42 protein-coding genes and 1 pseudogene are annotated in these 48,235 nt (G+C 37.6%); 10 read left to right on the top strand and 33 right to left on the bottom strand.

All coding sequences use genetic code 11. The features are described 5' to 3' along the window. Together AC1VS3_RS05820 and AC1VS3_RS05815 are read right to left on the bottom strand one after the other, a co-directional pair. A partial coding sequence (locus AC1VS3_RS05820; protein ID WP_481275546.1) for a type I glyceraldehyde-3-phosphate dehydrogenase occupies window positions 1-731 on the bottom strand: 731 nt, incomplete at its 3' end. Between the two features lie 257 nt (window positions 732-988). After that, a complete protein-coding gene (locus tag AC1VS3_RS05815; protein ID WP_117547979.1) occupies window positions 989-2,602 on the bottom strand; it encodes a WG repeat-containing protein in 1,614 nt (537 codons plus the stop codon). Between the two features lie 144 nt (window positions 2,603-2,746). Between AC1VS3_RS05815 and AC1VS3_RS05810 the strand changes: the two genes are divergently transcribed. Continuing rightward, window positions 2,747-3,331: an ATP-dependent Clp protease proteolytic subunit gene (locus AC1VS3_RS05810; protein WP_008690609.1), complete on the top strand. Its 585-nt coding sequence runs from the start codon at window positions 2,747-2,749 to the stop codon at window positions 3,329-3,331. A 39-nt stretch (window positions 3,332-3,370) separates the two neighbouring features. On the opposite strand, the gene AC1VS3_RS05805 is transcribed toward AC1VS3_RS05810, so the two are convergent. Continuing rightward, complete coding sequence (locus AC1VS3_RS05805; RefSeq protein WP_008690608.1) at window positions 3,371-4,441, bottom strand: tyrosine-type recombinase/integrase; 1,071 nt, start codon at window positions 4,439-4,441, stop codon at window positions 3,371-3,373. A 218-nt stretch (window positions 4,442-4,659) separates the two neighbouring features. Between AC1VS3_RS05805 and AC1VS3_RS05800 the strand changes: the two genes are divergently transcribed. The 3 genes from AC1VS3_RS05800 (at window position 4,660) to AC1VS3_RS05790 (ending at window position 7,465) form a co-directional block, all read left to right on the top strand. Further along, window positions 4,660-5,508, top strand: coding sequence for a PTS sugar transporter subunit IIC (locus AC1VS3_RS05800; protein WP_412596083.1), 849 nt, complete (start codon window positions 4,660-4,662; stop codon window positions 5,506-5,508). Beyond that, on the top strand, window positions 5,498-6,367 hold the full coding sequence (locus tag AC1VS3_RS05795; RefSeq protein WP_008690600.1) for a PTS system mannose/fructose/sorbose family transporter subunit IID: 870 nt from the start codon (window positions 5,498-5,500) through the stop codon (window positions 6,365-6,367). Before AC1VS3_RS05800 ends, AC1VS3_RS05795 begins: the two co-directional genes overlap by 11 nt. Before the next feature lie 348 nt (window positions 6,368-6,715). Then, on the top strand, window positions 6,716-7,465 hold the full coding sequence (locus AC1VS3_RS05790; RefSeq protein WP_008690603.1) for a hypothetical protein: 750 nt from the start codon (window positions 6,716-6,718) through the stop codon (window positions 7,463-7,465). Window positions 7,466-7,690: 225 nt separating this feature from the next. Here AC1VS3_RS05790 and AC1VS3_RS05785 read toward each other — a convergent pair whose 3' ends face one another. From AC1VS3_RS05785 to agaB, 3 genes are all read right to left on the bottom strand, one after another. Continuing rightward, the gene (locus AC1VS3_RS05785; RefSeq protein WP_008690606.1) at window positions 7,691-8,599 is read right to left on the bottom strand and encodes a PTS system mannose/fructose/sorbose family transporter subunit IID; all 909 of its coding nucleotides are present in this window, start codon (window positions 8,597-8,599) and stop codon (window positions 7,691-7,693) included. Further along, window positions 8,589-9,395, bottom strand: coding sequence for a PTS sugar transporter subunit IIC (locus tag AC1VS3_RS05780; RefSeq protein ID WP_008690607.1), 807 nt, complete (start codon window positions 9,393-9,395; stop codon window positions 8,589-8,591). The genes AC1VS3_RS05785 and AC1VS3_RS05780 overlap by 11 nt, the downstream gene beginning before the upstream one ends. A 67-nt stretch (window positions 9,396-9,462) precedes the next feature. Next, the gene (gene agaB / locus AC1VS3_RS05775; protein ID WP_008690597.1) at window positions 9,463-9,939 is read right to left on the bottom strand and encodes a PTS galactosamine transporter subunit IIB; all 477 of its coding nucleotides are present in this window, start codon (window positions 9,937-9,939) and stop codon (window positions 9,463-9,465) included. 427 nt (window positions 9,940-10,366) lie between these two features. Here agaB and AC1VS3_RS05770 point away from each other — a divergent pair, with 427 nt between their 5' ends. Next, window positions 10,367-11,539, top strand: a complete 1,173-nt coding sequence (locus AC1VS3_RS05770; RefSeq protein WP_008690596.1) for an AraC family transcriptional regulator — start codon at window positions 10,367-10,369, stop codon at window positions 11,537-11,539. Window positions 11,540-11,589: 50 nt separating this feature from the next. On the opposite strand, the gene agaF is transcribed toward AC1VS3_RS05770, so the two are convergent. Further along, window positions 11,590-12,018 carry a PTS galactosamine/N-acetylgalactosamine transporter subunit IIA gene (gene agaF / locus AC1VS3_RS05765; RefSeq protein ID WP_008690595.1) on the bottom strand — a complete coding sequence of 143 codons (429 nt, stop codon included), beginning with the start codon at window positions 12,016-12,018 and terminating at the stop codon, window positions 11,590-11,592. An 18-nt stretch (window positions 12,019-12,036) separates the two neighbouring features. Then, window positions 12,037-13,215, bottom strand: a complete 1,179-nt coding sequence (locus AC1VS3_RS05760; protein ID WP_008690594.1) for an SIS domain-containing protein — start codon at window positions 13,213-13,215, stop codon at window positions 12,037-12,039. Window positions 13,216-13,532: 317 nt separating this feature from the next. Here AC1VS3_RS05760 and AC1VS3_RS05755 point away from each other — a divergent pair, with 317 nt between their 5' ends. Next, window positions 13,533-14,081, top strand: a complete 549-nt coding sequence (locus AC1VS3_RS05755; RefSeq protein ID WP_008690593.1) for a hypothetical protein — start codon at window positions 13,533-13,535, stop codon at window positions 14,079-14,081. 228 nt (window positions 14,082-14,309) lie between these two features. Here the strand turns inward: AC1VS3_RS05755 and AC1VS3_RS05750 are convergent, their stop codons facing one another. The 11 genes from AC1VS3_RS05750 to uvrA form a co-directional block, all read right to left on the bottom strand. Then, on the bottom strand, window positions 14,310-15,224 hold the full coding sequence (locus AC1VS3_RS05750) for a GNAT family N-acetyltransferase (RefSeq protein ID WP_008690592.1): 915 nt from the start codon (window positions 15,222-15,224) through the stop codon (window positions 14,310-14,312). Window positions 15,225-15,226: 2 nt separating this feature from the next. Continuing rightward, window positions 15,227-15,529 (bottom strand): AI-2E family transporter, encoded by a 303-nt coding sequence (locus tag AC1VS3_RS05745; protein ID WP_008690591.1) that lies wholly within the window; start codon window positions 15,527-15,529, stop codon window positions 15,227-15,229. 91 nt (window positions 15,530-15,620) lie between these two features. After that, entirely contained in the window at window positions 15,621-15,905 is a 285-nt protein-coding gene (locus AC1VS3_RS05740; RefSeq protein WP_008690588.1) for a helix-turn-helix domain-containing protein, read from the bottom strand. Window positions 15,906-15,929: 24 nt separating this feature from the next. Further along, window positions 15,930-16,478 (bottom strand): thermonuclease, encoded by a 549-nt coding sequence (locus AC1VS3_RS05735; RefSeq protein WP_008690586.1) that lies wholly within the window; start codon window positions 16,476-16,478, stop codon window positions 15,930-15,932. 37 nt (window positions 16,479-16,515) lie between these two features. Further along, window positions 16,516-17,454 carry a DNA-binding protein WhiA gene (gene whiA, locus AC1VS3_RS05730; RefSeq protein WP_008690584.1) on the bottom strand — a complete coding sequence of 313 codons (939 nt, stop codon included), beginning with the start codon at window positions 17,452-17,454 and terminating at the stop codon, window positions 16,516-16,518. Between the two features lie 5 nt (window positions 17,455-17,459). After that, entirely contained in the window at window positions 17,460-18,407 is a 948-nt protein-coding gene (locus tag AC1VS3_RS05725; RefSeq protein WP_008690583.1) for a gluconeogenesis factor YvcK family protein, read from the bottom strand. Window positions 18,408-18,410: 3 nt separating this feature from the next. Further along, window positions 18,411-19,265 carry an RNase adapter RapZ gene (gene rapZ / locus AC1VS3_RS05720; RefSeq protein WP_008690580.1) on the bottom strand — a complete coding sequence of 285 codons (855 nt, stop codon included), beginning with the start codon at window positions 19,263-19,265 and terminating at the stop codon, window positions 18,411-18,413. 850 nt (window positions 19,266-20,115) lie between these two features. Next, window positions 20,116-21,039, bottom strand: coding sequence for a thioredoxin-disulfide reductase (gene trxB, locus AC1VS3_RS05715; protein WP_008690574.1), 924 nt, complete (start codon window positions 21,037-21,039; stop codon window positions 20,116-20,118). Beyond that, window positions 21,018-22,490, bottom strand: coding sequence for a prolipoprotein diacylglyceryl transferase (lgt, locus tag AC1VS3_RS05710; protein ID WP_008690572.1), 1,473 nt, complete (start codon window positions 22,488-22,490; stop codon window positions 21,018-21,020). Before lgt ends, trxB begins: the two co-directional genes overlap by 22 nt. 10 nt (window positions 22,491-22,500) lie before the next feature. Continuing rightward, entirely contained in the window at window positions 22,501-23,445 is a 945-nt protein-coding gene (hprK, locus tag AC1VS3_RS05705; protein WP_008690570.1) for an HPr(Ser) kinase/phosphatase, read from the bottom strand. Window positions 23,446-23,459: 14 nt separating this feature from the next. Then, entirely contained in the window at window positions 23,460-26,273 is a 2,814-nt protein-coding gene (uvrA, locus tag AC1VS3_RS05700; RefSeq protein WP_117547957.1) for an excinuclease ABC subunit UvrA, read from the bottom strand. Between the two features lie 161 nt (window positions 26,274-26,434). Between uvrA and AC1VS3_RS05695 the strand changes: the two genes are divergently transcribed. The 4 genes and pseudogenes from AC1VS3_RS05695 to AC1VS3_RS05680 form a co-directional block, all read left to right on the top strand. Continuing rightward, the gene (locus tag AC1VS3_RS05695) at window positions 26,435-26,926 is read left to right on the top strand and encodes a hypothetical protein (protein WP_117547956.1); all 492 of its coding nucleotides are present in this window, start codon (window positions 26,435-26,437) and stop codon (window positions 26,924-26,926) included. Between the two features lie 48 nt (window positions 26,927-26,974). Beyond that, complete coding sequence (locus AC1VS3_RS05690; protein WP_008690567.1) at window positions 26,975-27,454, top strand: sigma-70 family RNA polymerase sigma factor; 480 nt, start codon at window positions 26,975-26,977, stop codon at window positions 27,452-27,454. Continuing rightward, window positions 27,441-28,229, top strand: a complete 789-nt coding sequence (locus tag AC1VS3_RS05685) for an anti-sigma-I factor RsgI family protein (RefSeq protein ID WP_481275545.1) — start codon at window positions 27,441-27,443, stop codon at window positions 28,227-28,229. Before AC1VS3_RS05690 ends, AC1VS3_RS05685 begins: the two co-directional genes overlap by 14 nt. A 67-nt stretch (window positions 28,230-28,296) precedes the next feature. Continuing rightward, window positions 28,297-28,380: pseudogene (locus AC1VS3_RS05680) on the top strand (IS3 family transposase); the annotation flags it as partial. A 41-nt stretch (window positions 28,381-28,421) separates the two neighbouring features. On the opposite strand, the gene AC1VS3_RS05675 reads toward AC1VS3_RS05680, so the two are convergent. The 14 genes from AC1VS3_RS05675 to AC1VS3_RS05610 all read right to left on the bottom strand — a co-directional run bounded on the left by AC1VS3_RS05675 (window position 28,422) and on the right by AC1VS3_RS05610 (window position 48,213). Next, window positions 28,422-29,390, bottom strand: coding sequence for a hypothetical protein (locus tag AC1VS3_RS05675; RefSeq protein ID WP_481275544.1), 969 nt, complete (start codon window positions 29,388-29,390; stop codon window positions 28,422-28,424). A gap of 37 nt (window positions 29,391-29,427) precedes the next feature. Then, a complete protein-coding gene (locus AC1VS3_RS05670; RefSeq protein WP_008690564.1) occupies window positions 29,428-29,625 on the bottom strand; it encodes a hypothetical protein in 198 nt (65 codons plus the stop codon). Between the two features lie 322 nt (window positions 29,626-29,947). Then, window positions 29,948-30,175, bottom strand: coding sequence for a hypothetical protein (locus tag AC1VS3_RS05665; protein WP_226896999.1), 228 nt, complete (start codon window positions 30,173-30,175; stop codon window positions 29,948-29,950). Window positions 30,176-30,942: 767 nt separating this feature from the next. Beyond that, the gene (locus AC1VS3_RS05660) at window positions 30,943-31,797 is read right to left on the bottom strand and encodes a DegV family protein (RefSeq protein ID WP_132225438.1); all 855 of its coding nucleotides are present in this window, start codon (window positions 31,795-31,797) and stop codon (window positions 30,943-30,945) included. A 132-nt stretch (window positions 31,798-31,929) separates the two neighbouring features. Further along, window positions 31,930-32,784, bottom strand: coding sequence for a DegV family protein (locus tag AC1VS3_RS05655; RefSeq protein ID WP_008690561.1), 855 nt, complete (start codon window positions 32,782-32,784; stop codon window positions 31,930-31,932). 264 nt (window positions 32,785-33,048) lie between these two features. Further along, window positions 33,049-35,166 (bottom strand): type I pullulanase, encoded by a 2,118-nt coding sequence (gene pulA / locus AC1VS3_RS05650; protein WP_196029811.1) that lies wholly within the window; start codon window positions 35,164-35,166, stop codon window positions 33,049-33,051. Window positions 35,167-35,373: 207 nt separating this feature from the next. Then, a complete protein-coding gene (locus AC1VS3_RS05645; protein WP_196029812.1) occupies window positions 35,374-36,543 on the bottom strand; it encodes a M20 family metallopeptidase in 1,170 nt (389 codons plus the stop codon). A gap of 428 nt (window positions 36,544-36,971) precedes the next feature. Next, complete coding sequence (locus tag AC1VS3_RS05640; RefSeq protein WP_119983436.1) at window positions 36,972-39,386, bottom strand: glycogen/starch/alpha-glucan phosphorylase; 2,415 nt, start codon at window positions 39,384-39,386, stop codon at window positions 36,972-36,974. Between the two features lie 146 nt (window positions 39,387-39,532). Continuing rightward, entirely contained in the window at window positions 39,533-40,591 is a 1,059-nt protein-coding gene (locus tag AC1VS3_RS05635) for a hypothetical protein (RefSeq protein WP_481275543.1), read from the bottom strand. 198 nt (window positions 40,592-40,789) lie between these two features. Beyond that, on the bottom strand, window positions 40,790-41,842 hold the full coding sequence (locus AC1VS3_RS05630) for an NAD-dependent epimerase/dehydratase family protein (protein WP_008978206.1): 1,053 nt from the start codon (window positions 41,840-41,842) through the stop codon (window positions 40,790-40,792). A gap of 20 nt (window positions 41,843-41,862) precedes the next feature. Then, complete coding sequence (locus AC1VS3_RS05625) at window positions 41,863-42,588, bottom strand: IspD/TarI family cytidylyltransferase (protein WP_119983434.1); 726 nt, start codon at window positions 42,586-42,588, stop codon at window positions 41,863-41,865. A 90-nt stretch (window positions 42,589-42,678) separates the two neighbouring features. Further along, window positions 42,679-45,411 carry a bifunctional glycosyltransferase/CDP-glycerol:glycerophosphate glycerophosphotransferase gene (locus AC1VS3_RS05620; protein ID WP_481275542.1) on the bottom strand — a complete coding sequence of 911 codons (2,733 nt, stop codon included), beginning with the start codon at window positions 45,409-45,411 and terminating at the stop codon, window positions 42,679-42,681. 2 nt (window positions 45,412-45,413) lie between these two features. Further along, window positions 45,414-47,072 (bottom strand): CDP-glycerol glycerophosphotransferase family protein, encoded by a 1,659-nt coding sequence (locus AC1VS3_RS05615; RefSeq protein ID WP_481275541.1) that lies wholly within the window; start codon window positions 47,070-47,072, stop codon window positions 45,414-45,416. Beyond that, window positions 47,065-48,213 (bottom strand): CDP-glycerol glycerophosphotransferase family protein, encoded by a 1,149-nt coding sequence (locus AC1VS3_RS05610; RefSeq protein ID WP_117547943.1) that lies wholly within the window; start codon window positions 48,211-48,213, stop codon window positions 47,065-47,067. The genes AC1VS3_RS05615 and AC1VS3_RS05610 overlap by 8 nt, the downstream gene beginning before the upstream one ends. Window positions 48,214-48,235 lie beyond the last annotated feature (22 nt).

Genomic DNA, 48,235 nt, shown 5'->3' with positions numbered 1-48,235 from the left:
GTTGATCCTGTAGGAGTTGGAACACGCTGAGCAGAACCGATTAATTTACCGTTCAGTTCAGGGATTACCAAACCGATAGCTTTTGCAGCACCTGTAGAGTTAGGTACGATGTTTACTGCAGCTGCACGAGAACGACGTTTGTCACCTTTTCTCTGAGGTCCGTCTAATGTCATCTGATCACCAGTGTAAGCGTGAATGGTTGACATGATACCGCTCTGGATAGGAGCTAAGTCATTTAATGCTTTTGCCATAGGAGCTAAGCAGTTTGTTGTACAAGAAGCAGCAGAGATAACTGTATCTTCTGGTTTCAATACATCGTGGTTTGTGTTGTAAACAACTGTAGGTAAGTCATTTCCTGCAGGAGCAGAGATAACAACTTTACGAGCACCAGCTTCGATGTGAGCCATTGCTTTCGCTTTTGATGTATAGAATCCTGTACATTCTAATACTACGTCAACACCTAATTCTCCCCAAGGCAGGTTTTTAGCATCAGCTTCAGCATAGATAGTGATTTCTTTTCCATCAACTGTGATTGATTTTTCACCAGCTACTACTGTATCAGCTTTTTCATAACGTCCCTGTGTTGAGTCGTATTTTAATAAGTGAGCCAGCATATCAGGAGAAGTTAAGTCGTTGATTGCAACTACTTCATATCCTTCAGCTCCAAACATTTGTCTGAATGCCAGACGTCCGATACGTCCGAATCCATTAATAGCAACTTTTACTGTCATCTTCAAAGTCCTCCTTTTAACACCCTTATTATACGTATTATCCTTTCTCTTGTCAATTGACAATTCTTTCACTTATACACTTTTTTACAGCCCTTCCCAAGCTTTTTCTGCTTGTTACAAAATTCCCATTTCTGCAAGCCTTTACATTCTTCGCTAACCTTGAAAACATGGAAATGGACAAGTGGATATGCACATAAAAAACTTGTGTTTTTTCATTCCCATACATCGTTAAATACAACTATTCGTAAATATATCGTCTACGTCAAAGAAAGTTCTACATCCTTATCCATCTGCAAAATGATGGCCAATGTATCTTTCTCAATCAATTCACTGCGCCCATCCGCATAACGTCCGATATAATAATCATCCTGTTCCCCTATTGCTACATAACGCGGTGCGATTTCATGCTTGCCATCCATGCTCAGCAATCCCATCTTTCCTGTTTTGCCATAGCCCTGGCGTGTAAAGAAAGCAGAATGATTTTTATATAAGACACCATACATAGATCCACTGCTGATGCCCGCAAACTGTGTTCGCTTCTTGCCTTGCAAATCGTACACGGTAGATGTTGTATGCATTCCTTCCGTTAAAGGCAATTCCTTCACCAGTACCCCTTCCGGTTCACCATCCAAATACACAAAGTTTTCATCCACATCTCCTTGCAGCACCTTTTCTCCCTTCATATCGTACAGCGTACATACCGCATGTGTACAATGCTGAAACAGTCTGCCAACGCGTGACATTTCATCATGCGCCTTCCCCTGCTTTAGCGTTTCCCCTTTTTCATTGATCACCCGACTAAGCCCTGCCTCACGCACAATGGCATACCCATTTTGAAAACCATCTCCATGACCTTTCACTTCCAAATATGCTTTGCCTTCCTTAGTAAAATACGCTGTCGTATCTTCTTTATCCACCCAAAAGCCTTTTTCATCGATTCCGATAACCTTCATAGAAGCATCCTTTTGCACGCGTGCAACACAAGGAATTAAGGTCTTCCCTTGTAATGTTAAGATGCCATAATGGCCATCCTTTACCACTTGAAAGCCAACACCCTCTATATAATCGAAAGCATGAAGGAGATTTCCATCCGCATCCTTATCACAGGAATCATATAGAAACGGCACAATGATATCTCCGCGTGTATTAAGGATGCCACTTTTCCCATCACGCACTGCCTGATAATACCCACTAAATTTATCATTGAAAGAACCGTAATTCAAAGGACGCAGCAGCTCATAGACAAATGCACTGCATGGTTTTCCTTCTTCATTCAAGATACCGGCCAATCCATTCTTATACCCTATCGTATACGCATGTTTCTCATAGGTTTGAATATCCGGAAAACGCTTTATCTTATCATACAGGAACTTTGTTTTCTGATTACCCTTCGTATCAAAGATGGCACTTTTATTTCCCTGCTCCATCCATACAATCGGATCGTGGAATGATTGTTTCACCAAACGTGCATCTATCGTTTTATGTTTCTGGCCATCCTTATCAAACACCATTGTCTTTTGCTGTTTCCGAGCAAAGAAATATCCACTATCATAAGCATAAAGAATACGTTCATATTTTAAAGGCAACAAGATTTGATTCTGTTTATCGATGACGCCATACTTGCCATCTTTTTGCGCAATATACACGTCTTTTTCCTGTGTTATCAAATCATATTCACAAGGAATCATCACTTGTTTTTGCTTATTCATAAAGCCGTATTTCCCCTTTTGCTTCACTTTCATATATCCATCACTGTTCACATATCCTAAAACGATGGTATCCTTTTGCTTTACCTGCTTTTGTTTTGTACTATGCTGTTGACAGCCACACAACAATACCAAACTTAAAAAACACATCCCTATTTTCTTCATACCCACTTTTCTCCTTTTGTTCATTGTAGCACATTTCCTTCTGCAACGTTTTACATTTCCATATGGATTTAAGAAAGTATAAGGAAAAAGTATTAAACCTTTTGCTTCGCGCATACTTATATACAGACAGATTGGAGTGATGTTATGGTGATCGTTCCTACCATCATTGAACGCAATGCCGCAAGTGAACGTGTATATGACTTATATTCTTGCTTATTAAAAGAGCGTATTATCATATTGACAGGGGAAATTGATGATGCCATGAGCAGCAGTATTTGTGCACAGCTGTTATATTTAGCAAGTATCAGTAAAGATCCGATTCAGATGTATATCAATTCACCCGGAGGAAGTGTCAGTGCCGGTTTAGCCATTTATGATGTGATGAAGTACATTTCCTGTGAAATTGCCACGATTGGCATGGGCATGTGTGCCAGTATGGCAGCCGTTTTACTATGTGCAGGGGAAAAAGGTAAACGCAGTGCCTTACAAAATGCTGAAATTATGATTCATCAGCCGCTTGGCGGTATGCAAGGGCAGGCAAAGGATATGGAAATCGCCGCACAACATATCAATCAATTGAAACAACGCTTATATCATATTTTAAGCAGTCAGTGTGGACAACCTATTGCCACCATTAAGAAAGACTGTGACCGTGATTATTATATGGATGCGATAAGCGCAAAGGCTTATGGCTTAATTGATACCGTCATAGAAAACGGCTCTCATTAAAGAGAGTCGTTTTGTTGGATAGCTAACATGTAGCTAACATTATTTTAAGGAGAAAATAGCCCTTCGCAATTGACCAATATCCTTATGCGTATAGATTTTTTCCGTTGTCGCATAGGAGGTATGACCAATCAAGCGCTTGATACTTGTCGCATTCGCACCAAAGTTTGACAGCCTTGTCGCAAAGGTATGGCGACAATCATGAGGCAAATGATTCATATCCAGCATATTCATGATCTTATCAAAGTAATTGTTACGATAGGCATGGTAATTGATCTTCGCCCCTGTTTCTAAATCACAGATTAGATATTCATTTCCCATATTGTAATAGTTTAATACATAATCCTGGATTCGCTCATGAATCGGTACAACACGATTTTTACCGGCTTCCGTTTTATTCCCACCGCGGATTGTCAAATTCTGTAAATCAACATCTTTGGTCTTGATCTGAAACAATTCGCTTACCCGAAATCCTGTGTAGATCATGATCAGAATCGTATCCACAAACGGTATATTATCATGTGCAAACAATACCTCAATCTCTTTTTCACTAAACGGCTTATGAATTTCCGGTGGTCGTTCTTTCTTATTGATCGTGACATATTTTGCATAATTCTTGTTTATGATATCGTTTTGTACGGCATATTCGCATACTAAAACCATCAGTGATTTTAATTTCAGATCACTAGCCACAGATAATTCACTTTCATCCATGATTCGCTGAAAGTGAATGGTCTTTAACTCTGATAACTTACAATGCCAGATGGGTTCACATTTGGCATACGCTGCCTTATAGCCATTGATGGCATTTTGTGAGATACAGCGAAACTTCATACTTGACCATTCCTGATAAATCGTTTCAAACGTAATTGTCCCAAGCTTTTGAATTTCCTCAAATAATACCGGGTTCTTATTATAGTTCCACAATGAAAACTCCGCCATCTCTTGTGTTTCGTAATAGCCAATGATCTTACGCTTTTGTTTATAACCTGCATCGTTGCTATGGCGCAAAGATATGGTTACACAAGCGACCCATGGTTTTCGTCGGTTTCCTTGCAGGCGATAGACACTCCCCATGCCATTCGCCTTTTTGATGCCATAGTTACCGCTCATCTTCAACACCTTCTTATACTTATTCCCTTTACATATTAACCTTACTATGTTATGCACATGAAAGCAACGCTTTCTTATAGCGTTACTAACACGTAGCTAACACTTTCACAAGTCTATAAAAATCATAATATCCCTTAATTTCAAGCCATTTTTTACTTTTTATACCTCATTCATAAATTACTTAAATAGAATTCGCTTAAACAGAAGGGAGATTTATCATGGATATTATTCAAATTATCTTGTTGGCAGTCGTAACCTTTATCTTTGCGATTGACCAATTCTCTCTGACTGAAACACTGTATCGTCCAATTATCTCTTGTACTATTATCGGTGCAATCTTAGGTAATATGGAAATCGGTCTTTTAGTTGGTGGAACGTATGAAATCATGGTTATCGGTAACATGCCAGTTGGTGGAGCTCAGCCACCTAACGTAATCATCGCTGGTGTTGCCGGATGTATCTTAGCTATCAAAGCTAACATGGAAGTTAATGCTGCTTTAGGTACAGCTGTTATCTTCTCAATCTTCGGTCAGTATGTTGTTACTTTAGTATTTACATTCATGGCTGGTCTTATGGCAAAAGCTGATAAAGCAGCTGCAGAAGCAAATCCTAAGGGAATTGCACAGGTTAACTACATTTCAATGGTAATCCTGGGAACACTGTTCGCTGTTATTTCTATCCTGTGCTATGTTGGTGGAACAGCTATGGCTGACACTCTGCAGCAGATTGCTACAGATTACTCTTGGTTTACAGCAGGTTTAACAGCTGCTGGTGGTATGATGAAGTTTGTCGGTTTCGCTATCCTGATGAAGATCATGATGGCAAGCGATCTGTGGGGCTTCCTGCTTGCAGGTTTCGCTTCTGCAATCATCTTAAGCTACATCCCTACAGGCTTTGCATTTAATGCAGAAGCTGGTAGTGTAGCTGCTAGTGGAACAATGAGTGGTGTTGCATTATTATTGCTGGCATTCATTGGTATCTGTATCGCAATTTACGACTTCATGATCAATATTAAGATTAAAGAAAATGCTGGTAGCAATGCAGGAGGTATGAGTGATGGAATCTAATACAATGACAACATATAAAGATCTTACACCTGCTCCTAAAGTTGACAAAAAAACATTAAATAAAATGGTTTGGATGTCTACCATGCTGCAGGCAAGTTTCAACTATGAAAGAATGCAGTCCAGTGGATGGCTGTGGGCTATGTTACCTGGTTTGCAGAAAATTCATACAAATAAAGATGACTTAGCTGCATCTATGACACACAATATGGACTTCATTAATACACACCCTTACTTGGTAACCTTCGTAATGGGTATTGTATTATCAATGGAACAGCAGAAGATGGATATTCAGACAATTCGTTCTGTACGTATCTCTACTGCAGCTCCATTGGGTGGTATCGGTGACGCATTGTTCTGGTATACATTTGTACCTATCGTTGCTGGTGTTACAGCTATCCAGGCACAGAATGGAAATATCTTAGGACCAATTCTGTTCTTCGTTATCGTATTCGGTGCACAGATGGCTTTACGTTTCGCTTTGATGTACTGGTCTTATAACTTAGGTATGTCAGCTGTAGCTTCTTTAACAAAACATGCGAAAGAATTTACACATGCTGCATCTGTTATGGGTATCTTCATCGTTGGTGCTTTGATTTCTAACATGGGTTCTACTTCTTTAGAAATCGTCTTCTCTTCAGGCGGATTAACTACAAATGTACAGGGTCAGTTAGACTCTATCCTGCCTAAAGTAATTCCTTTGGCATTAACTTTAATGTGCTATGCTCTGTTGAAGAAAAAATGGACACCAATCAAATGTATCGTTCTGCTGTTAGTAATCGGTATCGTAGGATGTATGTTTGGTGTATGGGCAACTGGTGGTGCTTATACGGCATTAATTCCAGTTCCTTGGCACGCATAAAATAGTAATATTGCTCTCTCAAACCTTAAAACAGGTACAATTGATATCTGTATGCAGGTCATCCACTTGGGTGACCTGTTTTTTCATTCCTATGTTAATGTAGAGGGAAGATGTTCCTATATGTATTAGGTTATCGTAAGTTATGAAGATGGTTCTGTTTCATTAAAGGTAATAAAAAAACCTTTTGATTTCTTTTGAATCAAAAGGAGGTGTCAAAATGAATTGACTACATTATCACACACAGTTACTATACACTTATAGTTGTGAAATTGTAAATATACGATTCGAAAAAAGTCGAAATATTTGTGATTCATGCTATAATGAAAACAATAAAGTAGAGGTGTTATTATGAGTGCCGCAAGTATCATTATCATAATCTGTGGCGGTGTTGCCTGGTTTACCTATCGGCGCATCAAACAGTTTCCTATCATCGCCATACAGGGAGCATTTCAAAGAGCAGATTACCAGCATGCCTTAGAACTCTTAAATGGCGCTGGTGCTGAGAAATTATTATCCCCCTTGGAAAAAGATCGTTTACTGATGAAAGCTTATTTCATGGCAGGCAAAAAGAACGAATTTCTAGAACAGATTGCAAAGATTGCCCACACACAATATAAAAAAGGAGATCCAGCAAGTGTATTAGAGCCTTGGTATTACCACAGTTTACGATGTAAGCATACGGAGTTTGCGAATGCCTACCAACAAGCATTGCATGCGTGTGCTGATGAACAAACCTTGCAAATAGCAGATCTCGCCTATCAAATATTATTAGAGAACAGTCTGCATGATATTACTGCCCTTGATGAATACATCTGCAAGATACGAAGTGCTGATTTCCATGCCGGTTTATTATATTATTTAAAAGGTAAATTATGCTTTCATGAAAATGCCATCGAAGAAGCATTGCATGCTTTCGATAATGCATTATTTAATTTTGAAACGGCTGAATCTTATCTATTTTATGATGATGCCAAACAGTATATTGATACTTATGGAAATTCCTCCTATTTGCATTATGGAAAAGCTGATGTAGCAATTCATACCGATATTGATATGGTAGAAAGATATCGTATGGTTCCTAAAAAAGATGCAAAATAGTTCTCTTACCACCTACATCAATGGAATAGACGTAGAATTGACGTATCTTACTAAGGTACGTTTTTTCTTTTTGTTTCAACGTATTGAGTTCACTATGCAACATCGTAAGAAAGAACAAAGCTCGTTCTTGGCATGAGAAAAGGCCATTCTTGCGAATGACCTTTAAACTCAATTGTAGATAGAGTTATTAGTTTGAGAGAGCACCATCTACTATTTTAATTTAGATTAAGCAACTACATTCCAAGGTACTGGTACTAATGGTGTGTAATCGCCACCCCAGATACCGAAGATAGCTCCAACGATACCGATAACCAAGAATAAACCGATACATTTTGTAGGAGTCCAGTTTTTCTTCTTGATCAAGAAGTAGCACATCAAAGTGAACAGTAATGGAATTAAGCAAGGCAGGATCTTATCTAAGTATTCCTGAATGTTAATGAATACGTCAACCATAGTTTTTCCGTCTTCAGCAACAGTCTGTCCGTTAGGGATAGAGATACCTAAGTGAGTTCCGCCACCATAGTTAGAAATCAAAGCACCTACAACGAATACACCAAGCAGAGAAGCTGCATGAGTGAATTCTTTTGCATGAGCAGTCATCATAGATACAGCTTTTGTACCTAAGTTATAAGACCAGTACATTAAACCATAACGCAATGCCATTTCAGCACCAAATGCGATGATGAAGTACAGGATTGGTCCCATCATGTTGCCGTCGATTGCCATGTTAGCAGTCATACCAGCAGTGATAGGAATCAGTGTATACCAGAACAATGCGTCACCGATACCACCTAATGGAGCTGCAGTAGAGATACGTACAGAACGGATTGTCTGAATATCCATTTTCTGCTGTTCCATAGAAAGAACCATACCCATAACGAATGTTACTGCGAATGGGTGAGTGTTCAAGAAGTCCATGTTGTGTGTCATGGATGCAGCTAAATCATCTTTGTTTGTATGAATTTTCTGCAAACCTGGTAACATAGCCCACAGCCATCCAGCTGATTGCATTCTTTCATAGTTGAAAGCTGCCTGCAGCTGCATAGAGCGCCATACCATTTTATTTAATGTTTTGTTATCGACTCTGGCAGCAGGGGTAGTGTCTTTATAAGTTGTCATAGCATTAGATTCCATCACTCATACCTCCCATTCCGCTTCCAGCGTTTTCTTTAATTTTTGATGTTGTTAAGAAGTCATTCAATGCAATAGCGATACCGATGAATGCAACTAAGATCAGAGCAGCTGATGAAGTTGCAGGAATGTTTCCAAGGATCAATGCGAATGCGAAACCTGCAAGCAGGTAGCCCCACAAATCGTTAGAAAGCATAATTTTCAGCAGGATTGCGAAACCAACGAAACGCATCATACCACCGGCAGCACCTAAACCACCCATGAACCAGCTAGCGTTCTTAGAGATTTCAGTCAATGTATCTGACATACCAACTCCAGCACTATAAGCAACGATTGCGATTAATGCAAACAATCCGCCTAAACCAGCCATAGAGATGTTCAATACAGCAGTAATTCCTTTAGGATTAGCTTCAGCAGCAGCTTTGTCAGCTTTAGCCATTAATCCAGACATGATAGTGAACATTACAGTTACTACATACTGTCCGAAAGTAGCGAAGATCATACAAGCACCTAATGCAGCGTTTGTATCCATGTGTGCCTTAACCGCGAAGATCATAGCAACAACGCTACCTAATACGGCGTTAGGTGGCTGAGCTCCACCAACTGGCATGTTACCGATCATCATCAACTCGTAAGTACCACCGATAATAAGACCCATGTTTACATCTCCAAGGATCAGACCGATGATAGGACAAGCGATAATTGGACGGTATACGATTTCTGTTAATGAGAACTGGTCAATTGCAAAGATGAACGTTACAATGGCCAGCAGTACACATTCAATAATATTGAAGTCCATAAGTTTCTCCTTCCATTATTTAATTTTTCATTAAATAACACTTTTGTAATAAATTCTTGTTAAATTATTATTTAAATAATTTATCAATTGGTTCTGCAGCAATATCTGGAACTCGTTTGATTTCCAGTTCAACACCCAAGTCCTGCAGTTTTTTGAAAGTTGCAACATCGTCATCATTGACAGCAACAGAAGTAGCAACCTGACGTTTACCTTCTGCCATGTGCATGTTTCCAATGTTTACTTTCTTAATAGGAACTCCACCCTCTACTAATCTTAGTACATCCTGTGGAGTTTCACAGATGATAGCGATGTGCTGCTGTGGGCTAGCTTTACCGATGATGTTGATTGTCTTTTCGATACTGAAGTATCTTGTCTGTGCATAAGCTGGTGCAGCCATATTCATCAGACCCTGACGGAATTCATCACCTGCTACGGCATCGTTTGCCACTAATAATAAGTTAGCTCCAACGACTCCACACCACTGTGTTGCAACCTGTCCGTGAATCAGACGGTTGTCGATTCGTGTTAAAACGATATCTGGCATGTTTGCTCTCTCCTTTCTATCTGTTTAAACATGAACTAGCGGCAGCGCTTCATGATGAGGTGAATGCGCTACGTAAACCCTTTCAGTTCACTTAGATTTTATGCCAAAATGGATGTGATTTCTTTACACTTTTTATTAGTGATTTTGCACTTTTTAGCAATTACGCCCATTTTCATCTACTAATTAATGCAAATAATCAGAAATATCCATACATTTCGCAAAAATTTACATACGTACTTACTTTTGGGAAAAAATGTGATAAAAGTAATTGACATATGACATTTTATTCATCGATTATCACATAATGTAAACACTTACATAAAACAGGCGAGTTTCTCTCACATTTTTATCCATATTCTTTTCTCATTAATTTCTTTTCTGGATGCGCAAAATTTGCTATACTATTCATAAAAGAGGTGAACTTCTCATGTTTAACAAAACAACTAGTTTTATTTTTAACAAATATGGGGAAATCGTAAATGATTTGACTCGCCGTCAAAGCATCAAAATGACACACTCTGTATTAAAATTGAAGGATAAAGAATTCACATCTTATTATACATATAATAGTGATGTGTATGTGAAGGTATTATCGGGTATCGTCATGCTCGTAGTCAGCAAAGATGAAAAAGCAGAAGAATTTGAACGTTTTGTCATCCACCGCTTTATTAAAATAAAAAAAGGTGTGAAGTTTAATTTCATCACGATCACCCAGACTTCCAAGGTTGAATTAGAAACTGATTTTAAAGCGAAAAAGACCTATGTAAAAACATATGATGGAAATCCTATCAGTTATGAACCTATCATTCCAACCTTTTCAGTAAAAGAAATTCTTGGTTATTACTATCAGGTCCGCAATGCCAGCTACACCTTTCCCGGTGAACAACATAATTATTGGGAACTCACTTTTATTGATAATGGAGAACTAGCAACAACCGTTGATGATGAAGAATATCGTTTAGACGAAATGGATCTGATTTTATATGCGCCGGGACAGTTTCACACACAAAAAACAGGAGATGCCCAGTCATGCAGTTACTTAACGATCCTCTTTGATATGGACATTCCGGATTCTTATTTAATTACAAATCGTGTTTATCACGCTCATCGTGATATTCACAATGCCCTGAATAATTTCATCAAGGTTTCTAATAATGAAATGCTTTATGACAGTGAATTGATGATTTGTTATATAAAAGAATTATTGATTAAAATCCTCCAATATGATTTCTTATCCAGTTCTCCGGTAGCATCTACCCCTATGCAGCAGCGCTTTGAAAATGAATTACTGAATGAAATTGTCATTTATATCAACGATACGATTTATGAACAATTAACCATTGAAGAAATTTGTAATCGTTTCTCCATATCACGTTCCAGTCTGCAAACGTTATTTAAAAACAACTTAGGAACGGCACCTAAACAATATATCAGTGATTTAAAATTAAAGAAAAGCAAACTATTGATCAAAGAGAGTGTATATACGATCAGTGAGATATCCAGTATGTTGGGATTTACCTCAATTCACTATTTTTCTCGCAAATTCAAACAACAATTCGGTATTACACCAACAGATTATGCAAAAACCATTTACAATTAAAGCATGAAAAAAACCGCATTGCATGCGGTTTTCTTATATATTATGATTTTTTAGATGCCGTCTGAAGATTCTTCCTGAACAACTGGTTTAAATTCATAACGAACTACCTGATCTTTTCCTGTGTTCATAGCCATTTCTGTTAAAGCCCCTAAGTCTTCAATGAAAGAGCGGCCCATATTCACTTCGATCAGCATAGGCAGGTTAGTACCAGCTAACACTTCAACATTACCTCTTGGATATCCAACCATTACAGCTGTTTTGAAAGGAGAACCTCCACCAAGATCAGAAAGTACCAAAATACCATCACAATCTTTTAAGGAATCTAAAGCTTTAGTTAATTCTCTTTCTAAATCTTCTACTGAATATTCCTGTGGAAAGTCAACAGCTACATAGTTTTGTGGATCACCAGCAATTAATTTCAAAGAGCTAGTAAGACCTGTTGCGAAATTTCCGTGTCCGGTTACGATTAATCCTATCATGTTATTTACCTCCAACAATTATTTCTTTGTATATGGGTGCAAGATGACACCTTTTACTACACGGTTAACTTCTCCTGTAGGACATGGATTGTCTGGAGTAGAACCATATGCTAATGATTTGAATAATGCTAAAATCTGCGCAGCTACGATGTAGTTGAATCCTAAGAATGCATTGTCATGTTCATTTTTCAAGTTGCAAGCATATGCATAATCAACTAATTCAACGATTTCTTTATCTTCTTTATTCATGATCGCAGCAATTTTATTGCCTTTACGCTGTGCGCTCATTTCTTTGATCAAATCCACTTCATACTGGCGAGTATATGGATCATCACTAACATAAACAACTGTTAATGTTTCATCATTGATGATTGATTTAGGTCCATGACGGAATCCCATTGGCGTATCAAACATTGTAGCAACTTTACCTGCAGTAAGTTCCAACATTTTCAGCTGACTTTCCTGAGCGATACCTTTTAAGCAGTTTGCTCCAAGGTAAACGATACGGTTGAAATCAAATCCATCAGCGATTTCTTTAAATGTATTCCAATCATTTGCGCAAGTATTTTCAGCAGCTGTGATAACATCTTCTAATTCTGCTTTTACTTCATCCAGATTATCCAAGCTGAAGCATAACAGCGTTGCTAACATCATGTTAGAGAAACTGCTAGTCATAGCAAAGCTTTGATCGTGTGTTTCTGGAGTTAAATTGATAGCATATGCATTATCACGTTTTGCAGCTGCTTTACTCAAAGCTCCTTCTGCATTACAAGTGATGAATAAGTGATATACATTCTTACCGCATACTTCATCCGCAACATCAACAGCACCTACAGATTCTGGTGAGTTACCACTTCTTCCATAAGATACTAACAGGGTTGGTTTGTCTTGAGATAAATAAGCTTCTGGAGTTGCAACAATATCGGTTGTTCCATAAGATTTTGTTTTGTAATTTGTACGTCTTGCAACATACGTATAAATAGAGTTACCAACAAATTCACTTGTTCCGGCACCTGTCAGAATGATGTCATAATCTTCATTCTTTGTAACATTTTCAATAAATGCCTTTAATTCATCTTTGCTGTCTTCGATCTGTTTGATGGTTTTTCTCCACGTTGCCGGCTGCTGGTTAATTTCCGTTGCAGTGAAGGTTCCCTTCAAACTTTCCCACTGTGCTGAGTCTTTTCCAAAAATCATGTTTCATCGCTCCTTTTCTGAATTTTGAAATCCTTTTCATTACGACTTCATTATATCTCACGATAGTAAAAAAAACAACGCACTGTGCATAAAGTTGTTAAAATGTGCAAAAACCTCACTAATTTTCGATATTGCCTTTTTTATAGCGTTAATTATCCGCTGACAGCCTTAATAAATGTGAAAGAAGCGGATTCTGATATGGGATAAGAAAATAGGCATGCGATGCTTTAAAAAGCATTATTTTCTTTGTATTTCTTTCTTTTAAGGTAGACGAACTTCTTGTTTCCATATATAATAAGCGTTAGAGGTGATTTTTAATGGCTATAAAAGGCAGAAAAACCGCGATGTCAGCAGAAGACAATAAAATAGGCGGTCTTAATGTATATCATGATGAAAAAGGACGTCCGGTATATCTTAACCGTATGAATCATGTAGGTTATGTGTTAACAGATAAAACCAAACCATTCCGTACCTATAGTTCGCGTTTCTTTATCGGTGGCATTGCCGCAATCTTTGCATATATGTTTGAGCTTCCTTTGATTATGTGTATTTTCTTAGGTATTGCAGCATATGCGCTCATGGAATTCAAATTCCGTAAATTCCTGCAGACTTTGCCACAGATACCAAATTTCAAACCGGTTAATCACATGGGAACGATACAATCAGAAGCAAATTTAGATGCGAAAAAAATTGTCATCAAAATCTTTTTATTTATCGCTTTATCTGTATTGCTAATCATCAATGCATATCAGCAAGGGTATGAAGGTGTCATCCTGTATCTGAATTGGGCAATTGCCGTTGCCGCTGCTATCATGTGTATAATTGAAATCAGAGCGTTTCTATTCAAGAAAAACAACGTTGGTTAAGAAAAAAAACTGTAATCAAAAGATTACAGCATAAATTCATTGGGAAAGAAGAGAATTCTAAACGGCTATTCAGCCATGTATAAGAATTCTCTTTTTATTTCTTGATTTCGCAAAACAATCTTTTTAAAGCATACGGTATATTACAAAAAAAGCTAAAGATGTTATTTTCATCCTTAACTTTCTAAATATCTTTTGCTTAGGCATCTGCCAGTTTTACACTTGACTACCTTAATAATACTCATGCAGCCATAATGGCTTTTTTAAAATGGCATACGCTTCTTTGGGCGTTTTTGCTTTGGCATTAAACAGCTTATTGAACAATGGATAACTGTTAATGCGGGCCATCATAAAGGCTGAACGTTTAGGTATCGCCAAGGTAAAGATTTTTTCAAGTTTTTCACTTTGACTGACTTCCACGATAATAGCCTCATGATCACCAAGTATCTCTTTCATCATTCGCTGTAAAGCAATCGACTCCATATAAACAGCCTCTTTCACAACAAGATCATTTTTCTGCATTTGATAAATCAAATACCCGCAAAGCGTTCCATGCGCATCACGATATGTTACCAACTGCTTAATTCCCAGAGTCAACTCTTTTAACAATGTTTCATAATAGGCCACATCTCGTTCATAATATCCATCAAAATGACGGATAAATTGCCGATACGCCTTTAACAACTCTTTTGCTTCAGCCTCATGTGCCACTCGCAGTGGTATGATCTTATTAAGGTATTCCCTTTGAATGAGATATTGTTTGCGTTCATATAGTACCTGAAAGCCAAATTGTTCATATAGTCGCGGATTGAATGCTTTCACCAATGTAATTAAATGGTTATGACTCGCCTCATCCAATGCACTGTTCATCAATTCACGCATATGTCCGCGGCGGCGATAATCGGGTAATGTGCTAACTCCTAATATATAAGAGATATTCAATAATTTACCTTGAAACCGCATGACGTGTGTATTCATTTGCAGACTGGAGATAATACGATGATCCTGTTCCTGTACCAAACAAACACCTTCATCAAATAAATGACGGAAATAGAAGCTTAAATAATTACGATTTTGACTTGGATAGGCATGTTTCCATAATTCATAAACCTCAGATTTGTCGTCTCTTCCAGCTTCCTTTACCATGCTTACCACGCTCCATTATCATCTTTTTCTTCCGTTTCTGTATATTCAACATCAATGATATCATCTGTATCACTTGTTCTACGCTGATTGTCATACCTACGATAGTCTTGAAAATCCTCTTGATCATAAGAATCCATATCATCTTCAAACTTTTCCATGTTTTTTTGGATTTTATGTTTCATATATAAAATATAGAAAAATAATGCCAAGACGATGAATAGAATAATCGGTAAAACAATTGGTAAAATCATAAAGAATACATAAAGCAATAAAATAGCTACGATAATATAGATAAGAATGTCCATGATATTCCTCACTTTCATTAAAATATTACAGATTCATTATAATATAAAATCTTTGTTCTGTATATGAAAAGAGGGATTTCTCCCTCTTCTTCTATAATAAGTCTTTTTCGTGTACACCCAATGCTCTCGCAATTGTTTCCACTACCCGCAGCGACACATTCCGAACACCACGCTCAATGTCGGAAATATAATGTTGATGAACATGGCAGAGGGCTGCCAGTTCTTCCTGCGTCAAATGTCGCTGTTTTCTCAAAGAACGCACATTGCGTCCAAAGCGGGCTTCAATACGCAGTCGTTGATCTCCTCTACACTCTTTTTGCCGTCTTTCCAGCTCCTTTTTCGAAACATTGGGGGTACGTGCAATGTATGCCTGCATACACGCTTCCCACCTTTCTAGGTTCTATTGTATCATATTTTTATGACGTAAAGACGACTTTTTCGCTTTTTTATGAAAGCCATAATAGAGCAGCATACCTAACCATAAAAGAGTACATATTCCAAGATATATAGGCCCCTGAAAAGGATAACGTTTATGTTTTTTTTCTATCGTTGGTTTTGCCATCGTCTGTGTTGTTTTTGTTTCTGCTTTCTCCATTTGTTCCTCATATACATATTCAGGATTGCGTATTAATATATAAGCAAGACCCTGTGAAAGCAATTCTTCTTGTATAAGCGTTCCATCCGCAAACAGATATACACTTAACTTTTCATTAATTTGTGTCGTAGGATCTATTTCCATTGTTACATGATCTGCCTCCATTAAAATAGAACAGGTTTTCTTCCAAGCATTCTCATTTTTTAAATGGATATTAAATAAAGAAAGATTTAATTTACTTCCTTGACTCTCTGCTATGATCTGATCTTTTTGGCAGTCACTAATTTGTACTTCATAAGGCGTATTATGTAGAAAAGGAAAAAGTGCAGCTATTAGTATCATGAAGATTTTCATATCATCACCCTTTTTAGTCTGCACTTTTCTATTTAATTTATACCTTGCGGTACTGGTCGGCCATTTCCTTTAATTTTGCCAAGCGATGTTTCATGCCCGATTTCGATATGGTTTCATCATATACATCTGCGCAATAATCACATAGCTCTAAAAGGCTAGCTTCCGGTAATTCCTTTCGCGCATAAGCAGCATGCTGAAGCTTTTCAGGCAATGCCTCTAAACCACGATAATTTTCAATCCATTGAATATCTTCCAATTGTTTTTTTCCCGCTGCCATACTTTTCATCTCATTTGCCAGCTCACAATTATCCAAACGTGTCAATGAGTTCATGAAATCTCGTTGAATACGACTATCTTCAAACGTAAAGACTGCATCACTTGCGCCGATATAACGAAGAAAATCACCAATCTTATCACTAGCCTTTAGATAGATTACATCTTGATTGCGGCGTTTGATATATTTTGCCGGCAAATCAAAGCGGTTCATCAGCTTTTGAATAAACTTTGCCAACCCTTCATTGTTGGTACTAATTTCTAAATGATAATTTGCTTTATTCGGTGAATTAACGCTGCCTCCAGCCAAGAAAGCTCCTGCTAAATATGCTCTGGCACAGCATTCTTTACGCAACATACGGCTAGATGGATGAGCCTGCAAACCTTTTTCGGTGAATATTTCCAAATCCTTTAAGATTTCCATTGCTTTATTTTCCACACGTATCACATAGATATTATTTTTTTTCAGTTTCATCTTTTTGATAACAGAAAGTCGTGTAGTTACATCATAACGTTCTTTCACCAATTTATAGATACGTTTCGCCGTTGTGGGATTTTCTGTTTTAATTGTCAGATGCACCCCATCACTAGTGAAATTCATCGTTGAACACATTTGTAAAACAGCGCTCAATTCTGCTTTCATACAGCAAGGATGCAACTCATTCGCCGCTATTTCCGATTTAACTTCCGTCGTAAAAGACATCTACATCATCCTAACTCTTTTTCTATAACTTCCTGAATTACATCTCTAATCTTATCTGAATCATGACGAATCAGCTGATCTTCAAAACTTAAGACATCACGATATAATATTTCATAATCATGCTGCTCTTCCTTTACCTTGACCGGTTCACTTCCCATAGCTAAATATTTATCAAGTAATTCTTTGCTGACAACATTATTATGCGTAATGACAATATCTACGGCATCCGCAAAGGAATGACGCTGTAAAGCCCGAATATGATCTTCAACTGAGAAATGATCTGTTTCTCCCGGTTGTGTCATCGCATTACAGAAATATATCTTTTTTGCTTTATTTCTTTTTAATTCATCCACCACACCATTGACAATCAAATTAGGCATAATGCTTGTATACAAGCTGCCAATGCCGTAGAAAATGATGTCCGCTTCATGAATGGCTTGTAGAGCTTCTCTAGTAGCTTCAACATCATCTTGATAAAAAACCTTTTCAATACGGTTGGAAAACTTAGGGATATTACTTTCACCGCGAACAATCGTTCCATCTTCCATAATAGCGTAAAGCGTAATGACCTGTAAAGAACTCGGTATGATATTTCCACGCACTTTTAAGAATTTTGAAAAGGCACGGATGGCCTCCATAAAACTACCGCTTGTCTGTGTTAAAGCAGTCAAAATCAGATTGCCTAAATTATGACCGCCGACATCACTGTCATCCCCGTCAAAGCGAAAATTCATCAGCGAGGTAAACATCGTTTCTTCCTCTGCCATAGCACACATCACACTGCGGATATCCCCCATAGCGGGGATATGAAATTGTCTGCGAATACGACCTGTACTGCCACCATCATCTGCGACGGTCACAATAGCGCTCAGGTTAATGTCAGGAATCTGTTTTAACCCTCTCAGCATAACCGATAACCCAGTGCCCCCGCCAATGACTGCTACATTTTTCATAGTTTAACCCACTTTCTTATCACGGTGTGATTTATAACAGGTATATTGATCACGATAATGAGAATACAGCCAATTGGTAATTGTCACACTACGATGATGCCCACCGGTACAACCGATCGCTACCATAATGTGACTCTTATTTTGGTTTTTATATTGTGTGAAAACAAAATCTAAAAAGTTTTTTAAATGTCGGACATATTCTTTTGTCTGATCAAAACTCATCACATAATCATAAACCGGTGCATCATCACCCGTTTGTTTCTTCAGTTCCTCTATATAATATGGATTTGGTAGGAATCTGACATCAAAAACTAAATCTGCATCCATAGGAACTCCGTGTTTATAGCCAAAGGATACAAACGAAATAGAAAAGACACGGCGACTGTCTAACGCCAGCTTTTCCATCAACATGCTCTTTAATTCATGTTGATCCAATTTCGTGGTATCAATATGCATGATGGCATGTTCGCTTAAGGCATCAAACATATCGCGTTCCAATTCAATTGCCTCTTCTAAGGTTTTGGCCTTATGAAAGATGATCATGGGATGATGACGTCTTGTAAATTTGTAGCGCAATAGTAACTTCTCATTGCTGGCATCTAAAAAAACAATATGAATATTCACATCGATATTCTCAAAATACTGTAAAAATTTAGGATAATCCATTGCTGTTGTTGCCAAGGCAATGTTTTTATAGCGTGGATCCGGTTCGGTGTTGATAATTTTTCCCAGTGATGCAATTAACTGTACAGGGAAATTATCAATACAGTGATACCCCATATCTTCCAGAATACCCATGGCAGTCGTTTTACCTGCTCCAGACATCCCGGTTATTAACACAACATTCTGTTCATTCATCTGTATCACCTCGCTATAAGTTTACCACAGCGAGCACACATTCGCTACTTTTTCTCACAAAAGAATCCTCTTTCCCTAATCATAAAAAAGAAGCTGTTTCCTTCTTAGTAATCGGATAAAATCAATTACACGTAACAGCTGCTTTTACTGATTTGCTCTTTATCGAAAATGATATTTATTCTTGCTTTTCACTCAACTCTCCGCTTTTCATAATTAAAACTTTGTCGCAAAGGCAATCAATATCTTCTTTATTGTGACTGGCAATAATAATTATGCATCCCGCATCTCTTAGTTTTTTGAATAAATCTCTAATTCGATAAATACTAATCTCATCCAATGCATTTGTAGTTATGCAACAATGTTTCTACACGATAGAATTTTACAATCATGAAAACCGTTTTAATCACATTCGCAGTTAAGGCCATAATGAATGAACACCCTACAAGCGCCGGGAGGCATTTTTTGAAATATTGTGTTCTTGTCATACGCGTTATTTCAAATGATTTTATTGGTGGGATAAAAATTAATATAAATAAAAGAAACATCAAAATATCTCTTGTGAAAAGACTTGGATCTAATCCTGTAAATATATTAATTTCGTGTTCACTTAATACTTCTCCATAAATTCTATAAAACACAAGATGCCATCTTGTAATTAAAAACAGAATATAAAAAATATAGGTAACTGTAAAAGTACTTATTTGTCTTTTCCACATTTGGTTTCACCTTTCTTCCTGTAAGAAAACTATAGCACAAAAAAAGCGATTCTTATGGTGATGTCTGAAATAAGGATATTCTTGTCTTAAATAAGAAAAGTCATATCTTTTTTACGGATATGACTTCTTTACCATTATAAACCTTTTATAACATGAAAGGCATGCTGTGCCGCAATTGCACCATCATTGGTTGCCGTTACAACCTGACGTAATTGTTTTTCAATCACATCACCTGCACCGTAAATACCTTTTACCTTTGTTTCACAGTTCTCGTCCACAACCATATAACCACGTTCATTTAGTACAGGCAAATCTGCTAAGAAAGAAGTTGCCGGATCTAAACCAATATATGGGAAAATGCCATGTGTCTCGATTGTTGTTTCAATACCTGTATCAACATTTCTTACTTTTAATCCAACCACTCGATTTCCATCATCTATAACAGCAATTGGAATGTGTTTTGGAATGACATGGATTTTAGGATTCTCTCTAATTGCTTTTTGTACGATACTGTCTGCCCGAAATACATCTCGACGAATTATGATATTCACGCGGTTTGCAAATTGCGTTAAGTAATTTGCCTCTTCTAAAGCCGAATTACCGCCACCGATGACACAAACTTCCTGATTGCGGAAAAATGCCCCATCACACACTGCACAATAGGATACACCACGTCCGATATTTTCTGCTTCGCCTGGAATCTTCATCATACGCTCCTGTGTTCCGGTTGCGACAATAACAGCCTTTGCTTCATATACCTCACCATCATCACAGATAACTTTCTTATAATCTCCTGCATCTTCTACCTTGATAACATTTCCATACAGATATTCTGCACCGAATGCCGTAGAATGTTCAAACATATCACTAGCCAGTTTAGCACCGTTTGTTTCTATGGTTCCCGGCCAGTTACTGATTTCATTTGTCTTTACTAACTTACCTCCGGGGGCTCCCATCTCCAGCATAGCCACTTGTAAGCCGGCACGGCTTCCATAAATAGCAGCACTCATTCCCGCAGGGCCAGCCCCGATGATAACTAAATCGTAACGTCGCTCCATTCGTGATCCTCCTTTACCAAATTGATGATCTCTGTCATGTCATGTATTATAGCACAAGGTTTTTCTGCTTTCATCTCTTCTGCTCTTACCTCTTCATATACAAATGCGACGGAATAAGCAGCCATCTTCTTACAAGCCTGTATATCGGTCGGAGAATCTCCTATGTAAATAACATCATCGTGCGGCACATGGAGTTTTTCACATGCTTCCAAAATACCAACTGGGCTTGGTTTGGGCTCGCTGATTTCTTCACCACCTAAGATGACCTCAAAATATGCTTCTAAATCAAATTGCGCTAACCCCATCTTCACGATATCCAACAGCTTATTCGACATGACTGCTAAAGGATAATCATGTTCCTTCAGATAGGCAAGTGTTTCTTTCACATGCGGTATTTCCGTTACATATTCATCATGATGTGCATGATTAAACGCACGATAATAGGCAATGATTTCATCAACTTTTTCGGCATCAAAATAACGTAAAAACGATTCTTTTAATGTCGGCCCTAAGAAGGAGTGCAATTCCTCATCCGTTAAGGTATGCTCTGGCAGATACTTTTTAAATGTATGGCGAAAAGAAGCAAAAATAAGTGCTTTTGTATCAACAAGCGTACCATCTAAATCAAAGATAATAGCAGGCTTACGGCGCTTAAATGGCCAAATGTTTTTAAACAGGCGGTCAAAGACACCAAGTATACCTAAGACACCTAATACGACCCCAAGCAAAGACACGACTTGTGCGATACGTAAAGGTCCAAGCATTAAAGAGTCGGTTCTCATTCCTTCCACAAAGAAGCGTACCATACCATACCATGCCAAATAGGCAAAGGCCAGATCACCACGTTTTCTTCTGCCATATTTTTTATAGACAAAGGTAATCAAAAGGAAGCCGACGATATTACCGACACTTTCAAACAAAAAAGTTGGCTGACGATAATATCCGTCAATATACATCTGATCTTTTATAAAGGAAGGCCAATGGGCATAAAAGTCACCACTGACAATTTGTCCATAGGCTTCTTGATTCATAAAATTACCCCAACGACCAATCGCCTGAGCTAGCATTAAATTAGGAAATATAGCATCTGCAATGCGCAAACCATCTATCTGATGACGATGGAAATACCAGACACCAAATAAAGTTCCGGCGATTACTCCACCATGAATCGCCAATCCACCTTCCCATATATAAAAAGCGGAAATAGGATCTGCAGCATATAGATTATTCCATTCAAAAATTACATAATACAATCTTGCCCCAACGATGGCAATCGGCAGCATTAGCAGGAAAAAATTTTCAAATATTTCTTCTTTATAGCCCCATTTGCGAACTTGGCGTAAGGTCAGATAATAAGCTACAAAGGCACCTGTCAAAATGATGATGGCATACCAAGTTATCTGAAACCCACCAATGGCAATAAAAGTTTTCATATCAGGAAAAAACGTCATAACACCCCTCCTAGTTCTCTTGCTTATTGCGTTCAATATAATCTAAAACGCGTTGTTCAAATTCTTTTGCGCTGTCCATACCCATTTCACTCAACATGAAGTTGGTCACGGCAGATTCAATAATCACTGCCATAGAACGTCCTTCACGCACAGGAACAACGATTTTCGGTATTTCTACGCCGAGGATGTTTTCGTGTTTTTTATCTTCTATGCCAACACGATCATAATCCTGATCAGGATCCCATGGTTCTAAAGTAACCTGAAAGTTGATTTCTGTTTTTGGCAATACCGAACTTACGCCAAACATGCGTGCCACATTAATTACACCAATACCACGGATTTCCAGCATGTCTCTTAATAATTCCGGTGATTTACCAATAATCTTATTATGAATACGATAACAATCCACACGATCATCCGCAACTAATAAATGTCCGCGTTTGATCAATTCCAAAGCAATCTCACTTTTTCCCATGCCACTTTCACCGCGAATGAGCACACCTTTTCCATAAATGGATAACAAACCGCCATGCAGACATTCACTGGTTGCCAGTTGTTCATCCAGAAAAGCTACCATATCGACGATTAAGCGCCAAGTCGGTGAAGCAGAGCGAAAGATCGGAAAATTCTTTCGCTTTGCACATTTTCGTAATAATTCCGGGCATTCATGATTTTTTGTGATAATCAATGCCGGAGTTGCTTCATTGGTAATAAAGTCAAAGGATTTTCGCTGTTTTGCGACACTCATCGTCTGAATATAAGCGATTTCCTTATCGCCTAATACCACCAGTCGCTTTACTTGACTGTTTTCAAAAAATCCTGCCAATTCAAGACCGGGACGATTTGTATCCGCGATGGAAATCGGGCGATCCAATGATTTATCATTTCCGGTAATCTGTTCAAAGTTAAATGCTTCCACTAAACGACGTACCGGGCAGCTGATTTTTTCTTCCATGATGACATCCTTTCCTACAGAACTTTTTTCAGATATTGTCCTGTATAGCTGTTTTCCACCTGTGCAACTTCTTCCGGCGTACCACATGCGATGATCGTTCCACCTTCATCTCCGCCTTCCGGACCAATATCGATCACATAGTCAGCTGATTTGATAACATCGAGATTATGTTCAATAACCAAAACAGTATCTCCATTGGATACAATGCGCTGTAATACTTCTAATAAACGTTTGACATCATGACTATGTAAACCAGTCGTTGGTTCATCCAACACAAACAATGTCTTACCAGTAGCCTTACGCTGTAGTTCACTTGCTAATTTCACACGCTGTGCCTCTCCGCCGGATAATGTAGTTGCACTTTGCCCCAGCTTAATATAGCCAAGACCGACATCTTTTAAGGTTTGCAGCTTATGTTTAATTTTATGCATATTTGCGAAAAAGTCAATTGCCTCTTCCACGCTCATTTCCAAAACATCATAGATGTTTTTTCCCTTATAAGTAACCTGTAAAGTTTCATCATTATAACGCTTACCGCCACATTCTTCACAAGGTACATAAACATCTGGCAAGAAATGCATGGAGATACGTAGGATACCATCTCCCTGACATGCCTCACAACGTCCTCCTTTTACATTAAACGAGAAACGTCCCTTATCATAACCACGCATCTTTGCTTCCGGTGTCTGTGCAAACAGGGCACGAATATCATCAAAGACTCCGGTATAAGTCGCTGGATTACTTCGTGGTGTACGACCGATTGGGTCCTGTGAGATATCAATAATTTTATCAATGTTCTTAATACCTTTGATTTTCTTATGCTTTCCTGCTTTGATACGCGTTCTTCCTAATTCATGCATGATGCCCTTGCTTAAGACTTCATTCACTAGTGATGATTTCCCACTGCCACTGACTCCGGTAACAACAATAAAGGTTCCTAAAGGAAATTGCACATCGATATTTTTCAAGTTATTTTCACAAGCACCGATGACCTCTAACTTTTTCTTATTACCTTTGCGTCGCTCACTTGGTACTTCAATTTTCATCTTACCACTTAAATACTGACCGGTAATGGAATTAGGATCCGCCATTACTTCTTCCGGTGTTCCGGCAGAAACAACTTGTCCGCCATGAATTCCGGCACCCGGACCGATATCGATGATATAATCACTTGCCCGCATAGTATCTTCATCATGTTCAACAACAATCAAGGAGTTTCCAAGATCTCGCATATCCTTTAACGTATTGATCAAACGATCATTATCACGCTGATGCAATCCGATACTAGGCTCATCCAGCACATATAATACCCCACTTAAGTGAGAACCAATCTGCGTTGCTAACCGGATGCGCTGTGCTTCTCCACCGGATAAAGTACCTGCTAAACGATCTAAGGTCAGATACCCCAAGCCGACATTATTCAGGAAACTCAAACGTTCACGTATTTCTTTTACGATTAATTTGGCAATTTCTTCTTCCTGTTTTGTCAGTGTTAATTCTTCCATAAAGATAGCTGCCTGACGCACTGACATCGTCGTCCATTCATAAATATTAATGCCACCGACACGCACGCTTAAAGCCTGTTCATTTAAACGTCGCCCGCCACAGGTCGGACATGGTGCTTCTGCTAAGAAGGTCGCATACCATTCCCGTGACATCTGTGAACTGGTTTCCATATAACGTCGTTCGATCAAGGTACATACACCTTCGATAAACTCCGTTTTTTTCATCACATTCCCACTGCGTGATTCAAGTTTATAAGAGATCAGATCTTTAGAACCATACAAGACAATATCCAATTCTTTTTTGGTAAAATCTTTGATTGGTTTATCAATACTGATATCATAATAGTTTAATAAAGCCGCAAATTTTTGCCATTCCAGATTTTCCGTATTAACAATATTCTTATAATAAACGATACCACCCTGACGTATGGATTTTGTACGATCCGGTATCAGATATTCAACATCAACCTTTTGGGTAATACCTAACCCTTTACATGTATCACATGCTCCAAAAGGTGCATTGAAAGAAAACAATCGAGGTTCTAGTTTAGGAATGTTAAACCCACAATATTTACAAGAATAATTACTGGAAAACAAGACTTCTTCATGGTTATACGTAACTACTGCCAAGCCATCACTCATCTTTAATGCCGTTTCTAATGAATCATGCAACCGTGAACGATCGCTTCCTTTTACGATACGATCAATCACAACATCAATATTATGTTTCTTATTTTTCTCTAATGCCTCGACATCTTCCAATAGCTTCATTTCACCATCAACTCGCACGCGAAGATACCCTTCTTTACGTAAATGGTCAAATAAATCCTTATGCGTCCCTTTTTGACCATGGACGGCCGGTGATAAAATCGTTAAACGTGTCTTATCTTCCAGCTCCATGATTTTATCTACCATCTGTTTAATTGTCTGAGATGTAATAGGTTCATTATGCGTAGGACAATACGGTACACCGATTCGGGCATACATCAAACGCAAATAATCATAAATCTCCGTTACGGTTCCAACCGTTGATCGCGGATTATTACTCGTCGTTTTCTGATCGATGGAAATGGATGGGGATAATCCTTCAATAGAGTCTACATCCGGTTTTTCACTATTGCCTAAAAATTGACGGGCATAAGCACTTAAAGACTCCACATAACGTCGTCTTCCTTCGGCATAAATCGTATCAAATGCCAAAGATGTTTTTCCTGAACCGGATACTCCGGTCATAATGACAAATTTATCGCGTGGTACCTTAATATCGATATTTTTTAAATTATTCTCACGGGCACCTTTTATATCTATATAATCATGGCTCATATTTCTACCTCCAAACAACTACTATTATACATTAGTATGACCTTTTCGCCTAACTTTTCGCATTCTGAATCGCATTATTTTAAAAAAAATAATAAATTTGAAAGGTTTTATAAAATAGCATCGTGTTATAGGTGTACAAGGTACACAAGGAGGAATTTATTATGAAGAAGAAAAAAACAGTCGTCGTGATTGCAGTCGCTGCCACCCTTATGCTTTCAATAACTTTATTGAAGGCAAAAGCTGACACCTTTCCACATTTTGGTGTTCATCATGGTTATGAAACACATGAACATTGTGACAATACACAAAAGCATAAAGAAACACACCATGCGATATCTCAAAACAAGGCATCTGTGAAAATAGCCACCCCAAAACAAAAAAGCCCTCTTACGCCAACAACGGTGTCTACAAATACTACAAATACGCGTTCAGTAAGCAATAATGATTCTTCGCAAAGTAGAAATCAGCAGCCTTGCGCTAACGAGAATGGACAGTGTCAAAACAACAACCAAACCTTATGCCCAAATTGTCAAAAGCAACATCGTACACAGACACCATGTCCAAACAAAGGAAACTACCAAATGAAACAAACACGTAGCGGAAGAAGTAATCACACTGCTTGTAATAGAGGATATCACGGAAATCACCACTAGGCAAAACAATTAGAATTCAGTATACTAAGAATAAGGGATGAGGAAACCATGCGAAGTGAAGAGGAATTGAGGACAGCGATTCATCGTTATGCGGACATGATTCGCAAAATCTGTTTTATCCATATGAAACAGGAGAGTGATGTGGATGATGTTTTTCAATCTGTCTTTTTGAAATATGCGAAACAATCAAGCTTTCATGATGATGAACATGAAAAGGCATGGCTGATTAGGGTGACCATCAATGAATGTCATGATACTTTAACTACATGGTTTCGCCGTAAGGTCATTTTGAGTGATGAATTGGAAAGTTATGCACCCAGTGTTACTTCTATGCATTCCACAATGTTGGATGCTGTTCTTCATTTGAAACCAAATTATCGCAATGTTATTTATTTATATTATTATGAAGGTTATAAGATTCGTGAAATTGCAGATATTCTGCAAAAGAAAGAAAATACGATTCATACCTGGCTGAAACGAGCAAAAGATGATTTGAAAATCATGCTGGGAGGTGATGATCTTGACTAATCCATTAAAAGACTTAGATCAGCTGCATGCCAGTGAAGAAACGAAAGAAAAAACATTACAGTATGTTTTATCAAAACAACGTCATAAGAAAACATTGCCAATATGGCAAGGAGCACTCGTATGTGCGATCAGTGTTTTGTTGGTTATGCTTTGGCAGCCTTGGAAAGTTGATGATCTTCCAACAAAACCAACTTCACCGGCAGCCATTGCCTCAACCATCACCTTAGATGTGAATCCAAGTATGGAATTATCTGTGGATGCGCAACATCGCATTTTACAAACAAAAGCTTACAATAAAGATGCGAAACAGATTTTAGCGAGCATTGATCTTAAAAACAAAGAACTTGATGAGGCATTAACTTTATTATTTGCGAATGCTACCTATCAGAAATATTTAGCAAATGGTATCTTGGAAGTCGGTATCTATGCCGATGATGCAGCTCTGCAAAAAAGTCTAGAGGAAGAAATTGGCGCTTATCTGAAAAGCAATGCTACGGCAAAACGATATCACTGTGCATCTATTGATTCCAAGACACATGAAGCGGCCAAGACGCATCATACAAGTCAGGGCAAATATCGTGTGATTGAACAAATACGTTCTTATGATGCAGCTTATACAATTGAAGAATTGTCAAACTATAGTATGAAAAAATTATATGCGCTATTAGAACAATACGATGATACCGCTGTACCTGAAGGCTGTCATAGTGATACTGCACATGAGAGCAATCAGAAAACACATCATCAAAACCGTCGTCATGGCAATCATGATTAGTCCCTATAAAAGGGACTTTTGTATTATAAAGTTAGGAGTTAAATCGATTTAATTCCTAGCTTTTTATTATAATACACAAAGAATCACAGTAAAATTAAAAGGATTAACTCCTATACAATATAGGAATCAATCCTTAATCAGTCGGGTGTGATAATCTGTGTCCAACTTTATGGGTTCACTTCAATCCTAAGACTAACTGCCCTGATTGTAATGAAGTGCTTGTATTTTCTTTATCACTTCTTGTCTGTAATTTTCAATATCTAAAGTCCTTTTTCTACCCGCTGTTAAGTGCATAATCGGTAAATCAATTTTTTCAAGATCATTCAACAGCAATAGCGGTTCTTCAAAAACGCAAAACGATTGTCCCGTTTGATAATTGTTGCTTTCTTGATAAATTCTAAAATCCTCGAATAAAAATTCGTTTTGAGGAAGTATGATATTTTTCGCTTCTTCTTTATACAAGTACCTTGCAAAGTTATACAATCCAAATGCAAAAAAGGAAATTTTTCTTGTAAACGGATTTTCGCCATAATCTTTTGATTTTTTATGTGCTTTACAGAGATTAGCTAATTCCAATGAAAATTTCTCCCAATCTTTTTCAAACAATGAAAGGAAAGTGCTTATCACTGCCATTTCTTCTGATGTATGTTTTCCTTGCAAAAATCCTTTGCTTTCTTCAATCACATATTGTTTCCACGCAGGTTCTTGATAATACAGATACATCACTAAATTTGTAATACTGCACGCAGATTTTAACCCATTCTTACTAAGTCCGTTTTCTTTTGGAAATATATTTTCAATATCACGAAAGCGGTTTGCACAGAATATATGCGGTAAAACATTCCAAGCGTAAATGGAATGGTCGCAACTGCTGTTTGTTATTGTGAGTTGTCCCCATGTTACTGCCGAATTGAATGCATTATTTAAGTAGCTCATATCCTTTTCTTGTAATGCTAGATAACTTCCTAAATAAACAATCTTTTTTCCGAAATTTTCATGCAATAATTTCAGCCATATAATAATTTGTTCTTCTTGCTTTTTACTTTGACAGTATTTCATATATTTCTTTAATCGCTCATCAATATATGCGTCCATGTTGGCATATCCGAACATTTTATCCACATTTTGTAAATAAAGTTTTATAAGTTCCTTTTTATCCATAGAGTCCCTCATTTCACTTGTAAAGTTCCGATGTTTACTATATAAATGCTTTAAGACCAAGTAAAATAAGCACAATAGCTATTACTGGAACAGGCATTATACAAATAAGAAATACATTTAATTTTTTCTTTGCCTCGTATGTATCTTCTTGTTTCGTTTTTTTGATTTTTTGCAAAACAATAAATGGAAAAGAAAGAAAAATAAGAACACCTATTAAAATCATTGCAATATTCATTTATATAATCCTCCTTGATAAGTTTATATATTTGCCATGTGAAATAGATACTTTTTATATCACACCTTATAAAATGCAGTTTTACCTTGTAAATACAACGTTTTACGTTTGTAAATGTCTATTGTCTTTTGTTTTTTCTGCCCCCCTTGTTAGATAACGGGGGCTTAATCTTCGCTCGCCACAGGCTCACTCACAGACGAAGTGAACCAGCCACTTGCAAGACATGGCAGAAAAATCCGAGAGATTTTCCTGCCACCGTGTCTGGATCACTCCGTCTCTACAACTAATAATATAGCATAATATAAAACGGGAATTTTTCATATTACTCAACTACATATCCATATTCTGTATGTGGTAAATATCTTACAGTTATTTTATCCCCTATATCACTACCTGTTCCCCAATACTTTAATGAATGTTCTTCTCTCGTTTTATCATCTCTAATATGTATTCTTCTTTCACTATTAGAGTTTTCTCCAGACATTGAGCCTTGTGTGACTTCGCCTGTAACTTCAACTAAATCACCAGAGAGTAAATAAGGTATATCCAAACAACAAGGAACAGTTATCAATATACCGAAAATCTGTGCCCATTATGAATAAAGATTTATTCTGTTTTTTTCCAAAGCCAAACATAAAAAACCTCCTTAGATAAAAAACAAATTGTTTAAAAAATTTATTTATATTTCAATAAGATTATAACATTTACCCAGTATGTAGTCATTACTTTTCTGCTATCTGTCATAATATTTTTTATCCCATGTCTTATCAAGAGTGCAAGCATTGCTTACGCAACAGGCTCTTGACAATTCATGTTCTAAAAAATGATTAATAGTCAAGCAGAAAAAGAATACTTATGCTGTATCGTACCAACAAAAAAGACATCTCATATTCTGTATGAAATGCCATTTTTGCTTTTTTATGCTGTTTTCTTTGTCGTATCAAGGTTCTTTCAATCGTAGTAAATTAGTGGTAAATTTCTTTTATTTTTCGTTTATATTACTTAAAATCCCTGTGATTATGCTGATAATCAGATTTTTGCTCTTTTTTTCACTGAAAAAATGAAAATTATAAGGCAAACCATTTAACATAAGATCAATAATTTAACATGCATCTAGGTTTTGATGAAATGAGAAACCCAAACCTTATTTCAACGCTTGACACGATATTATTGGAATACTAACTTTTAAAAAAGGCTTGAAAAAGTTCTTTTGGGCACATGGCTTTCATATAAAACACATGAAAAAACAGGATTTGATTGATTTCATCTTCTCCTGTTTATTCTAATCTTTAGCACGTAAGTTATTGGTCTTTTTCCTTACTCCTGTATCATTTTAAAATATTGTACAGCCTGACAGCCTCTGCCGGTATGTACTCCCACGACACTTACCAGCTTAATGATTTGATGCTTTGCATTAGGAAAGGCTGCTTTGATCTTATTCATATAATATTCTGCTTCTACTGCATCATCCGCATGTGCGACTGTTATCATATAACTATCATCCACATGCTCATTACGCATGATTTCAATCGCCATATCCATTGCTTTATGCATGGTTCTGACCTTATCCACAACATCAATTTTTCCATTGGTTTCTTTATTTATTTTCAGAATTGGTTTGATTTTTAATAATCCCCCTAAGGTTGCGGCCAACGGTGTTAATCTTCCGCCACGCTTTAAATGCTGTAGATCATTAGGCAACAACAAAGTATCTGTCGTATCCACGATACGAGATAACACATCTTTGATTTCTTGAATTGTCTTGCCTTCTTCATGCAGCCTTTTGGCTGTCTTTATCATATATTCCTGTACCACCGCCGTAACATGACAATCAACATAAGCAAATGCTAAACCTACTGTTCTGGCACACATTTCCATAGCGTTAATCGTACCGCTTAGTCCACTGCAAATCGGTACGGCGAAAATTTGTTCATATCCATCATTTTTTAAATGTTCAAATAAAGCTTCAATTTTCCCAAGTGAAGGCAATGATGTAGATAGCATCACCCCATCACGCATAAGTTCATAAATGCGGTCAATACTTAATTCTTCCAGATCTTGATAGTTTGTATTGTCATAGCTCACCTGTAAAGGTACGCTGAAAATACCTTCCTTTGCTAATTCTTCAACTGTTTTACCTGTTCCACTGTCTGTCACAAACGCTGTTTTCATGGTAAACCCCTCCAATATCTAACACATATTATACTTTATTTCATAGAAGATGAAAAGCCATTCGCCAGAAGTTGTCATTCTTCTTGGGATGGCACGTAAAAAGAGGAGGCTTCCTCATTCCTCCTCAAATGTTTACATTTTAACTTTGCGGATGTATTGTATACCCAAGCATCCTAACCCGGTGTGACAAGAAATCACAGCACCAATGAGCCCAAAATAGAGTTCCATTCCAGGGAAAGCCTCTTCCATCAAAGTTTTCAGCTTTAACCCTTCCTCTTCTGAACCACTATGTAAAACGGTTAAGGTATACGCATCATCAAGCTTTGTTTCTTGAAATGTAGTAACGGCTTTGCTCATCGCCTTTGACATCGTACGCACCTTGTCAAATACATCAATTTTACCTTGTGAACCTTCATCCAGCTTTAAAATAGGCTTAATTTTTAACAAACCACCTAAAGCAGCTGCTAACGGTGTTAATCTTCCGCCACGTTTTAAATGCTGTAAGTCGTTAGGAATGATCAATGTATCACTATGTGCCACACTATCCTGCAAGCGTTTCACTATTTCTTCTGCCGCAACCTCCTGTTTTACTAACTGCTGCGCGCATTTTGCTAAGTAGCACTGTATATTACAAGTAGAATACGTTTCAATAATATGCAGCTTCAGTTCACATTCTTTCGCAACTGCATGCATCACGCTGGATGTTGAAGATAAGCCACTTGTTAAAGGTATCGCGATTACATCTTCATATCCATCTTTTTTTAATTTATGGAATAATTCTTCAATGATTCCCATTGGCGGCATTGATGTTGTCGGCATTTCACCTTGTTTCAACATCTCATATATTTGTTCTACCTGGATATCCACCCCGTCCAGATACATGTTGTCGTTTACAATAATTTGCAATGGCAGATAATAGATACCCAAAGCATCTGCCTGTTGTTTATTTAATCCGCTTCCGCTGTCGGTTACAATCGCTGTTTTCATAGGTAACCCTCCCTTTCGTGTACGGCTTATCATTACATTTCAGGTTATCAAACAATCCTGATTTGCTTTTATATTATAACAGATGAAGTTTGAATGTCAAACGACAATTCGGAAAGGATGTATATGCCCATACTAGATAGCATATATCTAGATACCTTTTATTATAAAAAGCTTACCCCTCATAATAAAACGTCTATTGTCATACATACCACTAGCATCACTTAAAGGAAACTTTAGGTACATTTACAATAGACGCTTTTTTCATCAAAGCTTTCTGGTAAAGACAATGACACTGTATGGTTCTACATTTACTTTCTGAATCAAAATATCCTCTGCCTTGCCATTGTAATACAATAATTTATAAGCCGTATTCATATCGTGAGTGAAATACTCCTGTGAAGGATTGAACAGAATGATCATTTCTTCTGTATCATCTAGCAGTTTGTAAATCAATGCCTTATTTTGGATGGTATCAAAATGCACATGCTGTTCTACATCCTCCTTGCGGCAATAACGCAGACAGGCATGTGTTCTACGCAGCTTAATCAGCTCTTTTGTACATTCCACGATGTCTTGATACTGATTCCGACGCAGATAATCTATTTTATTTATCTCATCACTTTCTTCATACGTATTTGGTAATCCATGCTTACTACGGGCAAATTCTTGACCGCTGTGTAAGAAAGGAATCCCTTGTGCTAGTAAAACCGCCGCAATCATCATCTTATGCTTTGCGATGCGGATATCTTTGCTATCTTCCTTACAGCATTCTTTCAATTTATCCCAGCTAGTCATATTATCATGACATTCCACATAATTCACAACATTTCGAGGATTGGCAAACATAGCTTCCATTCCTTCATTTGTACAGCTGGCACTTAAACAGTTTTTCATAATATCAATCAGATACAATGCGCCACTGCAATATCCTTTTACATTCACTTCATTGCTTGCCGTGCGGCCTTTTACAACATCTCGGAAACGATCAGAGAAATGTGCGATAAATGGCATTTGAGCATTATTGCCAATGCTTGCACGCTGACGGAAATCTAAGAAACTTGGCATATCCCAACCTTCCCCATAGATCATAAAATCTGTATTAATTGCGCAACATTCCCGATAGACGGCATTCATGGTATCAATATCTAAAATGCCCATGAGATCAAATCGCAATCCATCGATATGATAAGTTTTTACTAAGAATTTGCAAGCATCGATAATATATTTAGCACACATGCGACGTTTACTGTCTACATCATTCCCACAAAAAGTACCATTAGAAAAATCGCCTTGCTCATTCATCTGAAAATAATAACTAGGGACCGTCTTGTCAAAGAAGCTTTCTTCCTTATCATATACATGATTAAAGACTACATCTAAATTGACACGAATGCCTGCTTTATGGCATTCTTCCACCAGTTTCACAAATTCAAATATACGGCTATAAGGGTTATTCGGTTCACTGCTGTAACTGCCTTCAAAGACCCGATATTGGACCGGATCATATCCCCAATTGTAATGTAATAATGGATAAATTTCATCAACAGATCCAAAATCCATGACCGGCATCAGCTGTACATGTGTAATGCCTAATGATTTTAAATAAGAAAAACCCGTCTGCATGCTTTTTGTTTGTTCATTTTCTTCCACAAATCCACGAAAAGTTCCAGGACAGCTTACTCCGATATTGCTTTGCATCGTAAAATCACGCACGCTTGTCTCATACACAATTGCATCACATGAACTTTGCAATGGCGGTAAAGGATAATCCTTTACACGAATCTTTGCCAAATCAACAATAGCCGAACGTCTGCTGTTTTCTATGGAAGATACACCATATGGGTCAATGGTCTCTTTCCATTCGCCATTTACTCTGACAAGGTATACATAGGTCGCATTTTCTAAATTTTCTAATATCGAATAACGAAATACCCCATGTTCACTACGTTTCATCTCATACGTATACGTAACATCATTTTTCATGATTTCTAACTTTACACGATAAGCTGTAGGTGCCCATAATGCAAAAGATGTGGCTTTTTCATTATACGTATAACCTAAATCATCCCCATCATAATAAAACAATTCATCAAATTTCGCTGTTTTTACAACAGCGCTGTATTGTAAAACGGTAGCGCGTGCATGTTGATGCACTACATAATACTCATTTCCTATTTCAATTGAATCATAAAGAGCCAACGTATATTTATTGTAATTGCTATGAGTTGTTTCAATAGACTGAATATGGAGATCATAAATATGTCCTCTGGTGTCTTTCAAATAAAACTTATTACTGACACCTTCATAGCTGTTACGAGACATAAATACAGTTATCTTATCAAAGTCATCCAGATAAGCTTCATAATATTTCTGTTGTCGCATATTTTATCACCTTGACCTTATTATAACAGACTTTCTTCTTTTTATCATTCTCAAGTGGAATTTCCTAGCAAAGCACCTTATTTTAATATCATTTCCGGCTAAAAAAGCTAACGGCATCTTTTCATCGTTTGTATGCATACATGCCTACATCTTTGCTAAGCAGTTGCATCTTGCCTCATATTGTTCCTTAGAAAAAGGATGATTCCTTTAACGTTTCAGCGTTTTATGAAATTCATCCTGTACCTTTCGTAATAAATCTTCTTCCATGAGTAATCTTCTTCCAAGATTCGCCAATGCGATGGCACCATCACGTAAAGCTTTTCTTCCTGCCTCATGAATGGTAGCTGCTGCCATTTCTTTTGAATGTCCATTGACGCATGCATCGGCAATCTTGATATAGCCATGCAATGCCGGGCAACAATAGCTGACACTTCCGATATCACTAGAGCCATTTGGCACCTCATCTACCGGTTTCACATCCGTTCTGCCTAATGCCACATATTCTTCTTTCAACAAATCACATAAGGTATAATTTATGACACAGTCTTCATAAGGGCATTCATATGTCGTTACCTGATAGGTACAGCCACTCGCTTTACAAGCTCCCTCAATACAATCAATTGCTCGCTGACTGAGCTCTTTTACATACTGCATAGAGGTTCCACGGAAATAATATTCCAAACTGGCATAGGCCGGAATGACATTGGCAGCTTCACCACCATCACGAATAATACCGTGAATATATGTATTTGGCAGTGCATATTGGCGTAGCAGATTAATGCCGATATAGCTCATAACCGCTGCATCCAAGGCTGATTTTCCATGCTCAGGTGAACAACCATGTGTATTTACACCATAAAATTCAAACTTCAATGGTAACAATGCCAAAGTTCTGCCCCCGACTCCATCTTCCGTATCTGGATGAATCATCATCGCCACATCCACATCGTCAAAAACATGCGCATTCGCCATAGACACTTTCCCACCGAAATTCTCCTCTGCCGGTGTTCCTATCACACGTATTTCTCCGCCAATATCATCAATGATTTCTTTTAGGGCCACTCCCGCAGCAATGGATGTTGCCGCAATCAAATTATGTCCGCAACCATGTCCCACTTCCGGCAAAGCATCATATTCGCATAAATATGCAATTACCGGACCTGCCTTGCCACTTTTATACACTGCTTGAAAACCAGTTGGCACAACGAAAGCCTTTTGCGTTTCAAAACCAAAAGATAATAACCCTTCACTTAACAACTCCATCGTTTCAAATTCTTCATTACCGATTTCCGGATGATCGTACATATGTTGTACATAGGACATATAAGTATCTAAGTTTTTTTCAACACTTGTGATTAACTTTTCTTTTAACTCCATCTTCATTACCCCTTTTCTGTTGCCTATTATTTTAACGAAATTCACATAAAATTGCAAATACAGCTTTTTATAAAGCAAGTATCCTCAAGGCATGCGTGTATCTATGCCCTTTTCCATCATTAACACTTCATAATAACCCCTTTATGCATCAAGGGAACAGGATACCTCTTTGCGTGAGCGTTCGTTACCGCACTTATCCTTTTTGATAAGCTGGGATGTAGTAATAGTACACAACAGAATTAAGCTTATCGCCTCTCATTTATGTGAATGCTTGAAATTATGTATTTGGTAAGCGTTCTTTCCCGTGTTTATGAAGAAAAAAATAGCCACATGAGTAAATTTAAGCATAAAAAAGGAAGCATGACACGATTGCGAAATAGTGCAATTGCCATACCTCCCAGTTGATTATTTCCAAGGAAAAATCTTTCTTATTTAACCGTCACCGGTTTAATATTCCAAATATCACGTGCATATTCATGGATCGTACGATCACTTGAGAAATAGCCAGACTGTGCGATATTTATCAGACACATTCTTGCCCATGCTTCTGCATTACGATAGCGCTGTTCAATATTGCCCTGCGCATGCACATAAGCTTCAAAGTCTGCCAACAACAGATATTCATCATTTTTGAACATCAGTTCATTATAAATCTGCTTGAAATCTCTAGGATCATTTGAGAAGGTACTGTCTACCAAGCTATTGACAACCTTCTGAATATCACCGTTTTGATTGTATTTTTTCCAAACATCATAAGAATTTTCATGACGAATCAAGGCCACATCATCTGCACGAAGACCGAAGATTTCAGCATTCTCATAGCCGACACGTTCTACGATTTCCACATTAGCACCATCCATCGTACCTAAGGTAATCGCACCATTCATCATAAACTTCATATTACCGGTACCGCTTGCTTCTTTACCGGCTGTAGAAATTTGTTCTGATACATCGGCAGCATTCATTAGGATTTCCGCAATGGATACCCCATAATTCGGAATGAATACGACCTTCATATAACGGTTAATATCACTATCGTTATTTACCTTATCAGCCACACAGTGAATCAGCTTAATAACTTCCTTCGCAAAGGTATAGGAAGGTGCTGCTTTTGCGGCAAAGATAAAGGTTCTAGGATAAATACGGAAGTTAGGATCTGCTTTCATACGGAAATAGAGATGAATAATGTTCATCACATTTAACAGCTGACGTTTATAAGCATGTAAACGTTTTGCCTGTACATCAAAGATGGAATTTACATCAATGTCAATGTTCAAGGTATCCTTAATGTACTTCGCAAGTATTTTCTTACGTTCCATCTTCACATCCATGAATTTCTTCTGAACTTCGCTGTTATCTACATACTTCATCAGATCTTCTAATTTTTCAGGATGTTTTTTGAATGCAGGACCAATGGTCTTTTCTAACAACTGTGTTAATTGTGGATTAGAATACAACAACCAACGACGATGTGTGATACCATTCGTCTTATTGTTGAATTTGCCAGGATATAAATCATTGAAGTTCTTCATTACATCTTCTTTTAAGATTTTAGTATGCAAAGCCGCAACACCATTCACACTGTGCGAACCGATGATGGCAAGATTTGCCATATGCACCTGTCCATCCTTGATTACACAACATTCATTCATTAAATCAGAACGTCCTAAATCATGAGAGCAGGCATATTTGAAACGACGGTCGATTTCTTCGATAATCATATAAATACGTGGCAATAAATCTTGTACATACTGAATCGGCCATTTTTCCAATGCTTCACTTAAAACAGTATGATTCGTATATGCCATCGTTTCTGTTACGATTTTCCAAGCATCATCCCATTCGTAACGGAAATCATCCAACAGGATACGCATCATTTCCGGAATACACAATACCGGATGGGTATCATTCAACTGAATGGCATTCATTTCCGCAAAGTTGTCCAATGTTCCATATACGCGTAAATGCGCATCTATAATGTTATTTAATCCTGCCGCAACAAAGAAATATTGCTGTTTCAAACGCAATAATTTTCCATGTTCTGTAGAATCATCCGGATAAACATTACGGCAGATTTCACGAACTTCGTTTACATATTCATTCAAGTTAGCTGCATCACATGCATCATCGGCAACTTCTGCACTCCACAGACGTAACGTATTGGTCAGTTTCGTATCATAGCCAACCACAGGTACATCATATGGAACCGCACGAACAACCAAGCTTGGCACATGATTTACAACCGCCTTGCCATCTTCTCCCATCCACATGTCCACATGACCGCCGAATTTAACATTGACTGCATGCTTTGGTTTTCGCACTTCCCAAACGTTACCTAAAGACAGCCATTGATCAGGTACTTCTACCTGTTCATTATTTACAATTTTCTGTTTAAATAATCCATATTCATAACGAATACAGTTTCCATTGCCCGGTAAATTCAAAGATGCTAAAGAATCCAGGAAACAGGCAGCCAGTCTTCCCAGACCTCCATTTCCTAATCCTGCATCACTTTCCAGGTTTTCAAGTTCATTAATATCCAGATCCAGATCAGCTAAACCTTCTTTGACTAAATCATAGATACCGAGGTTCATCAGGTTGTTTGTCAGAAGACGTCCCATTAAGAATTCCATAGAGAAATAGTACATCTGCTTGCTTTTCTTCTCTGCGATGGCATTCTTAGAGTCGTTCCAGTGAACACTGGCATAATCTCTAACCATTTCCCCTAAAACCATGTATTTTTCTGTTATGTGCGCCTGTTCGATAGAACGGCCGTAGCGTTCAATAATTCTTCTTTTAAACTCTTCTTGAAACTCTTTCTTGTTCTTGAATTCGTTTATCATATACTCGCTTACTCCTCTCAGTAACATATTAATTTTACAATATTTGTCTCTTAATTACAAATGAAATTAAGAAATGCATACAGTTACTATATTCATTATGCGAAAGATGTGTGAATTCATTCAACTGTAAAGGCTTTCTTTATTTTTTAGGTAAAATCATTCTCAATTTTTTCCTTTTGATTGTACTGTTTCCTATCTTGATAATGGTTATAATCCCTCTGAAATTGCTTGTTCACTTCGCTGTCTTTATTGCCGCTGATACCATAAGATTGCTGAATATAAGCGGCGATCATGCCACTTACCTTCTCCGCCCCATATACATTCATATGATAACCGCCATCTTTTGTGTCCGTTAGCCAGTTGATCTTAGATGAATAGGGCTCTAAGTTCATATCCAGATAATCGACCTGTTCTTTTTCAGCAAATTTACTTACCAAACGCGCTCTGGAAAAGGACCATTCTCGAGCACCCGGTACGCGCAACAATAAGATTTGCATTTTCTGTTCTTTCGCAAGTCTGATCAGCTCTTTCACCCCTTGTTGATTGATTGCATCAAGCTCTGTTATCTGTTCATTATTGTGCATATAATCACGATCATAGAATGGTTCTATTTTGGTATTCATGATGAAGCCATGTGTTGTATGTTTACTATCTAGTTGCTGTTTAGTTGGCGTCAAACGTTTTCGTATGACATCTCTTACATAGGAGTGAAGTAACGTTGCTTTGGTTTGTTCATCCATACTGGTATCCGTATAAGAAAGCAAATGTCGTATAGCTTGCATGCGTTCTTTCTCTGGTTTCATGGCATTGATTGCCGCGCAATTACGCGCTAATCTTCCTTCATTTTGGGCACGAAATAAATTTGCGTCAATAATCAACACTTTTGGCTTTTGATAGCGCAAGGCGCTTTTTAATAGGTAAGTACTGGTCCATATTGTTTGTGTCGCACTTGCCAGTGTATAGGAGATGATGCCTGTTTGTTTCCATACGATCAAAGGATTGATGGAGCGAGTAAAATTACTATCACCAAGAAATAAGATATCTAAGCTATTCTCTTTTTCTTCATAAAAGCCTTGGATTCCATCACTTTGTGCAGTTGTACATTGATCGAGATTTTCCGCAAAGATTTCTTTTTGCGTATTCCCTTTCAAGAAGAAACAAAAACATACACATAACAATACCATACCCTTCTTCATTACTTTCATATGACCACCTGCCACCTGCATTATACTCCTAGTTTCATACGACACATCTTAACTTTCCTTAATTACTTATCTTTTTTACTCTTTCTATATGAGGATAACAATCACGCGATAGGAACAACCCAATCTTTTATGAAGAAAAGAAAAAGTCTTATTGCTTACCAATCTTATAAGATCATGGCAGCAATAAGACTTAAGTTGTTATAATCTTCCGTTTGCTTTTTCATACTCCAAATAACGTAAAGTTCTTGTAAATCCTTCTTCAATTGTGTTAAGTGGTTGCCAACCAAGCTCGCGCAAGCGTTCACTCGATAAGATTCCCATGGTAAACGGTGCACATCCTGTGTTCGCATCCTTAGGAATATCAAAGCATAACTTTAAATGTTTCTCGGGATTTATCTTCACTAACAATTCAGCCAATTCACGAATAGAAACTTTTCCGTTTTCATCTCCAATGTTGTATGCCAGTTCTTCCCCATTTAGTAAAATGCGCCACATTCCGGCAATGGCATCTGCGATATAGGTGTAAGTTCGCACACTGGATCCATCACTTTTTAATACAATATCTTCATTGAATAGGACATTCTTCAAGAAGTCCGCCTGGACACGGCCATCATAAATGGACATGCCTGGACCATATGTATGGGCTAATCGTGCAATTTTCGTATTTAAACCATACTGCTTATGGAAGGAAGCACACATGGTTTCAGCCGCTTTTTTCCCTTCAGGATAGCATGATCTAGCATCTAATGGGTCCACAAGACCATACGTATTTTCATAGAAGAATTCCTGGTTTTCATCTGGCTGTCCATAAATTTCGCGGGAAGAAATAAACATATAGCCTTTGGCATTCTTCTCTTTCGCTAAACTTAGCGTATAGAAAGCTCCAAGTGTGTTAGCCGCAATCGTACCTACCGGATCTTCGCGCATGATCAATGGACTGGCCGGGCTTGCGGCATGAATGATATAATCAACCTTTCCATCATATACCATCGGCTTACTAACATCATGTGCCACAATTGTTACGGCCGGATTGTTTGCTATATCTTCCGGTATCTTTTTGGGATTACGCACAACGCAGATAACCGTAGCATTCATCTTTCTTGTTTCATTTAATGCTAAAACGGTTCGCACAAAATAGGTTCCTACCATTCCGCTGGCACCGGTAACCAAAACGGCGGCATCTTTTAATTTATCCCAAGCGATATCCTGTGCGCAGATACGTTGTAAATCTTCTTTTACTATTGGATTCATAGTAGCCTAGCCTCCTCAATCTATTTTAAGCCTAAGATCTGCTCATTTTCACGATATTGCAATAATGCACGTAAAATATAGAAATCTTCTGGCGTCGTTACTTTAATATTACCGCGATTTCCTTCAACGATGTACATTTTCTTACCCAGATTTTTATATAAGTTACAAGAATCGGCGATATCAACATAGTCTGGATTTAGTTCCCGCATTTTCTTATGCGCCTCCATGATTTCGCCTAAGTAAAAGCTCTGTGGTGCCTGTGCTGTAAACATTTCTTTTTTCAATGGCATCTCTTCTACTTCTTCGCCGCCTTTACTTAAAATCGGTGTTTCAAAGAAAGAGGTACAGGTAACAGCACTACCATGCTGTTTTACACATTCTATGTTTTTCTGGATCACTTCTTCACTGACAAACGGGCGTACGCCATCATGAATCAAAACGATGGCATCCTTGTCATTTTCTGCATCCGCTGCACGCAATGCACGATAGATGGAATCCTGTCCGTTGCTTCCACCTTCCACAATGCCGCACACCTTCGTAATCGCAAAACGTTTTGTCAGATCTTGTAATGTCGTGATATAGTCTTTTTTACAAGAAATATAAATCTTATCAATGGATGGACTATTTTGAAAATTGTCCAAGGTATGAATAATGATTGGTTTCCCATTGATTTCTAAAAATTGTTTTGGCATTCCGGCACCCATGCGTACCCCGCTGCCACCGGCAAAAATGATTGCTATATTCATATGAATCCTCCTCGTTTGTATCTGTTTTCATCAGCCTTATTATACTCCTAAACAGAGGTTCTAACAACTGACGATTTCGTAATATATCATCTAAACACGCAGCTTATCGATGTCGATTTGTTTCTGGAATTTCATAATTTCCTGATAAATTCGCTCACAATTATGATGATCATTTTGAGCATAGAAATTATCTGCGCGCTTGCGATACTCCTCCTTCATGACACAGCCTGTTTTCATATATTCACATAACATATCAATCAGCTGCTCACTCTTTGTACATATTTCACCAAAGCCCATCGTATCGTAGAAGAAGATACCATCATCATAATGTGGCGGCAAAACATCCGGATGGAAATACACGATCGGTTTTCGCATATACGCAAAGTCAAATTGCACACCGGAATAATCGGTAACCATTAAGCTGGATTCGGTTAAGATTTTTTCATAGCTCAGATCACCAACGGAAGGAATAACTTCTAATTCATCATTTTTGGTAAAGTCCTCAAGCTGCGAACTTAAGATTGGATGCAGCAAGAATTTAATCTTATATCCATAAGCTTTTGCACAACGTAACAAACGTTCATTGTTGATTAAATTGTTATACACATGGAAATATGTTGAATTTTTAAATTCCGGATTATAGCCTCTTTGTTCACCTTCACTGGTTGTTACAGGCAAGGCGTTGTACATACGCCATGTCGGTGATAATAAGATCTGTTTCTTATCGTTATTAATTAAGCCGTCATAACGTCCGATTCCGGTTAACTTCAAAATATCAAATCCCTGATAGCCATAAGCATGTTTTGATAAATTTTCATACTCAAACTTACTTGCTAAAAAATACATCAGGGTATTATCTATGATACGGCGCTGGGCGATTGCACACTTTTGCACCGATAATCCATGCTGCAGACACATGGAGCCAAAGTTACATAAGCCTCTGATATATTTAGAAGTACTCTTATTATAGCCATTAAATGGGAATAAATGAGAATTCGTTATTAAGACAATATCGGCGTGGACAAAAACAAGTTTATGCTTTAACGAGCCGTTCTTTAAAGGCGTATAGCCATCTTCCTTCAACTTTCGATAATCACTTGTATTTTCATTAATCAAATAATACTTCGTGATGCCATCATCAAATTTGGCACTATAGCGGTATAAATACTCACAACTGTCTCCGCCTTTATACAGCTTATCTAGCATGAGCCAAATGCGTTTATTCTTATACCATGGATACGTGATCCAATATAACCAACGAAAGCCTAAGGCCGCAAAATCCTTTTTATGATGGTTTTTAATTAAATTTAATTGAAATTGTATCTCTCGTTTTATGACATTTGTCTTCGTCGCTTTTTTAATGGTAATACCATTATCGGCATGATGACATAAATATTTATGGAAGCGCCAGTAGGAATACCGCGGTGTCTTGGATAGTTTTGCCCAATGATTCGCAAATGAAATCTTCATCTGATATTCTTCTCCCTGAATGCGGGCATAGAAGGTAATTCTCTGCATTGTTTTTTTCTCATCTAAAGGAAATTCCAGATGATATGTGAGACGGCGATATCCTGGGACCCCAAAGTATTTTGTTAAGGAATATGCATCAGTATCTACTACCGGATATTCTTTCCCATTAAATTTTGCGTAATATTCTACCTTCCCATGCTGAAAGATACTGATCAATGAACCATCGATCCAAACCTTTCCCTGAATGTAATTCATAACATTGATCGTAAAGCGATGTTTATTCAAAGAAGAGATGCGCAAACCATGAAAACACATTTCTACATCCCGCTCATTCTCTTCATCCAAAACACTTTGATAGGTGTATGCTACTTGATCTTTTCCATATTTGATACGCAAATACATGCAACGAATCTCTGGATTTTTTGTCATATAGGACAATTCATCTTGATTCAAGAGATAATAATCATCAATTTGTAGAAATAATGTTTGGACTAAGTCTAAATACGTATCTAGTTTTTTCCCTAAGACGACTTTTTTATTGCGATTATCTTTATTGGCCATCATCCGACAATTTACATAATAGACACAATAATTTTGTAAAAAGGCCGGAATCGTTTTCTGGGTTTTTTTCGCATATTCTAATAATGGGAAAAGATAGCTCTGCAAAGATTCATGATACCAGCGTGCATCATGGGATGGAACATGATAAAGCACTTGATTTTCACGTGGCGCAAAGTATTCATATTCCGCTTTTGCTACGGTGGCATAAACCGGTTTTTCTAATAAAAGCTTCATCACCATATCGGTGCCTGCTTCAAATGGCAGGGTTTCATTAAATCCTATCCGTTTGATCATTTCACTATGAAAGATGGAAGAATCTAAAGCGGTATGTAAAGCAGAATACTCTTGTGACAGATCATAGACAGTGTCTTCTTCAATAAAAAGTTTACTTAAAATGTGCTGTTTGCGTGTTTTTGTCATCAATGGGTTATTACAATAGGATTTACCGACAACAAAGGTAGCGGCAGGATTTTCTTCCATTACTTTCATTGCTTTCTTGATAAAATGATGATTCATCGTATCGCCGGTTTCCATAAACATCACATAAGTTGTATCAACATATTGCATCGCCTGATTCAATAAGGCTCCTCGCATGTTGGCATCACTTTCTATAAGTTTTGCATGAAAAGATGACAATGCTTCTTTTTCAACTGTTTCCCTATCTTTTGGCGCACAGACAAGGATAAGCTGAAAAGCTTTCTCTTTTTGTTGGCGCAGGCTTTCGAATGTTTTCGCTAGCCCTTCTACCCCATTCTGCATCGTCAATACAATTGTCAGTTTTCTTTCATCCATACTCAACACCTCTCGCCTTTCTCATGTAAAAGGATGCTGTCTATCACGATATCACTCGACAGTTTCTCATGTGTATCAAAGCATTCTTCAATAAATGCAGCCAGTTTTTCCATTTCAAAAGTTTTATTACGAATGGTCGATAAGATCTCATCAAACGTTGTACACACCTTACCGCACGCATCATCCAAACTGCGATGCACCCCTCGGCGCAGCTGATAATAATCTTTATCAAACGCATAGAAAATGATTGGCTTTTTATGTAACGCAAATTCATAAATATTACTTGAAAAATCTGTAATTAAGATATCCGTAATATAAAACATATCATTGATATCACCATATTGTGACAGATCTTTCACATAGGTTGCATAAGCAACAGGAATATCCACTTTTTCCTGAATGAAAGGATGCATCTTAAAGATAAAGGCATAGTCTTGTTCACAAAGCTTTGCAATACCATCCATGTCAATCTTATCAAATGGATAATATGCATCACTTTGCGTATTTCCTCGATAGGTTGGCGCAAACATGATGATCTTACGACCTTTTAATTCCGGGAAATCCTGATAGAATTTCCTTTTATAAGCATTTATACGTTCTTCATCTAAATAATTATCCAAACGTGGCAATCCGGTTGCTAAAAAGTGCGAACGATCAATTCCGAAAACTTCTTCATATACCGGAATTAAGCCTTTACTGCCTACTAAGGCATAATCATATTTACGATGACATGAATCTTTCGGTAATGGTGAGCCGGCTTTTCCAAAACGTGAATATCCTACCGATTTAAAGCCGACTCCGGCATGCCATGCCTGTATCAGTTTTGTTTTAGAGCTTAAAGTAATCGTTTTAAAAATAGGGACATAGTCATCCACAAAAATATAGTCCTGTTTCGCAATGAGCCACAACAGTCTTGACCATGTAAAAAAAGTTTTAAACTTGCTTTGCTGCAAGGTTTTTGAGAAAGAATAACTTATTTTAAAAGTTTTATCTAAGCCGCGTTCTTTCATACGATCATCAATCGCTTTTAAATTACCGCCAATCGGTGTTCTTGTTTCAGACATGAAGAGCACATGTTTGCCATCCTTTTTACGACAGCTGCTTAATACCGCAAAAATCCCTCTGATCGCCGCTTTGGTAAGAATAAAAGCTACTTTTCGGCATCCTTGTTTCAAGGATTTTGATTCTAAGCGCACATCTTTTCGATTGGGATGGTCATTTCTTTTCATATAGGTGGTAAAGGCACATAAAATCAAATCTTCTTCATCCCCATGGATGACCGAAGGAGTCTGCGGCGCTTTTTTCTGTAAAACCGCTATATCGCTAATCTGAAAATTAATGGCATAGGCATAGCATTCTTGGCCATAACGATACAGCTTATCCAATTGTTCCAGTTTGTATCCACATGCCGCTGTGATACTGAGATAATATTTTTCATGATCTTTTTCATAATAAAAATACCATTTCCCATTATCTAAAAGTTTGGTTTCATTAATGTTTACCATATTTATCGTCAGCTTATTGTCTACAGGTTGTTCTAGAGGATATACTTTTTTTAAATCCGTCACATAAAAATGGCAGTCCTTGATGGCATCCCCTTGTAAAGATAATGTCAGATAAATATTATGCCAATACATATCGGTTATGATAACTTTATTCATGTGCATCGTTTCCTTCTTTCATCAAATTCAATATAAAATCGGCAATATGAAGACTGGTGTTCCCATCATATACCACATATTTTTTGCAGAAGCGTTGTAATTCATCCATATCATACGGCTCTTTTTCAATAGCATCAATAATGACTTTAGGATCTTTACTGATGACTCCGGGAAGCTCGTTTTCATAGTCAATCGCAAGACCTCGTTTACCGGTGTAATTTTGCATATCAAAATTATAAAAATACAGAGGGATATTTAATAAAGCCGCTTCATAAATAATACAAGAATAATCACTGATAACAGCATCGGCAACAAACAACATATCAAAGGAGGTAAAGGAAGTATCAACCAATACATGTGGATTGTGAATCGTCAGCTTTGATAATGGATGCCGTTTTACCACTAGGATCTGATCATCATATAAGGCATCACACAGTTTATCAACATATGTCTGCATCATCGTTTCCTTTTTTCTAAATGTCGGAACATATAAAATAACTTGCTTTTCTTTCAAGATTGGATATTTTTGATATAGCTTTTTACGCATTTCTTGTTTATAAGAAGCATCGGTTAAGATATCCACTCTTGGCAAAGGATAAATGCGTACAATGTCTTCAGGGCAATGAAATCCCTTTGCTAAATCGGCTTGATAAGCAGGGGAACTGGCGAATACATAGGAATACTGTTCATGCATGCGCATGGCCTTCGCAATCTTCGTACTTGTTCCTTCTGCCGTATCCAATGCGGTATAACCAAATTTTTTCATCGTTCCTATCGAATGCCACATCTGAATGATTTTTAAAGAACGTCTATGTTTCAAAAGGGAGATGACGATACAATAGGTATCTAAGACGACCACTTTACTGCTGGCAATCTCTTTCATCTGCTTCAACATATGAAAGGCATATTTGATTTTATCTTTGTACGATGATTTTAATCCGCCATCTAAGGTGTGACATAAAAACACGACATCGACGGATGCATCTTGTTGTTGAAGAGCTTTTTTCAACAAGATGAAATCTATGGATGGTGTATTTGACTGTCGGGATATCATGACAACTTTATTTTTTACCGGTAAAAGTTTTATGAAAAAATATAAAACATTTAAGGCTGCGGTACCTAGCTTAATAATTGCCTGCATCTTTTCACTCCGTTCTTAAAAT

It is taken from the genome of Longicatena sp. (assembly GCF_982403165.1).
This window is presented reverse-complemented; position numbering and strand designations above follow the sequence as displayed.

Coding starts and splice junctions, on each gene's coding strand:
- AC1VS3_RS05815 (WP_117547979.1), bottom strand. CDS start 2,602: ATGAAGAAAATAGGGATGTGTTTTTTAAGTTTGGTATTGTTGTGTGGC.
- AC1VS3_RS05810 (WP_008690609.1), top strand. CDS start 2,747: ATGGTGATCGTTCCTACCATCATTGAACGCAATGCCGCAAGTGAACGT.
- AC1VS3_RS05805 (WP_008690608.1), bottom strand. CDS start 4,441: ATGAGCGGTAACTATGGCATCAAAAAGGCGAATGGCATGGGGAGTGTC.
- AC1VS3_RS05800 (WP_412596083.1), top strand. CDS start 4,660: ATGGATATTATTCAAATTATCTTGTTGGCAGTCGTAACCTTTATCTTT.
- AC1VS3_RS05795 (WP_008690600.1), top strand. CDS start 5,498: ATGGAATCTAATACAATGACAACATATAAAGATCTTACACCTGCTCCT.
- AC1VS3_RS05790 (WP_008690603.1), top strand. CDS start 6,716: ATGAGTGCCGCAAGTATCATTATCATAATCTGTGGCGGTGTTGCCTGG.
- AC1VS3_RS05785 (WP_008690606.1), bottom strand. CDS start 8,599: ATGGAATCTAATGCTATGACAACTTATAAAGACACTACCCCTGCTGCC.
- AC1VS3_RS05780 (WP_008690607.1), bottom strand. CDS start 9,395: ATGGACTTCAATATTATTGAATGTGTACTGCTGGCCATTGTAACGTTC.
- agaB (WP_008690597.1), bottom strand. CDS start 9,939: ATGCCAGATATCGTTTTAACACGAATCGACAACCGTCTGATTCACGGA.
- AC1VS3_RS05770 (WP_008690596.1), top strand. CDS start 10,367: ATGTTTAACAAAACAACTAGTTTTATTTTTAACAAATATGGGGAAATC.
- agaF (WP_008690595.1), bottom strand. CDS start 12,018: ATGATAGGATTAATCGTAACCGGACACGGAAATTTCGCAACAGGTCTT.
- AC1VS3_RS05760 (WP_008690594.1), bottom strand. CDS start 13,215: ATGATTTTTGGAAAAGACTCAGCACAGTGGGAAAGTTTGAAGGGAACC.
- AC1VS3_RS05755 (WP_008690593.1), top strand. CDS start 13,533: ATGGCTATAAAAGGCAGAAAAACCGCGATGTCAGCAGAAGACAATAAA.
- AC1VS3_RS05750 (WP_008690592.1), bottom strand. CDS start 15,224: ATGGTAAAGGAAGCTGGAAGAGACGACAAATCTGAGGTTTATGAATTA.
- AC1VS3_RS05745 (WP_008690591.1), bottom strand. CDS start 15,529: ATGGACATTCTTATCTATATTATCGTAGCTATTTTATTGCTTTATGTA.
- AC1VS3_RS05740 (WP_008690588.1), bottom strand. CDS start 15,905: ATGCAGGCATACATTGCACGTACCCCCAATGTTTCGAAAAAGGAGCTG.
- AC1VS3_RS05735 (WP_008690586.1), bottom strand. CDS start 16,478: ATGAAAATCTTCATGATACTAATAGCTGCACTTTTTCCTTTTCTACAT.
- whiA (WP_008690584.1), bottom strand. CDS start 17,454: ATGTCTTTTACGACGGAAGTTAAATCGGAAATAGCGGCGAATGAGTTG.
- AC1VS3_RS05725 (WP_008690583.1), bottom strand. CDS start 18,407: ATGAAAAATGTAGCAGTCATTGGCGGGGGCACTGGGTTATCGGTTATG.
- rapZ (WP_008690580.1), bottom strand. CDS start 19,265: ATGAATGAACAGAATGTTGTGTTAATAACCGGGATGTCTGGAGCAGGT.
- trxB (WP_008690574.1), bottom strand. CDS start 21,039: ATGGAGCGACGTTACGATTTAGTTATCATCGGGGCTGGCCCTGCGGGA.
- lgt (WP_008690572.1), bottom strand. CDS start 22,490: ATGACGTTTTTTCCTGATATGAAAACTTTTATTGCCATTGGTGGGTTT.
- hprK (WP_008690570.1), bottom strand. CDS start 23,445: ATGGAAGAAAAAATCAGCTGCCCGGTACGTCGTTTAGTGGAAGCATTT.
- uvrA (WP_117547957.1), bottom strand. CDS start 26,273: ATGAGCCATGATTATATAGATATAAAAGGTGCCCGTGAGAATAATTTA.
- AC1VS3_RS05695 (WP_117547956.1), top strand. CDS start 26,435: ATGAAGAAGAAAAAAACAGTCGTCGTGATTGCAGTCGCTGCCACCCTT.
- AC1VS3_RS05690 (WP_008690567.1), top strand. CDS start 26,975: ATGCGAAGTGAAGAGGAATTGAGGACAGCGATTCATCGTTATGCGGAC.
- AC1VS3_RS05685 (WP_481275545.1), top strand. CDS start 27,441: ATGATCTTGACTAATCCATTAAAAGACTTAGATCAGCTGCATGCCAGT.
- AC1VS3_RS05675 (WP_481275544.1), bottom strand. CDS start 29,390: ATGGATAAAAAGGAACTTATAAAACTTTATTTACAAAATGTGGATAAA.
- AC1VS3_RS05670 (WP_008690564.1), bottom strand. CDS start 29,625: ATGAATATTGCAATGATTTTAATAGGTGTTCTTATTTTTCTTTCTTTT.
- AC1VS3_RS05660 (WP_132225438.1), bottom strand. CDS start 31,797: ATGAAAACAGCGTTTGTGACAGACAGTGGAACAGGTAAAACAGTTGAA.
- AC1VS3_RS05655 (WP_008690561.1), bottom strand. CDS start 32,784: ATGAAAACAGCGATTGTAACCGACAGCGGAAGCGGATTAAATAAACAA.
- pulA (WP_196029811.1), bottom strand. CDS start 35,166: ATGCGACAACAGAAATATTATGAAGCTTATCTGGATGACTTTGATAAG.
- AC1VS3_RS05645 (WP_196029812.1), bottom strand. CDS start 36,543: ATGGAGTTAAAAGAAAAGTTAATCACAAGTGTTGAAAAAAACTTAGAT.
- AC1VS3_RS05640 (WP_119983436.1), bottom strand. CDS start 39,386: ATGATAAACGAATTCAAGAACAAGAAAGAGTTTCAAGAAGAGTTTAAA.
- AC1VS3_RS05635 (WP_481275543.1), bottom strand. CDS start 40,591: ATGAAAGTAATGAAGAAGGGTATGGTATTGTTATGTGTATGTTTTTGT.
- AC1VS3_RS05630 (WP_008978206.1), bottom strand. CDS start 41,842: ATGAATCCAATAGTAAAAGAAGATTTACAACGTATCTGCGCACAGGAT.
- AC1VS3_RS05625 (WP_119983434.1), bottom strand. CDS start 42,588: ATGAATATAGCAATCATTTTTGCCGGTGGCAGCGGGGTACGCATGGGT.
- AC1VS3_RS05620 (WP_481275542.1), bottom strand. CDS start 45,411: ATGGATGAAAGAAAACTGACAATTGTATTGACGATGCAGAATGGGGTA.
- AC1VS3_RS05615 (WP_481275541.1), bottom strand. CDS start 47,072: ATGAATAAAGTTATCATAACCGATATGTATTGGCATAATATTTATCTG.
- AC1VS3_RS05610 (WP_117547943.1), bottom strand. CDS start 48,213: ATGCAGGCAATTATTAAGCTAGGTACCGCAGCCTTAAATGTTTTATAT.